General features: G+C 72.4%; 60 protein-coding genes (2 of these 60 running past the window's edge). 33 read left to right on the forward strand and 27 right to left on the reverse strand.

What is annotated here, in order from left to right:
* Nucleotides 1–42, forward strand: partial view of a hypothetical protein gene (locus BM290_RS39385; protein WP_093621066.1) — the final stretch only. The gene continues 1,269 nt to the left of window position 1, outside the view; only the last 42 of its 1,311 coding nucleotides appear in the window; its start codon lies off the left edge, out of view; it ends in the stop codon at nucleotides 40–42.
* Between the two features lie 16 nt (nucleotides 43–58).
* On the opposite strand, the gene BM290_RS39390 is transcribed toward BM290_RS39385, so the two are convergent.
* Nucleotides 59–664 carry a formyltransferase family protein gene (locus tag BM290_RS39390; protein ID WP_093621067.1) on the reverse strand — a complete coding sequence of 202 codons (606 nt, stop codon included), beginning with the start codon at nucleotides 662–664 and terminating at the stop codon, nucleotides 59–61.
* A gap of 177 nt (nucleotides 665–841) precedes the next feature.
* On the opposite strand from BM290_RS39390, the gene BM290_RS48795 reads away from it, so the two are divergent.
* Nucleotides 842–1,000: a hypothetical protein gene (locus BM290_RS48795; protein WP_177320085.1), complete on the forward strand. Its 159-nt coding sequence runs from the start codon at nucleotides 842–844 to the stop codon at nucleotides 998–1,000.
* Here BM290_RS48795 and BM290_RS39395 read toward each other — a convergent pair.
* Both BM290_RS39395 and BM290_RS39400 read right to left on the reverse strand, forming a co-directional pair.
* Complete coding sequence (locus BM290_RS39395; RefSeq protein WP_093621068.1) at nucleotides 975–1,931, reverse strand: DUF2071 domain-containing protein; 957 nt, start codon at nucleotides 1,929–1,931, stop codon at nucleotides 975–977. The two genes, BM290_RS48795 and BM290_RS39395, sit on opposite strands and share 26 nt — an antisense overlap.
* 49 nt (nucleotides 1,932–1,980) lie before the next feature.
* Complete coding sequence (locus tag BM290_RS39400; protein WP_093621069.1) at nucleotides 1,981–2,895, reverse strand: oxidoreductase; 915 nt, start codon at nucleotides 2,893–2,895, stop codon at nucleotides 1,981–1,983.
* Between the two features lie 130 nt (nucleotides 2,896–3,025).
* Between BM290_RS39400 and BM290_RS39405 the strand changes: the two genes are divergently transcribed.
* The 4 genes from BM290_RS39405 to BM290_RS39420 all read left to right on the forward strand — a co-directional run bounded on the left by BM290_RS39405 (nucleotide 3,026) and on the right by BM290_RS39420 (nucleotide 6,647).
* Complete coding sequence (locus tag BM290_RS39405) at nucleotides 3,026–3,892, forward strand: helix-turn-helix transcriptional regulator (protein ID WP_093621070.1); 867 nt, start codon at nucleotides 3,026–3,028, stop codon at nucleotides 3,890–3,892.
* Between the two features lie 205 nt (nucleotides 3,893–4,097).
* Entirely contained in the window at nucleotides 4,098–4,811 is a 714-nt protein-coding gene (locus BM290_RS39410; protein ID WP_093621071.1) for a hypothetical protein, read from the forward strand.
* Between the two features lie 215 nt (nucleotides 4,812–5,026).
* Nucleotides 5,027–5,839 (forward strand): alpha/beta hydrolase, encoded by an 813-nt coding sequence (locus BM290_RS39415; protein WP_093621072.1) that lies wholly within the window; start codon nucleotides 5,027–5,029, stop codon nucleotides 5,837–5,839.
* A 13-nt stretch (nucleotides 5,840–5,852) separates the two neighbouring features.
* On the forward strand, nucleotides 5,853–6,647 hold the full coding sequence (locus BM290_RS39420) for a hypothetical protein (RefSeq protein WP_093621073.1): 795 nt from the start codon (nucleotides 5,853–5,855) through the stop codon (nucleotides 6,645–6,647).
* 255 nt (nucleotides 6,648–6,902) lie between these two features.
* Here BM290_RS39420 and BM290_RS39425 read toward each other — a convergent pair whose 3' ends face one another.
* A complete protein-coding gene (locus tag BM290_RS39425) occupies nucleotides 6,903–8,465 on the reverse strand; it encodes a pectate lyase family protein (RefSeq protein ID WP_093621074.1) in 1,563 nt (520 codons plus the stop codon).
* A gap of 169 nt (nucleotides 8,466–8,634) precedes the next feature.
* Here BM290_RS39425 and BM290_RS39430 point away from each other — a divergent pair, with 169 nt between their 5' ends.
* From BM290_RS39430 to pntB, 5 genes are all read left to right on the forward strand, one after another.
* Nucleotides 8,635–9,018: a hypothetical protein gene (locus BM290_RS39430; protein ID WP_093621075.1), complete on the forward strand. Its 384-nt coding sequence runs from the start codon at nucleotides 8,635–8,637 to the stop codon at nucleotides 9,016–9,018.
* Between the two features lie 2 nt (nucleotides 9,019–9,020).
* Nucleotides 9,021–9,398 carry a hypothetical protein gene (locus tag BM290_RS39435; protein ID WP_143134095.1) on the forward strand — a complete coding sequence of 126 codons (378 nt, stop codon included), beginning with the start codon at nucleotides 9,021–9,023 and terminating at the stop codon, nucleotides 9,396–9,398.
* Nucleotides 9,395–10,288: a hypothetical protein gene (locus BM290_RS39440; protein ID WP_093621077.1), complete on the forward strand. Its 894-nt coding sequence runs from the start codon at nucleotides 9,395–9,397 to the stop codon at nucleotides 10,286–10,288. The genes BM290_RS39435 and BM290_RS39440 overlap by 4 nt, the downstream gene beginning before the upstream one ends.
* A gap of 106 nt (nucleotides 10,289–10,394) precedes the next feature.
* On the forward strand, nucleotides 10,395–11,912 hold the full coding sequence (locus tag BM290_RS39445) for a Re/Si-specific NAD(P)(+) transhydrogenase subunit alpha (protein WP_093621078.1): 1,518 nt from the start codon (nucleotides 10,395–10,397) through the stop codon (nucleotides 11,910–11,912).
* Nucleotides 11,913–11,914: 2 nt separating this feature from the next.
* The gene (gene pntB, locus BM290_RS39450) at nucleotides 11,915–13,348 is read left to right on the forward strand and encodes a Re/Si-specific NAD(P)(+) transhydrogenase subunit beta (protein WP_093621079.1); all 1,434 of its coding nucleotides are present in this window, start codon (nucleotides 11,915–11,917) and stop codon (nucleotides 13,346–13,348) included.
* 91 nt (nucleotides 13,349–13,439) lie between these two features.
* Here pntB and BM290_RS39455 read toward each other — a convergent pair whose 3' ends face one another.
* Nucleotides 13,440–13,931 carry a CAP domain-containing protein gene (locus tag BM290_RS39455; RefSeq protein WP_239143865.1) on the reverse strand — a complete coding sequence of 164 codons (492 nt, stop codon included), beginning with the start codon at nucleotides 13,929–13,931 and terminating at the stop codon, nucleotides 13,440–13,442.
* A gap of 203 nt (nucleotides 13,932–14,134) precedes the next feature.
* Here BM290_RS39455 and BM290_RS39460 point away from each other — a divergent pair, with 203 nt between their 5' ends.
* Together BM290_RS39460 and BM290_RS39465 are read left to right on the forward strand one after the other, a co-directional pair.
* A complete protein-coding gene (locus BM290_RS39460) occupies nucleotides 14,135–14,791 on the forward strand; it encodes a hypothetical protein (protein WP_143134096.1) in 657 nt (218 codons plus the stop codon).
* Nucleotides 14,792–14,847: 56 nt separating this feature from the next.
* On the forward strand, nucleotides 14,848–15,309 hold the full coding sequence (locus tag BM290_RS39465) for an SRPBCC family protein (protein WP_093621081.1): 462 nt from the start codon (nucleotides 14,848–14,850) through the stop codon (nucleotides 15,307–15,309).
* Here the strand turns inward: BM290_RS39465 and BM290_RS39470 are convergent.
* On the reverse strand, nucleotides 15,300–15,776 hold the full coding sequence (locus tag BM290_RS39470) for a hypothetical protein (RefSeq protein WP_093621082.1): 477 nt from the start codon (nucleotides 15,774–15,776) through the stop codon (nucleotides 15,300–15,302). The genes BM290_RS39465 and BM290_RS39470 overlap by 10 nt on opposite strands.
* Nucleotides 15,777–15,822: 46 nt before the next feature.
* Here BM290_RS39470 and BM290_RS39475 point away from each other — a divergent pair, with 46 nt between their 5' ends.
* Nucleotides 15,823–16,263 (forward strand): AAA family ATPase, encoded by a 441-nt coding sequence (locus BM290_RS39475; protein WP_093621083.1) that lies wholly within the window; start codon nucleotides 15,823–15,825, stop codon nucleotides 16,261–16,263.
* Between the two features lie 11 nt (nucleotides 16,264–16,274).
* Here the strand turns inward: BM290_RS39475 and BM290_RS39480 are convergent, their stop codons facing one another.
* A complete protein-coding gene (locus tag BM290_RS39480) occupies nucleotides 16,275–16,595 on the reverse strand; it encodes a YciI family protein (protein ID WP_093621143.1) in 321 nt (106 codons plus the stop codon).
* A gap of 104 nt (nucleotides 16,596–16,699) precedes the next feature.
* Between BM290_RS39480 and BM290_RS39485 the strand changes: the two genes are divergently transcribed.
* Together BM290_RS39485 and BM290_RS39490 are read left to right on the forward strand one after the other, a co-directional pair.
* A complete protein-coding gene (locus BM290_RS39485; protein ID WP_093621084.1) occupies nucleotides 16,700–16,966 on the forward strand; it encodes a hypothetical protein in 267 nt (88 codons plus the stop codon).
* Nucleotides 16,967–16,975: 9 nt separating this feature from the next.
* Nucleotides 16,976–17,329, forward strand: a complete 354-nt coding sequence (locus BM290_RS39490) for a hypothetical protein (protein ID WP_093621085.1) — start codon at nucleotides 16,976–16,978, stop codon at nucleotides 17,327–17,329.
* A 26-nt stretch (nucleotides 17,330–17,355) separates the two neighbouring features.
* Here the strand turns inward: BM290_RS39490 and BM290_RS39495 are convergent, their stop codons facing one another.
* Nucleotides 17,356–17,676 carry a YciI family protein gene (locus BM290_RS39495; protein WP_093621086.1) on the reverse strand — a complete coding sequence of 107 codons (321 nt, stop codon included), beginning with the start codon at nucleotides 17,674–17,676 and terminating at the stop codon, nucleotides 17,356–17,358.
* Between the two features lie 221 nt (nucleotides 17,677–17,897).
* Between BM290_RS39495 and BM290_RS39500 the strand changes: the two genes are divergently transcribed.
* Nucleotides 17,898–18,341: a PRC-barrel domain-containing protein gene (locus tag BM290_RS39500; protein WP_093621087.1), complete on the forward strand. Its 444-nt coding sequence runs from the start codon at nucleotides 17,898–17,900 to the stop codon at nucleotides 18,339–18,341.
* On the opposite strand, the gene BM290_RS39505 is transcribed toward BM290_RS39500, so the two are convergent.
* Complete coding sequence (locus BM290_RS39505; RefSeq protein WP_093621088.1) at nucleotides 18,306–18,659, reverse strand: winged helix-turn-helix transcriptional regulator; 354 nt, start codon at nucleotides 18,657–18,659, stop codon at nucleotides 18,306–18,308. The genes BM290_RS39500 and BM290_RS39505 overlap by 36 nt on opposite strands.
* A gap of 72 nt (nucleotides 18,660–18,731) precedes the next feature.
* Between BM290_RS39505 and BM290_RS39510 the strand changes: the two genes are divergently transcribed.
* Complete coding sequence (locus BM290_RS39510) at nucleotides 18,732–19,595, forward strand: alpha/beta hydrolase (protein ID WP_093621089.1); 864 nt, start codon at nucleotides 18,732–18,734, stop codon at nucleotides 19,593–19,595.
* Here the strand turns inward: BM290_RS39510 and BM290_RS39515 are convergent.
* On the reverse strand, nucleotides 19,575–20,063 hold the full coding sequence (locus BM290_RS39515) for a hypothetical protein (protein WP_143134097.1): 489 nt from the start codon (nucleotides 20,061–20,063) through the stop codon (nucleotides 19,575–19,577). The two genes, BM290_RS39510 and BM290_RS39515, sit on opposite strands and share 21 nt — an antisense overlap.
* A gap of 50 nt (nucleotides 20,064–20,113) precedes the next feature.
* Nucleotides 20,114–20,590, reverse strand: coding sequence for a nucleoside deaminase (locus tag BM290_RS39520; RefSeq protein WP_093621091.1), 477 nt, complete (start codon nucleotides 20,588–20,590; stop codon nucleotides 20,114–20,116).
* Between the two features lie 171 nt (nucleotides 20,591–20,761).
* Here BM290_RS39520 and BM290_RS39525 point away from each other — a divergent pair, with 171 nt between their 5' ends.
* The 4 genes from BM290_RS39525 to BM290_RS39540 all read left to right on the forward strand — a co-directional run bounded on the left by BM290_RS39525 (nucleotide 20,762) and on the right by BM290_RS39540 (nucleotide 28,489).
* Complete coding sequence (locus BM290_RS39525) at nucleotides 20,762–21,718, forward strand: S1 family peptidase (protein ID WP_203779578.1); 957 nt, start codon at nucleotides 20,762–20,764, stop codon at nucleotides 21,716–21,718.
* A gap of 150 nt (nucleotides 21,719–21,868) precedes the next feature.
* Complete coding sequence (locus BM290_RS39530) at nucleotides 21,869–26,314, forward strand: glycoside hydrolase family 2 TIM barrel-domain containing protein (RefSeq protein WP_239143859.1); 4,446 nt, start codon at nucleotides 21,869–21,871, stop codon at nucleotides 26,312–26,314.
* 79 nt (nucleotides 26,315–26,393) lie between these two features.
* Nucleotides 26,394–28,034, forward strand: a complete 1,641-nt coding sequence (locus BM290_RS39535; RefSeq protein ID WP_093621094.1) for a PP2C family protein-serine/threonine phosphatase — start codon at nucleotides 26,394–26,396, stop codon at nucleotides 28,032–28,034.
* The gene (locus tag BM290_RS39540) at nucleotides 28,031–28,489 is read left to right on the forward strand and encodes a response regulator (protein WP_093621095.1); all 459 of its coding nucleotides are present in this window, start codon (nucleotides 28,031–28,033) and stop codon (nucleotides 28,487–28,489) included. Before BM290_RS39535 ends, BM290_RS39540 begins: the two co-directional genes overlap by 4 nt.
* Here the strand turns inward: BM290_RS39540 and BM290_RS39545 are convergent.
* From BM290_RS39545 to BM290_RS39560, 5 genes are all read right to left on the reverse strand, one after another.
* Nucleotides 28,408–30,609, reverse strand: a complete 2,202-nt coding sequence (locus BM290_RS39545; RefSeq protein WP_203779574.1) for an ATP-binding protein — start codon at nucleotides 30,607–30,609, stop codon at nucleotides 28,408–28,410. The two genes, BM290_RS39540 and BM290_RS39545, sit on opposite strands and share 82 nt — an antisense overlap.
* A gap of 26 nt (nucleotides 30,610–30,635) precedes the next feature.
* Nucleotides 30,636–31,268: an AbfB domain-containing protein gene (locus BM290_RS39550; RefSeq protein ID WP_093621096.1), complete on the reverse strand. Its 633-nt coding sequence runs from the start codon at nucleotides 31,266–31,268 to the stop codon at nucleotides 30,636–30,638.
* A 61-nt stretch (nucleotides 31,269–31,329) separates the two neighbouring features.
* Nucleotides 31,330–31,686, reverse strand: a complete 357-nt coding sequence (locus BM290_RS48800) for a VOC family protein (protein WP_177320087.1) — start codon at nucleotides 31,684–31,686, stop codon at nucleotides 31,330–31,332.
* The gene (locus BM290_RS48805; protein ID WP_177320088.1) at nucleotides 31,683–32,357 is read right to left on the reverse strand and encodes a hypothetical protein; all 675 of its coding nucleotides are present in this window, start codon (nucleotides 32,355–32,357) and stop codon (nucleotides 31,683–31,685) included. The genes BM290_RS48800 and BM290_RS48805 overlap by 4 nt, the downstream gene beginning before the upstream one ends.
* Nucleotides 32,358–32,397: 40 nt before the next feature.
* On the reverse strand, nucleotides 32,398–33,429 hold the full coding sequence (locus BM290_RS39560) for a cation diffusion facilitator family transporter (protein WP_093621098.1): 1,032 nt from the start codon (nucleotides 33,427–33,429) through the stop codon (nucleotides 32,398–32,400).
* A gap of 185 nt (nucleotides 33,430–33,614) precedes the next feature.
* Between BM290_RS39560 and BM290_RS39565 the strand changes: the two genes are divergently transcribed.
* The gene (locus BM290_RS39565) at nucleotides 33,615–34,061 is read left to right on the forward strand and encodes a lamin tail domain-containing protein (protein ID WP_093621099.1); all 447 of its coding nucleotides are present in this window, start codon (nucleotides 33,615–33,617) and stop codon (nucleotides 34,059–34,061) included.
* Nucleotides 34,062–34,110: 49 nt separating this feature from the next.
* On the opposite strand, the gene BM290_RS39570 is transcribed toward BM290_RS39565, so the two are convergent.
* The 3 genes from BM290_RS39570 to BM290_RS39580 form a co-directional block, all read right to left on the reverse strand.
* Nucleotides 34,111–34,284 carry a CsbD family protein gene (locus BM290_RS39570; RefSeq protein WP_093621100.1) on the reverse strand — a complete coding sequence of 58 codons (174 nt, stop codon included), beginning with the start codon at nucleotides 34,282–34,284 and terminating at the stop codon, nucleotides 34,111–34,113.
* Between the two features lie 62 nt (nucleotides 34,285–34,346).
* A complete protein-coding gene (locus tag BM290_RS39575; protein ID WP_203779566.1) occupies nucleotides 34,347–35,042 on the reverse strand; it encodes a tyrosine-protein phosphatase in 696 nt (231 codons plus the stop codon).
* 20 nt (nucleotides 35,043–35,062) lie between these two features.
* Nucleotides 35,063–35,911 (reverse strand): NAD(P)-dependent oxidoreductase, encoded by an 849-nt coding sequence (locus BM290_RS39580; protein ID WP_093621101.1) that lies wholly within the window; start codon nucleotides 35,909–35,911, stop codon nucleotides 35,063–35,065.
* A gap of 34 nt (nucleotides 35,912–35,945) precedes the next feature.
* On the opposite strand from BM290_RS39580, the gene BM290_RS39585 reads away from it, so the two are divergent.
* Entirely contained in the window at nucleotides 35,946–36,788 is an 843-nt protein-coding gene (locus BM290_RS39585; RefSeq protein ID WP_093621146.1) for a carbon-nitrogen hydrolase family protein, read from the forward strand.
* A 19-nt stretch (nucleotides 36,789–36,807) separates the two neighbouring features.
* On the opposite strand, the gene BM290_RS48810 is transcribed toward BM290_RS39585, so the two are convergent.
* Nucleotides 36,808–37,836 (reverse strand): hypothetical protein, encoded by a 1,029-nt coding sequence (locus BM290_RS48810; protein WP_093621102.1) that lies wholly within the window; start codon nucleotides 37,834–37,836, stop codon nucleotides 36,808–36,810.
* 231 nt (nucleotides 37,837–38,067) lie between these two features.
* Between BM290_RS48810 and BM290_RS39595 the strand changes: the two genes are divergently transcribed.
* Together BM290_RS39595 and BM290_RS39600 are read left to right on the forward strand one after the other, a co-directional pair.
* Nucleotides 38,068–38,778: a CPBP family intramembrane glutamic endopeptidase gene (locus tag BM290_RS39595; RefSeq protein ID WP_093621103.1), complete on the forward strand. Its 711-nt coding sequence runs from the start codon at nucleotides 38,068–38,070 to the stop codon at nucleotides 38,776–38,778.
* A gap of 42 nt (nucleotides 38,779–38,820) precedes the next feature.
* Nucleotides 38,821–39,321 (forward strand): hypothetical protein, encoded by a 501-nt coding sequence (locus BM290_RS39600; protein WP_093621104.1) that lies wholly within the window; start codon nucleotides 38,821–38,823, stop codon nucleotides 39,319–39,321.
* A 9-nt stretch (nucleotides 39,322–39,330) separates the two neighbouring features.
* Here BM290_RS39600 and BM290_RS39605 read toward each other — a convergent pair whose 3' ends face one another.
* From BM290_RS39605 to BM290_RS39615, 3 genes are all read right to left on the reverse strand, one after another.
* On the reverse strand, nucleotides 39,331–40,959 hold the full coding sequence (locus BM290_RS39605) for a tetratricopeptide repeat-containing diguanylate cyclase (RefSeq protein WP_093621105.1): 1,629 nt from the start codon (nucleotides 40,957–40,959) through the stop codon (nucleotides 39,331–39,333).
* Nucleotides 40,960–41,241: 282 nt separating this feature from the next.
* Complete coding sequence (locus BM290_RS39610; protein WP_093621106.1) at nucleotides 41,242–41,565, reverse strand: STAS domain-containing protein; 324 nt, start codon at nucleotides 41,563–41,565, stop codon at nucleotides 41,242–41,244.
* A 218-nt stretch (nucleotides 41,566–41,783) separates the two neighbouring features.
* Nucleotides 41,784–42,740, reverse strand: a complete 957-nt coding sequence (locus BM290_RS39615; protein ID WP_093621107.1) for a pectate lyase family protein — start codon at nucleotides 42,738–42,740, stop codon at nucleotides 41,784–41,786.
* A gap of 360 nt (nucleotides 42,741–43,100) precedes the next feature.
* On the opposite strand from BM290_RS39615, the gene BM290_RS39620 reads away from it, so the two are divergent.
* The 3 genes from BM290_RS39620 to BM290_RS39630 all read left to right on the forward strand — a co-directional run bounded on the left by BM290_RS39620 (nucleotide 43,101) and on the right by BM290_RS39630 (nucleotide 45,710).
* Nucleotides 43,101–43,490 (forward strand): hypothetical protein, encoded by a 390-nt coding sequence (locus BM290_RS39620; protein WP_093621108.1) that lies wholly within the window; start codon nucleotides 43,101–43,103, stop codon nucleotides 43,488–43,490.
* Nucleotides 43,491–44,289: 799 nt separating this feature from the next.
* A complete protein-coding gene (locus tag BM290_RS39625) occupies nucleotides 44,290–44,919 on the forward strand; it encodes a DsbA family protein (RefSeq protein WP_093621109.1) in 630 nt (209 codons plus the stop codon).
* Nucleotides 44,920–45,080: 161 nt separating this feature from the next.
* Nucleotides 45,081–45,710 carry a vitamin K epoxide reductase family protein gene (locus BM290_RS39630; protein WP_093621147.1) on the forward strand — a complete coding sequence of 210 codons (630 nt, stop codon included), beginning with the start codon at nucleotides 45,081–45,083 and terminating at the stop codon, nucleotides 45,708–45,710.
* A gap of 3 nt (nucleotides 45,711–45,713) precedes the next feature.
* Here the strand turns inward: BM290_RS39630 and BM290_RS39635 are convergent, their stop codons facing one another.
* Nucleotides 45,714–46,208 carry a flavodoxin family protein gene (locus BM290_RS39635; protein ID WP_093621148.1) on the reverse strand — a complete coding sequence of 165 codons (495 nt, stop codon included), beginning with the start codon at nucleotides 46,206–46,208 and terminating at the stop codon, nucleotides 45,714–45,716.
* 19 nt (nucleotides 46,209–46,227) lie between these two features.
* Complete coding sequence (gene ppdK, locus BM290_RS39640) at nucleotides 46,228–48,894, reverse strand: pyruvate, phosphate dikinase (protein ID WP_093621110.1); 2,667 nt, start codon at nucleotides 48,892–48,894, stop codon at nucleotides 46,228–46,230.
* Nucleotides 48,895–49,055: 161 nt separating this feature from the next.
* Between ppdK and BM290_RS39645 the strand changes: the two genes are divergently transcribed.
* Nucleotides 49,056–49,343 carry a hypothetical protein gene (locus BM290_RS39645; protein WP_143134100.1) on the forward strand — a complete coding sequence of 96 codons (288 nt, stop codon included), beginning with the start codon at nucleotides 49,056–49,058 and terminating at the stop codon, nucleotides 49,341–49,343.
* Between the two features lie 35 nt (nucleotides 49,344–49,378).
* A complete protein-coding gene (locus tag BM290_RS39650; protein ID WP_093621112.1) occupies nucleotides 49,379–49,807 on the forward strand; it encodes a PPOX class F420-dependent oxidoreductase in 429 nt (142 codons plus the stop codon).
* A 1-nt stretch (nucleotide 49,808) separates the two neighbouring features.
* Here BM290_RS39650 and BM290_RS39655 read toward each other — a convergent pair whose 3' ends face one another.
* Nucleotides 49,809–50,807, reverse strand: coding sequence for a hypothetical protein (locus BM290_RS39655; protein WP_093621113.1), 999 nt, complete (start codon nucleotides 50,805–50,807; stop codon nucleotides 49,809–49,811).
* Between the two features lie 250 nt (nucleotides 50,808–51,057).
* Between BM290_RS39655 and BM290_RS39660 the strand changes: the two genes are divergently transcribed.
* Nucleotides 51,058–52,854: an ABC transporter ATP-binding protein gene (locus BM290_RS39660; RefSeq protein ID WP_239143863.1), complete on the forward strand. Its 1,797-nt coding sequence runs from the start codon at nucleotides 51,058–51,060 to the stop codon at nucleotides 52,852–52,854.
* Here the strand turns inward: BM290_RS39660 and BM290_RS39665 are convergent.
* Nucleotides 52,839–53,735: an SDR family oxidoreductase gene (locus BM290_RS39665; protein ID WP_093621115.1), complete on the reverse strand. Its 897-nt coding sequence runs from the start codon at nucleotides 53,733–53,735 to the stop codon at nucleotides 52,839–52,841. The genes BM290_RS39660 and BM290_RS39665 overlap by 16 nt on opposite strands.
* A gap of 88 nt (nucleotides 53,736–53,823) precedes the next feature.
* Between BM290_RS39665 and BM290_RS39670 the strand changes: the two genes are divergently transcribed.
* Nucleotides 53,824–54,210: the 5' portion of a TetR/AcrR family transcriptional regulator gene (locus BM290_RS39670; RefSeq protein ID WP_093621149.1), read on the forward strand. The gene runs 171 nt beyond the window's last position; 387 of the gene's 558 nt are visible here — the first part of the coding sequence; it begins with the start codon at nucleotides 53,824–53,826; its stop codon lies off the right edge, out of view.

A 54,210-nucleotide genomic window follows, 5' to 3' on the forward strand; every position in this document is an offset into this window, starting at 1 on the left:
GTCGCCCTGACGGTCAATCACCTGGTCCTGACCGTCTGGTGAGGGCCGGGCCCGCGGGTCAGCCGGCCACGACCACGTCCCGGCGTGCCGAGCCGGTCGGCCGGTCCCAGGTGAACGCCCGGTCGGCCTGGCGCATCAGCGGGCGCAACCGCGCCCCGGGCACGCCGGCCGGCATGGTCGCCGCCGGCGCCGGCACGAACGAGGGGTCGCCGGCCTTGGCCACGACCTCGTGGAGGCACTCCATGGCGGCGTCCGCGACCGGCCCGTTGTACAGGGCGGACTTGCGTGGCACGACGGCCGGCATGTCGAACGTGCGGGTCGCCCAGATCGGCCCGGCGTCCATCTCCTCGGCCGCCTGCAGCGCGGTGACACCCCACCGGGGCACGCCCTCGCTGATCGCCCAGTCCAGTGACGACGGCCCGCGGTCACCGACCGGCCCGGGATGAATGATCACCGTGCGCCAGCGGTGCCAGACCTGACGGGGCACCCGGTCCTTGAGGTACGGGCAGAGGATCAGGTCGGGAGCCGCCGCCCGTACCCCGTGGACGATCTCCGACTCGGTGCCGGCCAGAAGCACCCCGACGTCGTGTCCGGACTCCCGGAGCGCGCACCAGGCCCGCTGGCTGAGTCCGTTGAACGCCGACACGAGCAACAGGATGCGCATCTACCGTCTCCCTTGCGGCACGACCGATGGAGGCGGGCGCCTCCCCGCCACCAGGGTCGGACAGAGCCCGCGTGCCCGGCCGGGAAACGATCATCGCGTCACCCGGGCGGGCCGGTCCGTTTGGCGTCGTGCGGCGCCGGGTACGCCGCCACCAGCCGAACCGTCCGGAGGAAGAACATGCGTTCCCTGATCTACACCCTCGCCGTCGTCGCCGTCGTGCTGATCCTGCTCGGCCTCATCGTCAAAGCCGTGAAGTGGCTGCTGATCATCGGCGTGATCGCGCTCGTCGCCTCCATCGCCATGGGCGTGATCAAGGGCCGCCGCGCGCTGCGCTGACCTCCCGCTCCAGGTCGTCGTACTCCTCGGCGTCCACCCGCAGCGTCACCCCGCGGACGTGGAAGCTGAACGGCTCGGCGTCGCCGGCCAGTGCCCGAGCCGCCGCCGACCGCACCGGTCCGGCCAGGGGCAGGCAGTCGGCGGGGGAGAGGTCGAGCCGGATCTCCTGCCGCGTCACCCGTCGGTGCCAGGGTTGCACCGACAGGGCACGGTCCTGCGGTACGACGTACGCCAGCATGTCCTCGTAGGTGTCGAAAGCGGGCCGCCACGGGCCGTCGGCCGGAATCGGCACGTGTGTCAGCCGGGCCTCGGCGTCGGGGCCGCTTCCCCGCCCGGGATCGAGCCGCAGCAGCACCGCTTCGTCGTCCACGGCCCCCACGGCGGCGTGCCGCAGCAGATGCATGGGCAGCGCCTCGCAGAGCAGACGGCCGCCGAGCGCGTGCGCCGCCCGGTCGATCGCCGTCGTCACGAAGTGCACGCCGGAATGCCCGGAACGCCGGTCGTGGACGTAGACGCGCCAGTTGGTCTGCACCGGTGACGGCAGCAGCCGCCGCAGCCCGCCCGCCACGGCCGGGCCGAGATGCCCGTGCCGGTAGGTGAGGAACGTGAACACCGCCCAGTCGCCGCCGGGCCCGATCCGCTGCAGCTCCAGGCCTCGCGGCACGAGCGGCAGGAGACGATCGGCGGGTACGGCGTAGTTGACGTACACCACGTCGGTGATGTCGCTGACCATCGCCGGAACCGGGAACACCTCGCACGCCGCCCGGACCGCCCGGCTGTTGGCGAGCGCCTGCAGGGGCCGCGCCGCCGGGCCGCCGGGATGAGCCCAGTCGGCGTAACGGCCATGGGCCGTCCGCGGACGACGCCGCCGCAACACCATCTCGGCCCCCGCGGCGACCCCGGCCGCCGCCACCGCCACCCGGAAGATCACGGGAGGATTGTTCCGTACCGCGGCAACCGGCACGGCCGTCCCGGGACGGTCAGCCGCCGACCGCGCGGTGGTGACGGGCGACGGTGACGCCGGTCAGCTCCTCGGCCACCGCCCAGAGCCGCCGCCCGACGGCCGGATCGGCGGCCTCCCGGCTCAGTCGCGCCTCGGTGACCGGGCCCCGTGTCTCCCAGAGCCGGCCCGGGCCGAAGAACTGGCCGCCGCGTACGCCCGGCGCGGTCGCCGCCCGCAGCTGCGGCCTGGCGCCCTGCTCCACCGACTGGGTGGCGACCAGCCCGAGCCGCGCGATCACCCGTCCGAGCCGGCCGCGGTGCTCCCACGCCCGCGGCGTCAGGTTGGTCCGGGTCAGGCCGGGGTGGGCCAGCACGGACAGGACGGGGGAGCCGGCGGCGCGCAGGCGGCGGTCCAGCTCGACGCCGAAGACCGTGGTGGCCAGCTTGGACCGGCCGTAGGCGTCGGCCGCGCCGTAGCCACGTTCCACCATCAGGTCGTCGAAGTCCAGGTGCGCGCTCTTGTGGGTGATCGAGCTGAGGCTCACCACCCGCGCCGCCGGGGCCGCGGCCAGGTTGTCCAGCAGCAGCCCGGTCAGCGCGAAGTGGCCCAGCATGTTGGTGCCCAGGTGCAGCTCGAACCCGTCGGCGGTGGTGCGGCGCGGGCCCAGCAGCACCACTCCGGCATTGTTGACCAGCAGGTCGATCACGGGACGGTCGGCGGCCAGCTTCGCGGCGAACGCGCGTACCGAACGAAGGTCCGCCAGATCCAGCTCGCGGACCTCGACCCGCCCGCCGATCCGGCGAGCCGCCTCCTCGCCGGCGGCGGTGTTGCGCACCGCCAGCACGACGTGGGCGCCGTGCCGGGCCAGCTCGGTGGCGGTGACCAGGCCGAGGCCCGAGTTCGCGCCGGTCACCACGGCGATCCGGCCACGCTGGTCGGGAATGCTCTCCATCTTCTGCTCCTGACGTCCGATGCGGTAGGGGGACGACGCTAGGGGCGGCGGGAGCGGGATCGGTCGTACTCGGTTGCCTAGGTCTGCGCGACCTACCTTCGGCGTAGGGCACGGCCGCACACTGGACGGCATGACGCATCCGTACGCCCGTGAGCTCGGCGACTTCCTGCGGGCCCGGCGCGCCCGGCTGCATCCCCGCGACGTCGGCCTGGAGCCGGGCGGCCGGCGCAAGGTCGCCGGGCTGCGACGTGAGGAGCTGGCCCTGCTGGCCGGTTTGAGCACCGACTACTACCAGCGGATGGAGCAGGGCCGGGAGGTACGCCCGTCCGACGACGTCCTGGAGGCGCTGGCCGGCGCGCTGGCCCTGGACGACGACGAGCGCCGGCACCTGTTCACCCTCGCCCGGGCCGCCCGCCGTCCCGCTCCCGCCCGGGTGGACCGGACACCGGAGCGGGTTCCGGACAGCACCCGGCGCCTGCTGCGGGTGATGGACACCCCGGCCGTGGTGCTCGGCCGGCACCTCGACCTGCTCGCCTGGAACCCGATGGCCGAGGCGCTGCTCGGCGACCCGGACGGCTACCCGCCGGACCGGCTCAACATGCTGCTGCTGATGTTCGACGACACCCGTACCGCCGACCGCACCTGCCCGGACTGGGAGCGGCAGGCCCTCGACTACATCGGCATGATGCGCGCCGCGGTGGCCACCGATCCGACCCACCCGCGGGCCACCGCGATCGTCGGCGAGCTGAGCATCCGCAGCGCCGAGTTCCGCCGGCTGTGGGCCCGCCACGACGTGCGCGCGCAGGTCAGCGGCAGCAAGACGTTCCGGGTGCCGGAGGTCGGCGACATCGTCCTGGACTGGGACTCCTACCCGCTGCCCGGCGCCCCCGGCCCGGTGATGCTGGTCTGGACGGCCGAGCCGGGCAGCCCCGACGCCGACCGGCTGCGGCTCCTGGCGTCCCTGCACGCCTCCCGCACCCCCCGAGTGGCTGGTTGATTGGTGACCCAGGTCACATCCTTTCTGGTGGCCGGTGGTCATCTGTCCGGATTCGGCCGGCCGGCGGATGCCGATTGTCAACAAAACCCGTCGATGTACGGACAGTGAATACACAGTGGACACGTTAGCCTTCGGCGACCATTCCTGATGTCGAGGAAAACACGGGGGAAACGTGAAGAACCTCAGAAGGCTATTGATCGGAATAATGGCGTCGATCGTCACCGTGATGGCCGCCGCACAACCGGCCGTCGCGGGCGAATCCGCGGTCGGCCCGTGGATTCCGGCCTGTTTCGAGACCGGCGCGTCGACCTGGGCGCCGTTCCGCACGGAGGTCGACCTGGCCCTCGGCCGCGGCGAGATCACCAAGTTCCAGGCCGACCGCTACCGGTGCGACCCGCGGATCGCCCAGTCCGACCTGGTCAAGAGCATCGAGGCGGACATCGCCGCCAACCCGCCGGCGCTGGTCACCCTGCCGGAGCCCGCCGGCTGGTACGAGGTGGACGACGACGACCCGGACGCCGAGGGCGTGTCCTCGCTGGCCGCGGCCGCCAAGCCGAAGAAGCGCTGCATCTCCGGCTACCAGCTGACGCACAAGCTCGGCGGCGGCACGCTCACCGCCACCCAGACGCTGAACTGGTGCTACAACGGCAAGAAGGTCTCCGACTGGTCCGGCGAGTGCCGGGGCAAGGTGAGCACGTGGGGCAAGACCCTGCTGTGGTCGTTCGACGGCTGCCCGCAGAACGACTTCATCGGCTACAAGCTCGGTAAGTACAACCCCGGTGGAATTCACCACAAGACCGAGATCCGATTCACCAACAAGCAGTGGCAGGTTCCCGACGTCTCGACGCTGATCGAGCAGTGGGGCCACTACGACGGCAGCATCGACCAGATGGTGAACGGCAAACTGCTGCACAAGTGACAGCGGGCCGCGGCCCGTCACCGTATTCCACGGTGGCGGGTCACGGCGCATTCATCGCGTCCACTATTCTCGGTCGCCATGAGCGGTCGATTTCCCGAAGACGCGCATCACCACGCCGATGCCCCGGACCGCCACGAGTTGCTGCGCCGCCGGGCCCGCCGCATCCTCCGCCTGGGCCCACCCGTCAGCTGACCGCGTGCGGGCACACTGGCAGGATGAGGCTGGTGGCTCGTGGTGCTCTGGCCGTACTCCTCGTCGTGATGTTGATCCTGATCACGGCTTGGGCCGCCCAGCGGAAGCTGATCTACTTCCCGGACCGGACGCTGCCGCCGCTCGCCGCCGGCGCTCGTGCGGTCACACTGCGCGCCGCCGACGGGACCACGCTGACCGCCTGGCAGTTCGCGCCGCCCGCCGGCATCCCGGACCGGGACGTGTCCGTGCTGGTCATGCCCGGCAACGCGGGCAGCCGCGCGGGCCGGATCCCGCTGGCCACGGCCCTGACCTCGCTCGGGCTGACCGTGCTGCTGCTGGACTATCGGGGGTACGGCGGCAACCCCGGCAGCCCGTCCGAACAGGGCCTGGCCCTCGACGCCGACGCCGCGCACGCCCACCTGGCCGGGAACGGGCGGCCGATCGTGTATTACGGCGAGAGCCTGGGCGCCGCCGTGGCCACCGCCCTGGCCGTGCGCCACCCGCCCGCGGGTCTGCTGCTGCGCTCGCCGTTCACGGATCTGGCCGCGGCCGGGCGCGCCGCCTACCCGTTCCTGCCGGTCGGGACGCTGCTGCGCGACAGGTTCCCGGTGAAGTCGCTGATCTCGCAGGTCACCGCCCCGACGGTGGTCGTCTACGGCACCGCCGACCAGGTCGTGCCGCCGGAGCAGAGCCGGGCCGTCGCCGACGCCGCCGGCGGCCTGGCGCAGGTGACCGTGGTCGACGGCGCCGACCACGACGATCGTGTCCTGCTGGACGGATCCGCGCTGATCGCGGCCGTGGAGATGCTCCTGGCTAGGATCGAGCGACAGTTCTAGCAATGGAGCGTCGATGACATACCCGCCGCCGCCCGGCGAGCCGCTGCCGCCGCCCGTCGACCCGTATGAGTCGCCGCAGCCCACTCAGCCGCAGTACATGCAGCCGCAGTACACCCCGCCTTCCTTCGGGGGCCACGGCTACGGGCAGCAGCCCGCCTACCCGATGGCGCCGCCGGCCGCGACCGGGTCCCGGACGGTGGCGATCACCCTGGTGTCGATCGCGATCGGGCTGGTCCTGCTGGTCGGCGGCGGGACCGTCATCTACCTGCTGGGTCAGAAGACGTCCGGGACCGGCGCGGTTAAAGGCGCGAGCCCCAGCCCGAGCGCCTCGCCGACGGCCGGCCCGGCGGAGGCGGACATCAGCATCAGCGAGCCGAAGACGCTCAACGACTATCCCAAGATCGAGGCCGAGGACTTCGAGTCGCTCACCGGTGACCTGGAGAAACAGTTGAAGGGCTATCCCGGCGCGGACAACGCGTTCGGGGCCGTCTACGGGGACGTCGACGACAAGAAGCTGATCGCCGCGCTCGCGGCCGAGGTCGACATCGACGATCCACAGCAGATGCTGGACACGATGTTCCAGTCGTTCAGCGGAAAGAGCCAGCTCACCGGGGTCTCCGCGGCCGGTCTCGGCGACCTCGGCGGTGTCGCCCAGTGCGGCGACACCACATCGGGGGAGTACGAGATGGCCCTCTGCGGGTGGGCCGACGAGGGCAGCGTCGGCATGTTCCTGTTCTTCGACGAGACCGCGGTCGACGTGAAGGGCGACTTCCCCGACATGCGAGCCGAGATCGAGTCGAAGGACTGACCGGGCGATGCCCGCCTGTCCGGCGGGATCACCTGCCGGGGTAAGGGGGTTGCCGGGCCGGCGGGGATTGCTTGCCGGGGTAGGGGTTGCCGGGCCGACGAGGCTTGCTTGCCGGGGTAGGGGATTGCCGGGGCCGACGGGGATTTCTCGCCGGGGAAGGGGCTTGCCCGGACCTGCGGGGATCTCTCGCCGGGTAGGGCCCGCCCGGGCCGGTGGCGACCACCGGCCCGGGCGGGGTGGAGAGGTGGTGCCGGCTCAGGAGGCGTAGGTCTCGAACTCCGCGATCTTCGGGGTGCCCGACGAGCTGGTGATCTTGAAGGTGATCTTCGTGGTCGAGGTGGCCGCGAAGGTCTTCACACCGCCGCCGGTGCCGGAGGCCAGGACCGCGCCGGTGGCGCCGTCGAGGATCTGGAAGGCGCCGATCGACGACCCGGACGCCTCCCGAATGTTGATCTTCGAGACGGTGACGGCCGAGCCCCACTTGATCGAGATGTCGCCGGTCGCGCCGCTCGGCGACCAGATGGTGGTCAGGCTGCCGTCGCGGACGTTGCCGTAGCTGGTGCCGCTCGCCTTGCTGGAGCCGTCCGCGCCGGCGCCCGAGGCCAGGCTCAGGTTCGTGCCGGTCGGCTGGCTGGTGCCGGGGCTCGGCGACGTCGGGGTGCTGGGCGACGTCGACGGGCTGGACGGCGGGTTCGACGTCGGGCCGGTGGTGACCGAGCAGCTGCCGGTCGAGACGGCCAGGCCCTTGCCGGCGCCGGCGGTCGAGGCGACCACCGACGGCACGCAGGAGGCGGCGTCGAGCGTGTACGAGTACGGGACGCTCACCGTCGTGGTCGAGGCCATGCCCGGTCCGGCCGGCTTGTTCTCCGTGCCGGCGGCCGACCAGGTCACGTTGTCGAGGATGTTGCCGGACGTCTGCCAATAGCCGGCCGCGTCGGTGTAGAACGTGCCGAGCACGTCCTTGGAGTCCTCGAAGTAGTTGTTGTCCACCTTCGCCTTCGCGCCGGCACGGGAGTTGATGCCCGACTCGTTGAGGCTGAAGTAGTGGTTGTTGTAGATGTGCGCGACACCGCCACGCAGCAACGGCGTACGGGAGTCGATGTTCTGGTACTTGTTGTGGTGGAAGGTGATGAAGCTGTTGCCGGTGTCGGTCTCGCTGGAGCCGATCAGCCCACCACGGCCGGAGTTGCGCAGGATGCTGTAGGACAGCGTGACGTACTGGGTGTCGTCCTTCATGTCGAACAGCCCGTCGAAGCCCTCCGACTCGCCGCCCGACGCCTCCAGGGTGACGTGGTCGACCCAGACGTTGCGGACCGTGCTCTCCATGCCGATGGCGTCGCCGCCGTTGGAGGTCGGCGAGCCGGACTTCTTGACGTTCTTCACCGTCACGTTCTGGATGATGATGTTGCTGGAGTCCCGGATGTGGATGCCCAGCTGATCGAAGGTGGCGCCGGCGCCGACACCGATGATGGTGACGTTGCTGATCTCCTTGAGCTCGATCTTGTCGGCCGCGGTGTTGCAGCTGCCGCCGGACACCTTCGTCGTGTTGCCGTGGTTGATCGTGCCCTCGACCTGGATGATGATCGGCGTGTTGCTCGCCGCGCGGGTGCACAGCGCATTGTGGATCTGGGTGCCGGTGGTGGCCTTGACCGTGACGCCGCCCGCGCCGCCGGTGGTGCCGCCGTTCTGCGTGGCGTAACCGGTGACGCCACCGGTCGCGGCCGACGCCTCGTGCTGGGGGAGGCCCAGGGCGATCGCCCCGGCCAGTCCGGCGACGCCGGCCGCAGCGGACAGTCGCAGTGCGATGGATCGTCTCATGTGTCGATTCACCTGTTTTCTCAGCGCGCCGTCGGGATGCGCGCACGGGGGATGGCGCGGCGGCCGATTAAGGGGATGACCACCGCTACATGCAGGAAAGCGCTTTCCTCCTGCCTGATAACGCAGGATAGAGCGACTTCCGTGAATGAGGCAAGCGTTCGCGCCTAAGGTGCCGGGCATACTCCGCAGAATCCTCACCGCGCTCACGGTCGCGGCGCTGGGCGCCGCCCTCGGCGGCTCACGCGCCTGGCGCTCACCGGGCGACCTGCTCACCGACGAGCAGGCCCGCGCCCTGGTCGCCACCGCGACGGACGATGTTCCGGCGGCGTTCGTGGAGCGGTTCGACGCGGTCTTCGGCTACCGATACCCCGAGGACCGGCTGTGGGGCAGCGACGATGACGGGCCCGGGTTCGCGGTGGTCACGATCAACACCCCCACCGAGGGGTACGCCGTACTGGTCACCCGGTCGAGAGGAGGCTTCGAGGAGCTGGGCTGGCGGGCGGCGGACGATCCGGGGGTGACGGTGGCTTCGTGGCCCGGCGCGACAGTCTGAAAGTGACCACCTACGGGGCTCACCCGTGCGGCCCGGACGATGTGGAGTCCTGCGGCGCGCCACGGTCGGCCTGGCCGTACCCCGCCCTGGCCTTCGCTTTCGAACGCACCCGCCCACCGCTCGCCGTCCCGCTGACCGCGGCCGGCCGGCTTCTCGGCCTGGGCGCCGGATGGCTGCTCGCCGTCGTCGCCGCCGACCGGCGTCTGTGGTGGCGGGGCCTGGCCCTGACCGCGCCCGCCACCGCCATGGTCACCGCGTTCGCCCTGGTCCCGGGCGATGATCCGGTCTGGGAGGGCTACCTGTACCTGGGGCTGCGCCCGCTCGCCGTGGTCGGCGTGGTCCTGCTGGTCGTGGCCCTGGTCAAGGGCCGCCGCTCATGATCAGGCTTCTCCTCGCGCTGACGGTGGCCGCCGTCGCTGCGGCCGCGGGCTCCGCGGCGGGCTGGCTCTTCGCCGCGGATCTGCCGACCGACCGGCAGGCGCGGGCCCTCGTCGCCGCGGCTGTTCCTGATCAGCAGGCGGCGATCGTCAACCGGTTCGACGTGTCGTTCGGCTACGAGAACGGCCGCTACACGCCGGGCTTCGTGACCGTCACGATCAACTACCCGGACAGCGCCGCGGATTCCGACCTGGCCATCCGCGTCGAGCAGGGTTTCGAACGGATGGGCTGGGCCGTCTCGAACGCCGGCGACGGCAGCGGCTTCGAGGAGGCGGTCGGCGACGGCCTGTCCATGCGGCTGATCAACGCCGCGTACTGCGAGCCGCGGGAGCCGCAGTGGTGCGGCTCCGAGATCGGCGGTAGCGGTCCCTTCCCGGCGCTGGCCTTACGATTCCAGCCGGCCGCCCCGTGGCCCGTCGTGCCGCTGAGTGTCGCGGCCTGGTTCGCCGGCCTGGTCGCGGGTTGGCGGCTGGGCGGCCGGAGCCGGCTCCGGTGGCTGGGGCGATCCGGTCTGGTCCTGATGCTGCCGGCCATGGTTGCTGTGACGGCGGGGACTGTGCGGCCCGGCAACGAGCCCGCCTGGGCGTCGCTGATGGACCGGCGGTTCGGGGCGCTCGCGCTGGCCGGCGCCATTCTGCTGGTGGTGGCCCTGATCGCCGGTCGTGCGAACAGCGATGCCCCAGCCGCAGGGGGATCGGCTGGGGCATCGCGGTCCTCGGCCGGTCAGGCCGTGATCCGGGGGCTCACCGTTACCTTCGGCCCGTACCGCGGCGGCCCGATCGCCGATACGGTGCGCGATGGTGACCGTGTGGTTGCCGTGAGACGGTGGTGAGACGCCCCTGGATATCGGCGTACTGGTGGGTAACAATCACCCGGCGTATTGAACCGGCGGCTCCGGCTCGCCGTTTCCATGGTCAACATCTACCGAGGAGTCGACGGTGATCATCGGTGTACTGAGGGACCCGGATCCGGGTGAGCGTCGTGTGGCGGCCACTCCCGCCACCGTGGAGCAGTTGGCCAAACTGGGATATCAGGTGGTGGTGGAGCCCGGCGCCGGTGCCGGGGCGTCCTTCTCCGACCAGGCGTACGCCGAGGCCGGGGCGACGATCGGCGACCCGCTGGGCGCCGACGTCGTGTTCACCATCAACCCGCCGCTGGATCGGCTCGACAGGCTGGCCGAGGGCGCCACGCTGATCGGCATGCTGAACCCGCGCCTCGCGCCGGAGCTCGTCGAGGACCTCGCCCGCCGCCCGATCACCGCCCTGTCGATGGACGCGGTGCCGCGCATCTCCCGGGCCCAGTCACTCGACGTGCTGTCCTCGATGGCCAACATCGCCGGGTACCGGGCCGTGGTCGAGGCCGCCCACGCGTTCGGCCGGTTCTTCACCGGGCAGGTCACCGCCGCCGGCAAGGTCCCCCCGGCCAAGGTCCTGGTGGCCGGCGCGGGCGTCGCCGGGCTCGCGGCCATCGGCGCCGCCGGCAGTCTGGGCGCGATCGTACGGGCCACCGACCCCCGCCCCGAGGTGGCCGACCAGGTCCGCTCCCTCGGCGGCGAGTACCTCTCGGTCGAGGCCGCCGACGTCGAGGTCTCGTCCACCGGATACGCCAAGGAGATGTCCGACGACTACAACGACCGGGCCGCGCGGCTCTACGCCGACCAGGCTCGCGAGGTCGACATCGTGATCACCACCGCGCTGATCCCCGGCCGCCCGGCGCCCCGGCTGATCACCGCGGACATGGTCGCCACCATGAGGTCCGGCAGCGTGATCGTCGACATGGCCGCGGCCAACGGCGGCAACGTCGAGGGCACCGTCGCCGGCGAGGTGGTCGTCACCGCCAACGGCGTGACGATCATCGGCTACACCGACCTCGCCGGCCGGCTGCCCGCCCAGGCCAGCCAGCTCTACGGCACCAACCTGGTCAACCTGATGAAGCTGCTCACCCCCGGCAAGGACGGGCAGCTGGTTCTCGACTTCGACGACGTGGTGCAGCGGGCGGTCACCGTGGTCCGCGACGGGGAGCTGACCTGGCCGCCGCCGCCCGTCGCGGTGTCCGCGGTCCCCGCCGCCGTCGCCGCGAAACCGGTGGAGGCCGTCGGGAAACCGGTCCGCAAGCCGCGCGACCCGCTGCTGATCACGGGTGTCGCGGCGGCCGCGCTGTTCCTGCTCACCGCCGCCGCCCCGGCCGCGCTGCGCGGGCACCTGACCGTGTTCGCGCTGGCCATCGTGATCGGCTACTACGTGATCGGGCACGTGCACCACGCGCTGCACACCCCGCTCATGTCGGTCACCAACGCGATCTCCGGGATCATCGTCGTCGGCGCCCTGCTCCAGCTCGGCCACGGCGGCGCCGTCGTCACCGGTCTCAGCGTCGTGGCGATCCTGCTGGCCAGCATCAACGTCTTCGGTGGCTTCGCGGTGACCCGCCGGATGCTCGCCATGTTCTCGAGGAGCTGAGCATGTCCATCGCAACGGCGGCGAGCGCCGCGTACATCGTCGCGGCCCTGCTCTTCATCCTGGCTCTGGCGGGACTCTCCAAACACGAGACCGCGAGGTCCGGCAACACGTTCGGCGTCGCCGGCATGGCCCTGGCGCTGGTCGCGACCATCGGGCTGGCCGCCGGCGGTGGGATCGGCGCGGTCGACCTGGCCCTGCTCGCGGTGGCCGTCCTGATCGGCGCGGCGATCGGCCTGCAGCGGGCCGCGACGGTCGAGATGACCGGCATGCCCGAGCTGATCGCCCTGCTGCACAGCTTCGTCGGCCTGGCCGCGGTCCTGGTCGGCTGGAACGGCTACCTGCGCGTCGCGGACGCGGGCAGCGACGAGGCCCGCCAGCTGGAGTCGCTCGGCATGCTGGGCATCCACCACGCCGAGGTGTTCATCGGCGTCTTCATCGGCGCGGTCACGTTCACCGGCTCGATCGTGGCGTACCTCAAGCTCTCCGCGAAGATCCGGTCGAGCCCGCTGATGCTGCCCGGCAGGAACGTCCTCAACCTCGGCGCGCTGGCCGTCTTCGCCGCGCTCACCGCCTGGTTCGTGATCGAGCCGCGGCTGTGGCTGCTGGCCGTCGTCACCGTGCTGGCGCTCGCCCTCGGCTGGCACCTGGTCGCGTCGATCGGCGGCGGCGACATGCCGGTCGTGGTGTCGATGCTCAACAGCTACTCCGGCTGGGCCGCCGCGGCCGCCGGGTTCCTGCTGGAGAATGACCTGCTCATCGTCACCGGGGCGCTCGTCGGCTCGTCCGGCGCGTACCTGTCGTACATCATGTGCAAGGCGATGAACCGGTCGTTCCTCTCGGTGATCGCCGGTGGCTTCGGCATCGAGGCCGGTCCCGCCGAGGACAAGGAGTACGGCGAGCACCGCGAGATCAACGCCGAGGGCGTGGCGGAGCTGCTCACCGGGGCCGACACGGTGATCATCACGCCGGGGTACGGGATGGCGGTCGCCCAGGCGCAGCACGGCGTGGCCGAGCTGACCCGGGTTCTGCGCGAGCGCGGGGTGGACGTCCGCTTCGGCATCCACCCGGTGGCCGGCCGGCTGCCCGGGCACATGAACGTGCTGCTGGCCGAGGCGCGTGTGCCGTACGACATCGTCCTGGAAATGGACGAGATCAACGACGACTTCGCCGGCACCTCGGTGGTGCTGGTGATCGGCGCCAACGACACGGTGAACCCGGCCGCCACCGAGGACCCGTCCAGCCCGATCGCCGGCATGCCGGTCCTGAAGGTCTGGGAGGCCGATCAGGTGATCGTCTTCAAACGGTCGATGGCCTCGGGTTACGCCGGGGTCCAGAACCCGCTGTTCTTCCGCGACAACAGCGCCATGCTCTTCGGCGACGCCAAGGACCGGGTCGAGGACATCCTCAGCGCGGTCCGGCAGGTCGCCGCGGTCTGACGGCTCCCGAGAAGGCCCGGCGCCGACGGCGCCGGGATTTTCGACGACGCCCCGGCCGATGAGCGGCCGGGGCGTCGTGACGTGCGGTGGATCAGTAACCGAAGTCCTGCGTGTAGTACGGGGTGCCGTTCGCCGAGAGGACCACGCCGACCCCGACCGACTTCGACTTGCAGTTGAGGATGTTCTCGCGGTGGCCCGGGCTGCGCATCCAGCCCTCGACCACGGACGCGGCGGTCTGGTAGCCCCACGCGATGTTCTCGGCGGACGGCTGGCCGTACCCGGTGGCGCGGGCCCGGGCGACGAACGACGAGCCGCCGCTCCCGGTGTGCGAGAACGTGCCGGTCCGCGCCATCCACGCGCTGTGCCCGCGGGCGGCGGTGGTCAGCTGGGCGTTCACCTTGAGGGCGGCGCAGCCCTGCCGGGTGCGCTCGATGTTGGTGAGCCGGTTGACCTCGGTCTGCAGAGCCTGCTCCGAGGCCTTCGCCGGGGCGGCCTCGGCCGGGGTCGCGATCATCGTCATGGCGCCGGCGGCGGCGGGGGCGAGGAGGGCGGTCACGGCGAGGCGGCGAAGAAGCTGGCGCAAGAGCAAACCCTTTCGAGGTACGGGGCCCGCGTTTCGGGCTCACCGGTGACTTCGGCCCGGCTCCGGCCCCGGTGATCGCGAGCACGGTGCGTGACGGTCTCCGTCCGGTTGCCGGGAAATCGGGGACCGCATATCGATTGGGAACGTTCCCGGTGTACCGTGCGTCGGACATCGATCATCATTTAAGACAATTTGGAGTTACCGTGAGTGCTGACGGTGCGCCCCGATCGAAATGGCCCCTCGCCGTGGCCGGGGTGGTGCTGGCGCTCGTCGTCACCGTCCTGGCCGTGGTCTACCGGGCCGTGGTCGGGGAGGACGACGCGCCGCAGTTCGCACCGGTCCAGGTCGCCGAGGGTTTCCCACCCGTGCTCCCCCCGTCGTTCGAGGGGCCGTCGGCAAGCGCCGCCCCCTCGCCCCGGCCGCCGAAGCTCTCCCCGCCGTCGTCGCGCAAGCCGTCACAGTCGCCCGGGCCGGCGCCCGCCACGCCGATCTCCGGCTACTCGGCGTGCTCCAACGGCCGGGTGGTCCTCTTCACGGCCACGTTCGGCGAGGAGTTCGCGTACCGGCACGTGTTCATCGACACCGACGCCGACGCCAGGACGGGGTACACGGTGCGGGAGGCCCCGAACGGCTTCGGCGCCGACTACATGATCGAGAACGACGTGCTGTACCGCTCGACCGGCGCGGACTGGTCGTGGGCCGAGGTCGAGGGGATCACCCCGCTGACCGGGGTGACCGGACTGACCCACCGCTGGCAGCTGCAGCCCGGCTACGGCGTGGGCGACGTGATCTTCAACGGCTCCGGCGGCGGGACGACCGCGGAACAGTTCACCCCGGCGATCCCGGTCCGAGGCTGCTGAGCCCCGGCACGGGACAGCCTGAGGGCCGGCCGCGGAGGGGTGCTTCGATGGAGGGCATGACCACGCGAATCGTCAGCGCCCACCGGGACGTCGAGGCGGCAGTCGGCCGGATCTTCGACCTCATCGCCGACCCGTCGGCCCAGCCCCGCTGGGACGGCAACGACAACCTCAGCTCGGCCGAGCACGGCCAGCGGGTCCGGGCCGTCGGTGACGTCTTCACCACCACGATCACCACCGGCGCCCAGCGGGAGAACCATGTCGTCGAGTTCGAGGAGGGCCGGCGGATCGCCTGGAAGCCCTCCGAGGTCGGCAAGGACACCCCCGGCCACCTGTGGCGCTGGGAGCTGGAGCCGCTCGGCCCGGGCCGGACCCGGGTGACCCACACGTTCGACTGGAGCGGGCTGACCGACGAGAACCGCGTGGTGCGGGCGCAGGCCAACACCAGCGAGCGGCTGCTGGCCTCGATCGACCGGCTCGCCGCCCTGGCCGTCGCCCCCGGCGGGACACCTCAGACGTAGGTCAGCGGGCAGCCGTGGCGCACCGAGTGCTGGGCCGCCTGCCGGAACAGCGCCACATAGAACAGCAGCGGATCCTCGATCGCCGTCGTCAGCGCCATCGGGCCGGCCGGCAGCACCGCGGGCAGGCCGGCCTCGGCGGCGATCGGCGCCATCAGCACCCGCAGCCGCTGGGCGCTGAACACCTTCGTCACATCGTCGTACGGGTTCTCCACCGGCAGCTCGATCAGCCCGGCGAAGTCCACCGGCACGATCAGCGACGCGTCCAGGAACTGCCCCGCGCCGTGCCGCTCGCACACCGCGCTGAACGCGTCCATGCTGGGGACGAGCTTCTCCTCGAAGTCTCCGGCGGCGGCCGGCGGCCCCGGGTAGGGCGGCAGCCCGCGATCGGCGAGCGCCTCGGCGAGAAGCGGGGCGCACTCGTCCTGGGCCCAGCTGTCCGCGCCGACGGAGACCAGATAGATGCCCACGCGGGCACCCTACCGGCGCCGGCGGCGGGGCCGATACCGTGAGCGGATGGCGCGGATCCTGGTGACCGGCATGTCCGGCGCGGGTAAGAGCACCGTCCTCGACGAGCTGCGGCGGCGCGGGCACCTCACGGTCGACACCGACCTCGGCGGCTGGGTGCTCCCGGACGGCGCCTGGGACGAGCCGCGCATGGCCGCGCTGCTGGCCGAGCACGACGACCTGATCGTCTCCGGGACGGTCGCCAACCAGGGCCGCTTCTACGACCGTTTCCACCACGTGGTGCTGCTCAGCGCGCCGCTCCCGGTGCTCCTGGAGCGGGTCGCCAGCCGGGCGAACCCCTATGGCCGTACGCCGGAGCAGCGAGCCGAGATCACCGGCTATGTCCGGACCGTCGAGCCCCTGCTCCGGCGCGGCGCCACCGTCGAGCTCGACGGCCGTCGTCCCGTCCCGGACCTGGCCGACACCGTGGAGCGGCTGCTGCGGTCGTGAGGCGGCCCGGCTCAGTCGAGGAGCAGCGGGCGGACCTCGACCCAGCCGTCGGCGACCGGGATCATCCGGCCGATCCAGACGGCGTGGTCGAGGTCGGAGGCCTCCACGATGAAATAGCCGGCGAGACTGTGCGCGCCCTCGGCCAGCGAGCCCGCGGTCAGCGTGTTGTCCCGGACCGAGACCGCGGTGGACGCCGGGCGCATGGCGTTGCCCGCAAGAATCCGCCCGCCCGTCTCGGCGATCTGCCGCGGCAGCCGCAGGTGCGCCTCGATCACGGTGGGCGAGGCCGCCCGCACGCTCTCCGGCACCTCGCGCTCATAGATCAAGATCATGAACTGCGGGAGAGCCGACTGCTTCTCCGGCGAAACCACGCCTACCCCCGCTGGCCGCTCGACGACGCGCCGACCCTAGCAAAGGTCGGGGGTAGCGTGGGCGGATGGATGTCGAGGACGTGCTGGTGGTGATAGCGCATCCGTCCGGCGACGTGGAGGTGCCCCTGACCGACTGGATCGCCACCGGCCCCGGGCCCCGCCGCCTGGTCCGCCCGGTCCGGGCCAGGGCACGGTCCACCGGCCGGCGCCTTCCGCTGTCGGTGATCCCGCTCCGCTACCGCAACGACGGGGAGTCCCGGCGGGCCATCGCGGAGGGGCGGCTCGAGGAGCCCTGGCCGGACACGGCGGACGGCGCGGCGCCGGGTGCGTAGGATGCGCCGGTGCAGCGCATCGAGGTGGGTGGGGACGGTGTCACCCTGACGCACGTCACCGAGCCCCGGTATTCCGTCTTCGGCAACCTGGTGAGCCCCGGCCACACCTCCGTCAGCGAGCTGTCGTGGGACGAGGTCTGCCGGATCGGGCTGACGACGGTCCACTGGGATCCGGCGAAGCCGCCGCAGGCCTGCCTGGTCATCGACCTGACCTACGGCGAGTTCTTCGAGATCACCGACGACGCCGAGGGCTTCGGCGCGGCGGTGCGCGAGCTCTGCCGGCGATACGGGATGGCGGTCCCCGACCACCGCCACCTGCCCGCCGACGGCGTGGACATCCTGCCGTTCCCGATCGGGGACTGACCTCTCCGGCGGCCGGGGACCGTTCCTCAGCGGAAGGTGCTCTCGGTGGCCGCGCCGTCGCCCAGGCGGCGGACCTCCTGGGGGCAGCGGCAGGCGGCCGCGATGCGAGTGGCCCAGGTCAGCGCCTCCTCGCGGGTCGGCACGTCGACGACCATCAAGCCGCCGATGAACTCCTTGGTCTCCGGGAACGGGCCGTCGGTGACCAGGCCGTCGGGGGACACGATGGTGGGCTGCTGGGGGTCGAGGCCGCCGGCGAAGACGAACACCCCGGCGTCCGCCGCGTCCCGGCAAACCGCGTACGCGGCCTTGCCGACCTCCGGCAGCTCGTCGGCGGGGATGTGGTCCATCGCGCCGTCGTCGAAGGTGATCAGGTACTTGGCCGTCGTGGGTCTCGTCGGTTCCGGCGGCGTGGTCCGGCCCGCCTCTCACCCGTACCGCGAACGGGCGGGGCCGGATCCGACACCGCCGGGGCCACTGACCGCCTCTTTCGCGGAATCGGCACGCGGAGCCCGTACCCGGAATGAAAGGCTTTAAAAGGGGTAACCCGCCGGTTAGGGAGGTGACTGTGATGGGAGAGCCTGTCGGCACGCTGACGGCATTGAGCGACACCAATCAGCTGGTCGCCGACCCGGCCCTGGATGTCCGGGGCCGGTCGGTGATCGACAGCGGTGGCGAGAAGATCGGCACGGTGGCGGATCTGCTGATCGACAACGGTACGAATCACGTGCGGTTCCTGCGCGTGGAGCACGGCGGCGTTCTCGGATTCGGGGCGCAGTCGTCGTTCATCCCGGCCGAGTCGATCGTCCGGGTGACCGAGGACGAGGTGTACGTGTCGTCGTCGAAGGACCATGTCGCCGGTGGCCCGGGATACGACCCGGACCTCGTCGATCAGCGGGACTACTACGACAAGATCTACGGCCACTACGGGCACGAGCCGGTGGTCGCGCGCGGGTCGACCTATCCGGGTCTGACCGGGTTACCCGGAAGCCCCGGGCTGCCGCCGGTCCGCTGACCCGGCGGCCCACGCGCAGATCGCCGCCAGCGGCTCCTGCAAGGTCTTGCCGAGGGCGGTGAGGGAGTACTCGACGTGCTGCGGCGGGTCCGGTTTGAGGACCCGCCGCAGCACGAGGCCGTCGTCCTCCATGTCGCGCAGCGTCTCGGTGAGCACCTTCTGGGTGATCCCGGCGACCCGGCGGCGCAGCTCGGCGTGCCGTTGCGGCCCGGCCAGCAGCGCGTAGACGATCAGCACCCGCCACTTGGAGGCCAGCCGCTCCAGCGCCTGGCGGGTGGCGCAGCTCTCCTCCAGCACGTCCGGAATGACCAGCGCCATCGTCGCCCTCCCCAAGGGCACCTGGAAGTGCCTTCTGTCCCGCCGTGGCGGGTTACGCCTACCGTCGCAGCCATGCTGACACACATCACGTTCGACGCCGACGGCCTCACCCTCGCCGGGGATCTGCGGGTGGCCGGCGACGGGGCTCCCGCGGTCGTGCTGACCGGGCCGTTCACCGGTGTGAAGGAGCAGGTGACCGGGGTGTACGCGGCACGCCTGCACGAGCGGGGCATCACCACTCTGGCGTTCGACCACCGCGGTTTCGGGCAGAGCGGCGGACGGCGGGCGCACGAGGACAGCCAGGGCAAGCTCGCCGACCTGCGGGCCGCGGTGGGGGTGCTGGCCGCGCACCCGGCGGTCGACGCGGACCGGATCGGTGTCGTCGGGATCTGTCTCGGTGGTGGCTACGCGGTCCGGGCCGCGGCCGCCGATCCGCGGCTGCGGGCGGTCGCCGGGATCGCCGGCGCCTACAACAGCCCGGCCCGGTTCGCCGCCGGGGACCCGGAGGGGTACCGGCGGGCGCTGGCGTCGTTCATCGAGCGCTGGGACGAGGAGCTTCCGGCGGTGGCGCCGGGCGGGGCGCCCGCGGCGATGGGCGGCGACGAGCCGTACGAGTACTACGGCACCGACCGGTCGAGGGCCGAGCACTGGGAGAACCGGGTCACGCACGGCTCGCTGCACGCGCTGATGACCTTCGACGCCCTGGGTGCGGCGCCGCTGCTGTCGGCGACGCCGCTGCTCGTGGTGCACGGGCGCAAGGACGACTACTGCTCGCCGGAGCTGGCCGAGGCCCTGCACGAGCAGGCGACCGGCCCGAAGCGCCTGCACTGGCTCGACGCCGGCCGGCACATCGACCTGTACGACGCCGAGCCCTATGTAACGCAGGCCGCCGACGAGACCGCCGCGTTCCTGCGGTCAGTTCTCCACGACCGGTGACGCGGTGAGGTCGATGCGTTTGTCGCCCTCCCCGTCACGGTCCACGTTGTAGACGACGTAACCGGTGGTGCTCCAGCCGCCGGTGCGTGACGACTCCCGGTAGACGGCCTCGCAGGTGAACAGCGCGCTGTCGTCGGTGTTCACCCGCCGGGTCAGGTCGCACGCGCCGACGGCCTGCGACAGGCCGTACCGCCGCAGGTCGAAGTGGACGGCCAGCAGGTCGAACTTACGGTGCCCGTCACGGGTGTCGTCGCCGCCGTGCTCCCACGACACCCCCGCGTACGCCCCGCGGGTCGGCGAGCCGTGATAGATGCACAGCCGGACGCGGAAATCGGTGTTGAACCCGGGTGTGTCGAACTCGATGTCGCGCTGTGCGCTGCAGGCGGTGTCGGCCCACGCGGCCGGCCCGGTGACCGCGATCCCGGCCGCCGCAAGTGCTGTCACCAGCGCGAATGCCATTCCTTTCATGACGTTTCACCCCCAGCCATCATCACCCCGCGCCGGGGGCCGTGGGGCGGCTACTGGAAACGAACCCGGTGCAGGTCACGCAGCTCGGCCTCGAAGATCGGGGCCGGGCCGTCGACGCGGGCGCCGGGCACCACCGCGGCGATCGGCAGCGGCGCGACCGGGCCGGGCGGCACCTCCCACTCGGTGAGCCAGCCGACCAGCTGGCCGCTCGACGCCGCATACACGATCCGGCCGAGGCCGACCCAGCCGTGACTTGCAGCACACATCGGGCAGTGCTCACCGGACGTGTACACGGTCGCGGCGGCCCGCTCCTCGGGGGTCAGATGGGTGGCCGCCCACCGGGAGATCGCGAACTCCGGATGCCGGGTGGCGTCGCCGTTGCGGACCCGGTTGCGATCCTCGAAGAGGACCTCGCCATCGGCCGCGACCAGCACCGATCCGAACGGCTCGTCACCGTCGGCGACGGCCTCGCGGGCCAGGTCGACGCAGCGGCGCAGGTGGGTCAGATCGTCGTCGGTGATTCCCATGCGGACCAACCTATCCCGGCGGTGAACGCCGGGCCGGTACGCCACGTACCACTCTGCGTGATGCAACCTTCCGGACCGTCGGGGCCGTCTAGCCGGGAAGACGTTCGAGGAGGTTCATGCATGCGGGGGCTTGCGCGGCTCGTTTACGCTCCACAGCCGTTGAAGACGATGATGAGAACTCTCGCCGGGGCGGCCGCCGTGATCATGGGGCTGGCCGGGGCTCCGTCGCCCGCGTACGGCATCGCCAACGGCGAGGCGGTGCCGGACGGCCGCTACCCGTTCGCGGTCAAGATCTCCACGATCGGCATCCCCACGGCGGACGGCGGCAAGCGTGACAGCTCGTGCACGGGGGGTCTCGTCTCGCCACACTGGGTGATCACAGCGGCTCACTGTTTCCATGACCTCGACGGCAATCGCGTGTCACACACCGTGGCGGAGCAGACGTTCGCGACCGTCGGGCGGGCCGACCTGACCGGCAAGGACGGGTTCATCGCCGACGTCGCCCAGGTGGTCCAGCACGGCGAGGCCGACGTCGCGCTCATCCGGCTGGACAAGGCGATCACCGGCATCAGCCCGCTCACGCTCGCCGGCCGGAAGCCGGTCGAGGGGCAGAAGGTGAGGCTCGTGGGGTACGGCCTGACGAGCCCTGGTTCCACGCAGACCCCCGACCGGCTGCGGACCGGCCGATTCGAGGTCACCTCGGTGGACGACACCGAGATGGGCGTGTCCGGGGTGGCGCCGCGGGCCACCACGAGCCCGTGCGAGCGGGACTCCGGCGGGCCGTACTTCACCGAGGGCTCCGGCGGGGCGGTGCTGATCGGCGTGGTGAGCCGCGGCCCGGAGTGCCCGCACAGCGGCCCGGACATCGCCACCCGGGTCGACGCGGTCGCTCCCTGGGTCCGCTCGGTGATCAAGGACGACGTGGTGGCCGCGGCGCCGCCGTCGAAGGCCGGTCGCGCCCCGTCGTCGCCGGTACGGGCCACGCCACAGACCCCGACGTCGGCCGTCGCCGGATTCTCGCCGGTGGTCCTGGTGACGATTCCGGCGCTGGCCGTCGGCTTCGTGGTGTTTCTGATCGCCAGCCGCCGGCGCAACCGGCGCAGCCGGGGCAGCCACCGCCGCCGCTGACCGTCCAGCGCATCGACCCGGTTCCATGTTCGGTAACTCTGTTGTAACGTCGCCATCGCTTCGAACATGTTCAGTTCTGGTCGAACATGTTGCAGATCTGATCGCCGTGCGTCGGAGGGAGCCGGAATGTGGCGGGTCGTGGGTGCGATCGTGGCGGTTCTACTCGGGTTTCTCACGGTTCCGGCCGGAGCCGCGCAGGCGGCGACCGGCCCACAGAGCCCGGCCGACGTCTACCGGTACCTGGAGGATCCGCAGATGACCGGCGAGGGCCAGGAGGCCCCGCACACCGATCTGCGCCCCTACGGTGACGTGGCGACGGCCGTCCGCGACGTCACCGACCACAGCGCCCGCTCGCCGTACGTGACAAGCCTCAACGGCGGCTGGCGGATGCGGCTCTTCGACCGGCCCGACGACGTCCCGGCCGGGTTCGCCGCGGACGGGTTCGACAGCTCCGGCTGGCCGGCCGTGACGGTGCCGCACACCTGGCAGTCCGACTTCGCCGACCACCCGATGTTCCGCAACATCCCCGAGGAGATCTGGCCGGACAGCCCGCCCTCGGTGCCGAAGGACGTCAACCCGACCGGCGCCTACCTGCGCACCTTCGACGTGCCGCGGAACTGGTCCGGTGGCCGCGAGTTCCTCCGCTTCGAGGGCGTGACCAGTGGCTACTTCGTCTGGGTCAACGGCGTCTATGCGGGGTACGACCAGGGCGGCTACACCCCGGCCGAGTTCGACGTGACCGCGCTGCTCAAGCCGGGCCGCAACACCCTCGCCGTGCAGGTGCACCGCTGGGGCGCCGGCGCCTACCTGGAGGACTACGACCAGTGGCGGTACAGCGGCATCTTCCGCGACGTCACGCTCTACCGGACCGAGCAGGTGCGCCTTCGCGACGCGTACATCACGACCGATTTTGATCCTGACTTCCGGGACGCCACGCTGAGCGCCCGGGTGGACCTGGCCGGCGCCGCCCACGAGGGCTGGACGGTGCGCGGCACGCTGCGGGACGCCGCCGGGCGGACCGTCGCCACCGTGACCCGGCCGGCGGACCAGGACCGGGTCACCCTGAGCACTCGGGTCGCCGCCCCGGCGCAGTGGTCCGCCGAGGACCCGAACCTCTACACGCTCGCCCTCGAGCTGCTGCGGCCGGACGGGCGGGCGGCGCATGTCACCGCGCAGGCGGTCGGGTTCCGGGAGATCGAGATCCGCGACCGGCAGCTGCTCGTCAACGGTGAGCGCATCCTGGTCAAGGGCGTGAACCGGGCGGAGACCGACCCGGACACCGGCCGGCACGTGACCCGGGCGGCGCAGCGCGAGGACGTCCTCCTGATGAAGCGGCTGCACGTCAACGCGGTCCGCACCTCGCACTACCCGTCCGACCCGTACCTCTACGACCTCGCGAACCGCTACGGGCTGTGGATCAACGACGAGGTCGACATCGAGACCCACTCGCGGGAGAACTGCCCGAGCGTCTGCCTCGCCTCGAAACCGGAGTGGCAGGCCGCGTTCGCCGACCGCTTCCAGGCGATGATCGCCCGCGACAAGAACCACCCGAGCGTGCTGCTCTGGGACACCGGCAACGAGGCCGGCCTCGGCACCGCCCACCACGCGATGGCGCAGTGGGCCGACGCCAACGAGCCGACCCGCCCGCTCTACCATCAGTCGAACTCGCCGGACGGCGACGCCCCGTTCGCCGACGTCAGCGGCCCCCGCTACCCGACGCCCGCCTCGGTGGAGACCAAGGCGAGGACCGGGACGAAACCGATCATCATGGGGGAGTACGCCCACGCGATGGGCAACGGCCTGGGCAACTTCGACGAGTTCTGGGCGATCGCCCGCCGCGAGCCGTCGATGCAGGGCGGTTTCGTCTGGGACTGGGCCGAGCAGGACCTGCGTCAGCCGCTGATCCTGACCCCCGACTCGTCGGCGAACCGCATCCAGGCCTTCCTGGTCGGCAAGCCCACGTTCGTGGCGGGCCACCGGGGCCGGGCGGTCAGCCTGTCCAGCCTCGACGACTTCGTCGACGTCTTCCGCGACCGCCGGCTCGACCTCACCGAGAAGGTCACCCTGGACGCCTGGGTGAAACCGGGGCCGTGGGCGGGCAGCTTCCCGATCGTCACGAAGGGCCGGGCGTACGCGCTGCAGATGCGCGACCAGGACACCCTCGAATTCGGGGTGAACGACGTGTACGCCGCGGCCGACGTGCCGGCCGGCTGGTACGGGCAGTGGCACCGGGTCACCGGCGTCTACGACGGCGCCCGGCTGCGGCTGGAGATCGACGGCACGACGGTCGCGACGACCGCCCGGACCGGGCCGATCGACCCCGGCCTGTACGAGGTCAACATCGGCCGCAACGCCGAGACCCAGCAGGACGATCTGCGGGTACGCACCGGGCGCGGCCTCATCGACGACGTGCGCGTCTACGGCGCCGGCCCCGATCCGGTCCTCGCCCTGGACTTCGACACGTCCCAGCGGCGCGGCGACTTCCTCAGCCTCGGCCTGAGCCTCTCCGGCACCGACGGCATGGTCCGCTCCGACCGGACGCTCCAGCCGGAGACCGAGGAGGTGGCCTGGGCGCACTCACCGGTCCGGATCACCGCCGTCGACGTCGCCGCCGGGAAGGTCCGCGTGCTCAACGAGCAGCCGGCCGGAACCCAGCGCCTGCGCCTGACGTGGGAGCTGACCGAGATCGACCGGCGGCTGCGGGGCGGAACCCGGGACGTGACGCTGGCGCCGGGACAGAGCGCCGACCTCGACCTCGGGGCGGCGCCGGCCAACCCGTACGACCGGGAGCGGTGGCTGACCGTGTCCGCGGCGACGGTCCGGGACCTGCCGTGGGCCAGACGCGGCTGGGTGGTCGCCCGGGAGCAGTTCGCCGCCGGCGGCCGGGTTGTCCCCGGCATCCTGCCGGCCGCCGCGAGGACCGCCCCACAGTTGAGGAAGGACGGCGACACGATCACCGTGCGTGGCCGGGGCTGGCGCTACCGGTTCGACGACGGCGCGCTCACCTCGCTGGCCGCCGACGGGCGGGAACTGCTCGAGGCCGGCCCGGAACTCGACGTGTACCGGCCGCCGACCAGCAACGAGACGTACGGCTGGGGCACCGCCGACCGCAACCTCTGGCACGAGGTCGGCCTCGACCGGCTCGCCACCACCGTCGAGGACGTCACCGCGACGGCCGACGGCGACCAGGTGGTCGTCACGGTCCGCAGCACCGCGGCCGCGCCCGGGTTGTCGAGCGTCTTCGCCGTCGGCCAGACCCTGCGCTACCGCATCGACGGCAACGGCACGATCACCCTCGACCATCGGGTGCAGGCCCGTGGCAGCCGGGCGGGCGCGCTGCCCTACCTGCCCCGGGTCGGCGTCAAGATCAAGGCGCCGGCGTCGCTCGACGACTTCACCTGGTACGGGACCGGCCCGCACGAGACGTACAACGACCGGGTCAGCGCCGCCACGGTCGGTGTGTGGCGCAGCACCGTCGACGACGAGTACGTGCCCTACGCCCGTCCGCAGGCCAACGGCAACCACACCGGCACCCGCTGGGCCGCCCTCACCGACGGTCACCGCGCGGGCCTGCTCGTCGGCAGCCAGGCCGGTGCGGACCTCGATGTCAGCGTGACCCGTCACGACGATCTCGACCGGGCCGAGTACGCCCACCAGCTGCCGTTCGTCCGCAACAACGGCTGGGTGACGCTGCACGCGGCCACCGGCGAGACCGGCATGGGGGAGACCCCGAACTCGGTCCTCGCCCCCTACCGGCTGTCACCGACCGCGGCCTACGACTACTCGCTGGTGCTGCGGCCCCTCGACGACGGCCGCCTGCCCTCACCGACGGCGGCCGCTCCCTGCCCGCCCGACGTCACCCTCACCGCGGACACCACCACCGCGACGGTACGGGTCGACGCCCGGTGTGCCGCGCCGCTGCGGGACGTGACCGCCACCCTGGACGTGCCGGACGGCTGGCAGGTCACCCCGTCGTCGGTGTCGCTCGGCGAGGTCGCCGCGGGCGCCCCGGAGACGGCGTCGTTCCAGGTCACCGTCCCGGCGGGCACCGACTGGGGCCGGCACCCGGTCACCGCGTCGGTCACCTCGTCCAACGGGTTCCGCAGCACGGTGGCGGCCGAGGCGGTCGTCCGTACCCCGCTGCCCGCCGGATCCTCCTGGGTCAGCGACCTGCCGTTCGTGGAGTCGTCGAACGGCTGGGGCCCGGTCGAACGCGACCGCAGCAACGCCGAGCAGCCCGCCGGCGACGGCCGCCCGCTCACCCTCGGCGGTGTCGTCCACGACAAGGGCCTGGGCGCCCACGCGGCCTCCCGGGTGGTGGTCGACCTGGCCGGGCGCGGCTGCACCACGTTCCGCGCCGACGTCGGGGTGGACGACGAGATGGGCGACTCCGGCTCGGTCGCCTTCGAGGTGTGGGTCGACGGCACGCTGAAGGCGTCGTCCGGGAGGCTCACCGGATCGGCGTCGGCCCAGCCCGTCGAGGCCGACGTGACCGGTGGCAGCAGCCTGGAGCTGCGGGTCACCGACGCCGGTGACGGCAACGGCGCCGACCACGGCGACTGGGCCGCCGCCCGGCTCCTGTGCACCGGGGCCTGACCGCCGCCGTTTAGGCTGATCACGCTCCGGCGATATATAGCCGGGGCGTGGTCGGCGGCGGCGAGGAGGGGGACCCGCGGTGGGGGATCCGGATCTGGGGTGGGCGGCGACGCTGCACCGGATGTGGACCTCCGTCGGGCGGATCAGTGCCCGCGACGAGCTGGCCCAGCTGATCCTGCCGCCGCTGCAGGCGCTGCCCGGGGTGGTCGCGGTCTGGGGGCTGCGGCACGCCCCCGACGACGGCAGCATCCTGGAGTATCGGTGGACCGGGGTGCCGCTCGAGGGCGCGAACCGGGACCTGGCACGGGCGGCGGCCTCCGGGCGTACCCCCGAGGAGTTGTCCGCCCTCGGCTTCGCCGGCATGCTCCGGGACCGTTTCGACCTGCCCGGGGAGGCCGCCGGCACGATCCTGGTAGCCGTCGACGAGACCGCCGACGTGCCGGTCGTGCAGGCCTGCCTCGGGCAGGTGATCGAGGTGACCCGGGAGGCGATCCGCCGGCTCGGCCAGCGCCGCGCCGAGCACGCCCAGCAGACCCGCGACGCGCTGCTGGCCGAGGCGTCGCTGCAGATGGATGCGGTCCTCGACACCACCCAGACGATGCAGCGGGTGCCGCGGATGGCGGTGCCGGCGATCGCCGAGGGCTGCCTGGTCTTCGTCATCGAGGACGGCCGGCCGGTGCTGCGCAGCTCGGTGCACGTCGACATGCGGCGGCTGGCCACGCTGCTCGGCGACCCGGCCGTGGTCGCCCACCTCGATCATCTGGTCGGCCGGGCCGTCCTGGGCGGGCCGCTTCCGGACGTGGACACCGCGCTGCTGTCCACCCGGGCCGTCGACCTGCAGCCGCTGCACGCCCGCGGCGAGGTCGTCGGCGCGCTGGTCTTCCTCTTCGACCGGGAGGCGAGCGCCATCCCGCCGTCGTCGTTCCTGCGCGACCTCGCGTCGCGGGCGGCGCTGGCCATCGACAACGGCACCCGCTACGAGCGGCGCAGCCAGGACGTCGTGACCATGCAGCAGCACCTGCTGCCCACCCGGCTGCCGGCCGTCGAGGGGCTGGAGTTCGCCGCCGCCTACCTGGTCGGCGACCGGATCCTGGAGGTGGGCGGCGACTTCTACGACGTGGTGACCGGCCCGGACGGCACGGTCGCCGCGCTGATCGGCGACGTCTGCGGCCGTGGCGTGGACGCCGCGGCGCTGACCGGGATGGCACGGCACACGCTGGCCGCGCTGCTCCAGGAGGGCCACACCCCGCAACGGGCCATGGCCAGGCTCAACGCCCGCCTGCGCCTGGACGGCTCGTGGCGGTTCGTCACCGCGGGCGTGGCCCGGCTGCGGTCCGTCGCCGGCGGTGTCGCGGTCGAGTGGGTGTCGGCCGGGCATCCCGCCCCGGTGGTGCTGCGGCACGCGAGCGGACCGGAACGCGGTCACGGCGGCGGCGCCATCCTCGGCGTCCTCGGTGAACCGCGGATCAGCGAGTCGGAGCTGTTCCTGGCCCCGGGCGACACCCTGATCATCTTCACCGACGGGTTGACCGAGAGCCGCGGCCCGGACGGCGTCATGTTCGAGGACGACGCCCTCGGCGAGACCCTCGACCGGCTCCGCGGCCGCCCCCTGGACGAGCTGGTCCACGAACTGAGCACCGCCTCAGCCGCCTTCGGCGGGTCACGCACCGACGACATCGCGGTGTTGGCCATCCGCGCCGGGAAGGAACAGCTCCGATGAGCAATCTGATCTTCGTGGTCGAGGACAGCGACGAGGACGTGGAGGCGATCGAACGGGCCATCGGCCGGTCGCACCCGGCGCTGCGACGCGAGTTCTTCCGGTCCGGCGCCGACGTGCTGGCCGGGCTGACCGAGCCGGGCCGGGAACGGCCGTGGCTGATGCTGCTCGACCTCAACATGCCGGGCGAGAGCGGCCTCGACGTGGTCCGCGCGGTCCGGGCCCGGCCCGAGCTCGACGAGGTGCGGCTGGTCGTCTTCACGTCGTCGGAGGACCAGGCCGAGGCCGACGCCTGCCACGCCGCCGGCGCCGACAGCTACGTGTACAAGCCGCTGAACTTCGCCCTCTTCCAGAGCGTGCTCAGCCAGACCCTCGACTACTGGAGGTCGCGGTCCCGGTCGGGGAACGTGGCCCGGATGGTGGTGCCGCCGCCGGGGGACTCCTCCGCCCAGACCTGACCGCCGTGCCGCTCCACGATGCGGCGCACGATCGCCAGGCCGGCGCCCGACCCGTCATACCCCGCGGTCGCCGGATGCAGCCGCCGGAACAGCTGGAACGCCTGCTCGCGCAGGTGTGGTGGCATGCCGATGCCGTTGTCCCGGACCACCAGCTCCGGCCCGCCGGTCACCGACACCAGGGGCGGCTCGTCCGGGCGGGCGTATTTCGCGGCGTTCACCAGCAGGTTCACCAGCACCTGGTCGAGCAGCACCGGGTCGGCGGTGACGGTCGACCCCGGATCGGGCATCGCCACCGACACCCCGGCCTCCCGCAGCCGCGGCCCGGCCACCTCCATCGCCCGGGCCACCGCCTCCCGCAGATCGAGCGGCTGCCGGTCCAGCTCGGTACGCCCCAGCCGCGAGTAGTACAGCAGCGCGTTGAGCAGCTCGTCCATCCGTGCCGCCAGCCGCTGGATCGACGCCAGCCGCCGGGCCGTCACCTCGTCCAGCCGGTCCCCGGCGTCCTCGGTGATGAAGGTGGCCGTGTTCGCGATCCCGCGCAGCGGCTCCTTCAGATCGTGGGCGGCCGCGTGCGCGAACGAGTCCAGGTCCACGTTGCTGCGGGTCAGCTCCACGTTCAGCTCGGACACCCGGCGGGCGTGTGCCACCGCGATCCCGACCACGGCCCGGCCCAGTTCGACCGCCATCGCCAGATCGTTCGCCGTCCACGGCAGGCTCCGCCCGCGCACCGACGCCAGGTAGACGGCTGTCGACCCGCGGGGCGTCAGGCGGCGGCCGTGCGGGCCCAGCCGCACCGGCTCGTCCGGGTCGGTCGCCCAGCGCCGCGACACCGTACGCTCCCCGCGCAGCCACACGATCAGGTCCCCGTCCGCGCCGGACGTCAGGGCCAGCGCGCCGGCCAGGGCCGGGGACAGGCCGGCCAGTTCGGGCAGATCCTCACCCAGCCGGTCGCTGTGCCACAACGTCCCGGGCCGTGGCGCCGGCAACGCCGCCAGCAGCGCGTCCACCACACCGGGCCCCGGGTCGGTGCCGTGCACCGAGATGCGGCCCTCGGCACGGATCAGCACCGCGTCGCAGACGATCACGCCGGCCATGCCGTCCGGGTCCAGTGGCCACGCCTGGACCGGACCGGCCGACGCGTTCTCCAGCAGGCGGGCGATCAGCGTCCGCGAACGGTCCCGGGCCGCGGCCTCGTCCCGCTCGCGCAGCGCCGCCAGGTGCAGCGACAGCGCCACCCCGAAGAACTCGCACGCCGCCCGGACCTGCGGGCCCAGCGTGGTGACGGCACTGCCGTGGCAGGCGATCAGCCCCCACAGCCGGCCGCCGGACAGCAGCGACACCGACATCGACGACCGTACGCCGATGTTGCGCAGGTACTCCAGGTGGAACGGCGACACCGTGCGCAGCACCGACATCGACAGGTCCAGCGGATCGGACAGCCGGGCCGTCGCGTCGTCGACGTCGGCGATCACCCGGATCCAGTTGCGCTCGTAGAGACGGCGGGCCTGCGGCGGGATGTCGGTCGCCGGGAACCACAGGCCCAGCCACGGCTCCCAGTCGCCGGTCACGTCCTCGGCGATCACCTCGCCCGGGCCGTCCAGAGACTCGAACCGGTAGGCGACCACCCGGTCGTACCCGGTGATCGCCCGCACCTCACGCACCGCGGCCCGGCACGCCTCGACCACCGTGCCCGCCATCTGCAGGCGCATCAGCGCCTGCCGGATCGGGGTGTAGATCGCCGGGAAGTCGCGGGCCGCGCCGGCCGGCTCGAACTCCAGCACCAGCATCCCGTCGGACCGGTGCACCGTCACGTCGAACCGCTCCGCGCCCGCCTCGGGGGTGGTGGTCACCGGCATCATCGCGGTCTGCCCGGTGTCCGCGTCGGCCAGGCCCTCCAGCGCGGCCAGCTGCGCCGCGTCCACCAGGCGGGTCGCCGGCGCGCCGGACAGGCCGGCCACCCCCAGCATCTGTTCGGCGTTCTCGCTGGTCACCGTGATCGTCCCGGCTCGGATCGCGATCAGAGCGCCGTACGACTGAACGCCGCCCAGCAGATGGATCGGCTCCTGCACGCACGCTGTCAGGTCGAAGGTGCCGCCCAGCTCACGCTCGGCGGCGGCCACCCGCTCCGGCAGCCAGCCCGGGGTGCTCAGGACGGCACCTGCACCATGAAGGACGTGCCCGACTCCTTGTCGATGTAGAGGGAGTCGTCGTCACGCCGGTGCAGCAGGAACTCCGGATAGTTCTTGGAGCGCAGCCGCACGGCGCCGGGATCGGTGCCGGCCTCCCGGCAGAACGTGGCGTCGTTCCGGAACAGCTCCGAGTCGTCGGAGGCGTCGAACCGCAGCCGGTAGTCGAAGTGGCGCAGGTAGCGGCCGTCCTCGAGGCGGAACGAGAAGCAGGTGTCGTCGGCCAGGCCGGCGCTCACGGTCAGTGTGGCCGGGTCGGCCGGTGACATCTTCGCGTACTCCCCGTTCGCGGTGAGGTAGGTGTCCTCGTCACCGAGCGGCGACAGCAGCCACGCCCCGGCGGCCAGCTCCGGGGTCGCGGCCGGCGACGGGCTCTCCGCGGCCGGTGTCGTGGCCGTGGCCGTGGCCGATGTCGCCGCGGCGGCCGGTTTCTCGTCGCCGCCGCCGGTGCTGGTCCACGCCGCGTAGCCGAGCACGAGGACGGCCACCGCTCCCGCGCCGACGCCGATCGTCAGCGCCCGGGACAGGCGGTCCGGCCGGCTGCTGCCGTAGACGGTGCCGGCCGGACCGGGGCCGGGGACGTGGTCGTTCATCGATGGTTCCTTTCGCTCGCCGGAGCCGTGGCTCCCGCCCGCGAAGGCTACCGGCCGGAGATCACGGCTCCCAGTAGACCTCCACGCGCCACCCGTCCGGGTCGAGGCACTTGAACGAGACCAGGTCCGGCTCCTCGTCGAACTCGATCACCTCGACGCCGTCGGCGAGCAGGCGTCCGTGCAGGTCACGGACGGCCTCGGCGCTCGGCGCGGCGAACCCGAAGTGCAGGAACTCCGGCGCCGGGCCGGTCTGCGTGACCGGGTGCAGGGCCAGGTCGAAACGGTCGGCGTCGCGCACGATCACGGTGCCGTCGGGGTACGTCGTGGCGGTCGCCGGGTCGAAGCCGAACCACCGCGTGTAGAAGGCCAGGCTGCGCTCGTGATCACGCACGGGCAGGCCGAGATGCCGGAGCCTCACGCCGGCCTCCCGGCGGTGACCTCGGCGGCCGCCAGCAGGGCCCGCCAGGCGGCGAACGGGAACTTGCTGCCCGGCCGGCGGACGCTGTGGAGGTCGCGGTCGACGACGGCGGCGTCGGGCTGGTCGACGGCCCAGTCCCCGTTCTCGTCCCGCTGCCAGGTGATGCCGTTGCCGCGCCCGTCGGCCTTGCGCAGCCAGCCGTCCGCCGTGGGCCACCACTGCGCTCCGGGCGGCGGCGGACCGAACGCCGCGGCCATCACCGGGGTGATCGCCGCGATGTCGTCGTGGGCGTCCAGGACCACGAACCGGCCGGCCAGGGCCAGGACCGGGCCGGGATGGGCGAGCGACGGGTCCAGGACGGCGGCGGCGCGGCCGATCAGCTCCAGCTCGGCCCAGCGCAGCGTGTCCGGATGCCAGTGGGCCTGGTCGTCCCACCCGATCTCCAGGATCTCCCGCTCACCCGGGACGCGCAGGCCCAGGTCGACCATGTCGAAACAGCCGTCGATGTCGAGGACCAGCGCGTATCCGCCGCCGACCGGGAACTCCACGACGATCGAGCCGGGCTCGTCGTCGTCGTCGAAGTCATCGACGTCGTCGTCGGTCCGGAAGAGATAGGCGGCCCAGAAGGCGGGATCGTCCAGACGCGACTGCAGATCAGAGGGGAGCGGCATGCGAGGCAGAGTAGCCCTCGGCGGCCGTCGCGCGTGGGCCCTATCCGGACGTCGTCACCCCCGGCGACCGGTGACGACGCTCGTGGGACAGGCGCTGGTGGTGGGAGTCGCCGGGATGGCTGTCCGGGTCGACGTGCACGACGGCCGAGGACAGGCGCGGCACGTGGTGGGTGAGCTGGTGCTCGGCGTCGGCGGCGATCTCGTGCGCGGCCAGCAGCGTGAGCCCGGCGTCGACCACGATGCCGGCCTCGGCGTGCAGGCTGTGGCCGATCCAGCGCAGCCGCAGACCGGACACGTCACGCACCCCGTCGATCTCGCGCAGGTGCTGCTCGGCGTGGTCGACCAGGCCGGGATCGACCCGGTCCATCAGCCGGTGGTAGACCTGCCGGCCCGCGTCGCGCAGCACGAACAGGATCGCCACCGTGATCGCGATGCCCACCACCGGGTCGGCCCAGCCCCAGCCCAGCCAGGCGCCGCCCGCGGCGGCCACCACGGCCAGCGAGGTGAACCCGTCGGTCCGCGCGTGCAGCCCGTCGGCGACCAGGGCCGCCGAGCCGATCCGCCGGCCCACCGTGATCCGGTAGCGGGCGACGATCTCGTTGCCGGCGAACCCGGCCACCCCGGCCGCCAGCACCCACGGCAGATGGTCGACGGCCCGCGGATGCAGCAGCCGCTCGGTGGCGAACCACGCCGAGACGACGGCGGAGGCGGCGATCACCGCGACGATCACGACACCGGCCAGGTCCTCGGCGCGGCCGAACCCATAGGTGTACGCCCGGGTCGCGGCCCGCCGGCCCAGCCAGAACGCGATGCCCAGCGGCACGGCGGTGAGCGCGTCGGCCACGTTGTGCACGGTGTCGCCGAGCAGCGCCACCGAACCGGACATCGCCACGATGACGGCCTGCACGGCGGCGGTCAGGCCGAGCCCGGCCAGGGAGATCCACAGCGCCCGCAGACCCTCGCGGGAAGCCTCCAGCGCGCTGTCGACCTTGTCGGCGGTGTCGTGCGAGTGCGGTCGCAGCAGGTGCCGCAGACCGTGCCGGTGCGGGTGGTGATGCTCGTGCTCGGCCACCCGGACAGCCTACGCCCACCCCTAGCGGTGCGACAACCCGGTAACTGCCAATGAGCTGCAGGAACGGAGGCCTGGCAGGGGAGTGACGGGAACACGAAAGGGTGACGGGTGACCATTTCCGATTGGATTTACAGGTCGAAACGGAATAATGCGGCTTTCCCGTACAGAGTCCGACAGGAGATCGCATGCTTCGCACACTGCCCGGGGTCGTCACCGTCGCCCTCGGGTCCGTACTGTCCGTGGCCGCGCCCGCCCACGCCGCCCCGGCTCTGCGGTTCCAGAGCGTCCAGTACGACTCGCCGGGCCGGGACGACCGCTCCAACGGGAGTCTCAACGCCGAATGGATCGCCCTGGTCAACACCGGTCCGGCCGCCGTGGACCTGAACGGCTGGCGGATCGCCGACGCGTTCCGGAGCTACACCTTCCGGGACGTCACGATCGCCGGCCGGGGCGGCGTCGTCTACCTGCACACCGGCCGGGGCACCGACACGGCCACCCACCGGTACTGGAACTCCGGCAGTTACGTGTGGAACAACACCGGCGACGCGGCGACCCTGCGCACCCGGGCCGGCGGCGTGCACGACACCTGCGTGTGGGGGCAGTCGTCCGGCCGTACCAGCGTGCTCTGCTGACAGCGCGAGGCCCGGACCGCCGCGGCGGTCCGGGCCTGCGGTGACCAGGTCAGGACTTGAAGACGTCCTTGATCTTCTCACCGGCCTGCTTGAGGTTCGACGCCTTCTGATCGGCCTTGCCCTCGGCCTCCAGGCGCTCGTCGTCGGTCGCCTTGCCGACGCCCTCCTTGACCTTGCCGCCGATCTCCTCGGCCTTGTTGTCGACCTTGTCATCGAAAGCCATCGGACACCTCCACATCACGGATGTACGTCTCTGTCCATACCCGTGCGACGGCGGCTCAACCGTCAGTCACCCAGCAGACGTGCCCGGATCGCCGCACGGTCCGCCGGAGTCAGCGCGAGACCCGACCCGGTGTCGAATCCGTCGAGCAGCGCGTGGATCACCTCCGCGATGGTGGTGCCGTGCTCGGCCAGGCGCTCGGCCACCGGCTCCCGGTCGTCCTCGAAATACGCCCGCAGCCGGGCCTCGCTCAGCGCGTAGTCGGCGGCGATCGCCTCCGGCCGCACCCCGGCCAGGGCCAGCAGCAACAGCGCGATCAACCCGGTACGGTCCCGCCCGATCCCGCAGTGCACCACCACACCGCCCGGCGCGGCCCGGGCCACCGCGGTCAGCGCGGCCACACAGCGGTCGGCCTTGTGCTCCAGGAACGAGCGGTAGTAGAGCGGAGTGCCGTCCGCGTCGTCGTCGATCAGGTCATACCAGTACGCGGTGTCGTCGTTGTCGTCCAGCGCCACCGGCACCACGGTGATCCCGTCCGGCCGGGACACCGACTCGGCGCGCTCGTCGTCCTCCCGCAGGTCCACCACCGTACGCACCCCGTAGGCGTGCAGCGCCGCCCACCCGTCCGCGGTCAGCCGGTCCAGGCTGTCCGCCCGCACCACCGACCCGCGCCGGGTGAGCCGGCCGTCGACGGTGGGCAGTCCACCCAGGTCACGAACGTTGTGGCAGCCCGCCCAGTCCAGATGACGATCGATGTCCACAGCTGCACGATAGCCCGGTCTCAGCCGTCCAGGCCGTCGGCCACCCCGCGGGCCGTGATCTCCCGGGACACCGTCTCCGGGTCGCCGCCGGCCAGCGGGCGCCCGGCCACGTCGGTCCACACCTCGGCGAACGCCTCGAACAACGACGGCGTCAGCCCGGCCGCCGCCTGCGACCGGGCGATCTCGCGCATCTCCGCGACATACCGGTGGGCCTTGGCCGCGGCGAGCGCCATCTCGTACGGCGTGCCGAAGTCCTCGCCGAGGTCGGCCATCACCGGCTCCAGCACGTCGTGCGCCGCCGCCGCGCGGACCGCCTGCGTCATCAGGCCCATCAGACCCTTGTAGACCGAGGCCGTCGACATCTTCACCGCGCTCGCCGCGCCCACCCGGTCACCCACCACCACCGGTCGGGCGTGTGTCCACCGCAGCGCCGCCACCTCGGCGGCCCGCGGACCGGACAGGTAGAGGCGCGCGCCGGGCCGGACCGTGGGCGGCGGCCCGGAGATCGACCCGTCCACGAAGCCGAAGCCCGCCGCGGTGACCAGGTCTGCGGCGGCGGTGGCGGTCTCGGGGGCGACCGCGTTCATGTCCACCACCAGGCGGCCGGCGGTCCGTGGCCCGGCCAGCGCGGCGATGTCGCGGGCCGCGTCGAGCGCCGCGCCCGGTGGCGTGACGACCAGGATCACCTCCGCCTCGGCCAGCACGCCGGCCAGGTGCGGGAGCGGGCGCAATCCGGCTTCCGCCACGAGCCGCGCCGTCCGCTGCGAGCGACCCGCCAGCGACGTGACCACGTCATGGCCGCCCTCCCGCAGCGCCCAGCCCAGCCCGGAGCCCATGTGGCCGGCGCCGACCAACCCGATGACCGTCATGGTGGTCAACCTAGGGCACATGGTGGGGTGGGGCATGACCGACACGATCCGCATCGCGGTGGCCCAGACCGCGATCACCACCGACCCGGCCACGAACGGCGCGGCGATCCACGACGCGATGCGGTCCGCGGCCGATCAGGGGGCCCGGCTGGTGCACTTCGCCGAGGGCGCCCTGTCCGGGTACGCGGGCGCCGACAAGCCGTACTACACCGGCTGGGACATCGACTGGGCGCCGGTGACCGAGGCGCTGCACCGGACGGCGGCGCTCGCCGCGGAGCTCGGCGTGTGGGTGGCCGTCGGCGGCAACCACCGGCTGACCGGCGGGCACCGGCCGCACAACTCGCTGTGGGTGATCGACGACCGCGGTGAGCCGGTCGATCGTTACGACAAACGGCTGCTGTCGTACGCGGAGGTCACCGGCCTCTACACCCCCGGCGACCACGTGTGCGCGTTCGAGGTGGACGGGTTCCGCTTCGGCTGCCTGATCTGCATCGAGGTCAACTTCCCCGAGCTGTGGATCGAGCAGCGGGCCGCCGGGGTCGACTGTGTGCTGTTCTCCACCTACTCGGAGGACCCGGTCTTCGAGACGATCGTCCGCGCGCACGCCGCGATGCACGGGTACTGGGTGAGCATCGCCCTGCCCGCCCAGTGCGCGCACGTCACCCCGTCGGCCGTGATCGGGCCGCACGGGCACCCGCTGCGCCACGCCCGCGCCGGCGGGAGCGACGTCATCTGCGTGGACCTCGACCGTACCGATCCGGCCCTGGACGTGGCCCTGCACAAGGCCCCGGCGTGGCGCGCCACCGCCCGCGCCGGAGAGGTGTACGCGGCCCGCCGCGTCACCGACCCGCGCAGCGCCGGCCGCACCGTCCTCTGATCGGCAGGGAGCGCGCCGGTCAGTCGCGGGAGATGTCCAGCGAGCCCATGCCGGCCTCGGCGTCGATGTCGAGCCCCGGCTCGTCGTCCAGGTCGCCGCGGCCGACCGAGACGCCGGCGCTCACCCCGCCCTTCTCGTTGCCGTAGAGGGTGACGCCGCCCGCGCCGCTGCTCAGGGCCACCCGTACCGGCACCTTCCCGGCCGTGCGGATCCGCCACTTCTGCACCCCACCGGCCATCAGGATCGGCAGCGTACGGTCGAGGCGGCCCAGCTCGATGTCGATGGTCCGGGCGCCGCCGATCAGGTCGATGTCGCTGACCGTGCCGCCGGACATGTCGAACGACGCGGTCCGCACCCCGGCGCCCATCCGCAGCCGCCACACGACGTCCTTGCTGAGGCGGACGTCGACCTTGCCGCTGCCGTTCTTCCGGCCGTCGGGTTTCGCGCTCACCGAGAGCACGCCGTTCTCGAAGTCGGCGTTCACGTCGAGCCCGGAGTCCTTCGGGGTGGTGACCTGGAAGGCGTCGCCGCCGAGATCGGCGGCCCGGACGTCGAGCTCGGTGACGCCGCTGGTCAGCACGAACCGCGCCGTGGTGATCGGGGGCGGGACGGTCGTGGCCGGCGGTGGCGAGGGCGGCTCGGGCGTGGGCGACTCGGGCGTGGGCGACTCGGTCGGCTCCACACTGGCCGGGGCGGCGGCCGACGCCGGGACGGTCGCCGGGGCCGCGAGCCGCTCGGCCGGCGTCTCGTCCTCGGGCCGGGTCAGCAGCAGCGTGCCGGTGATCACCAGCCCGGCGAGCAGCCCGGCCGCGACGACCGGCCGTTTCCGCCGTCGGGGCGGCCGTGACCCGGGCGCCTCGCCCGCCTGCGTACGCCGGTCCCGGTCCGGCCAGTAGTCCGAGATGTCCGGCAGCCGCACCGGCAGCGGGCGCGGTGTCGGCCCCGGTTCGGCGACCGGCGCCGGCTCCTCGCCGGCCACCGGCTCGGCATGCCCCGACACGTATCCGGCGATGCGCAGTCTCGGGCGCTGCCCGTCGTTCCGCTCCACCAGCGTCTCCCCATCGACGTGATTCCCCGTGCAAGGTACGGACACGTAGCGTCGACGGTTCAAACGGCGATCGGTCAATGACCCTGCGTGGACAACGAGGGTCGCCGCGGTCGGTCGACCTGCCCGGACTCCGCCGTGCCACCTCGCACGTCCGCTGCGTGACGAGGTGAACCTCACACGCCGTGACGATTGCCCGGATCATGCCCGATCGCCGGGTAGCGTCTTGTCCTCGTGACCCGTCCCCGCCTCCTCCTCGTCCTCGGCGCCGTCGTGGCCGTCCTGGCCACGGTCAACGTCGCGAACAAGTACGGCCCGCCCGGCACCGGCCTGGTCGCGGGCCCGCTGGTCGCGCTGGGGCTGGTGCTGTTCGCCCGGCGGGCCGGTCTCACCTGGCACGAGCTGGGCCTGTCCCGGCGTACGCTGCTGCCCGGTCTGAAATATGCCGTCGGCGCGGTCGCCGCCGTGGCCGTCGTCTACACCGTCGGCGCCGCGATCCCGCTCACCCGGCCCGCCTTCCAGGACGTCCGTTACCACCTGCACCTGAGCGCCGCCCTGCTCACGGCGTTCGTGATCGTCCCGCTCGGCACGGTGCTGCTGGAGGAGGTCGCCTTCCGCGGCGTGCTGATGGGCCTGGTCAACCGTCACCGCGGCGCGGTCTGGGCCAGCATCACGTCGTCGGTTCTCTTCGGCCTCTGGCACATCCTGCCGTCGCTGCGTCTCAACCACGCCAACGAGGCCGTCGGCGCGGCCTTCGGCACCGGCCTGACCGGTCAGGTGCTGGCCGTCGCGGGCGCCGTCGGCTTCACCGCCCTGGCCGGCCTGCTCTTGTGCGAGCTGCGCCGCCGCAGCGGCAGCCTGCTGGCCGCCGCCGCCCTGCACTGGGCCACCAACGGCCTGGGCCTGCTGATCACCGCCGGCCTCGCCGCCGTCCGTCTCAGCTAGGGGCGGAGGCGAGGGCCCGACCACCGCTGCGATCATCGACGGGTGACCCCTGACCTCGGCCGGATCACCGACAGCACGGCATGGACGTCCCTGGACGCCACCGCCTTCACCCCGCCCTACCTGACGACGTACGCGTACGACGGACCGTTCTCGGACGGCCCGCCCGCGTTCGACGTCAGTCACGACGAGACCGCACTGATCTACGCCACGAACTGGGGCTTCACCTGCACGATGCCGGGCGTCGACGTGCGCCGGGACGCCGACATCGCCGTCCCGACGGGCCACACCCAGCTTTACACCCTGGAGAAACGTGCCGTGGTCGCGGCCGGCGGCACGGTGCTGCGGATCTGGCCCGCGGCCTACCCGACAGACCGGGACCGGGCCTGGCGGCTCATCGTGCCGCAGACCGCCGAGCAGCGGTTCCGTAATCAGGAGGCCGTCCCCGGCATCGCAGCCGCGATCGCTGACGCCGTGGCCCTCGCGGCCCGGCTGGACAGCCCGGTTCTGCTGGCCCGGCAGGTCGACGAACGTTACTGGCACTGACCCCCGGCGCTACGGGACCGGGCTCGGGCCGCGCACCCGGTCCCGGCCGGCGCGCTTGGCCGCGTACAGCCGCTCGTCGGCGCGCGCCAGGACCACGCCCGGGTCGGTGGACTCGTCGCCCAGCGCCAGGCCGATGCTCACCGTGACCGTCAGGCCCGGCGCCACCGCCGCCCAGTCGTGGGCGGCCACCTCCGCGCGCAGACGCTCGGCCGTCGTCACGGCGTTGTCCAGGTCCGAACCGGACAGCAGCACCGCGAACTCCTCCCCGCCGAACCGCACCACCACGTCGTCGCCCCGGCAGGCGGACCGCAACAGGCCGGCCAGCAGCCGCAGCACCCCGTCACCGACCAGATGCGAGTGCTCGTCGTTCACCCGCTTGAAGTGGTCGACGTCGACGAGCAGGATGGCGTGACCGGCCAGCCCGCCGGCCATCAGCTGGTCCAGGTGCCGGCGGTTGCCGAGCCCGGTCAGCGGGTCCTCCAGGCTCTTGCGCAGCAACTCCTGGTTGGCGTGCTGCAGCGCCGCCACCCGGGCCCGCTCCTCCTCGGCGGCGGCCTTGGCCTGCGCGGTCTCCATACGCACCACGGCGATGCTCGCGCTGCGCTGCGCCGCCTCGGACGCCACCTCCTTCGACAGCGCATGGAACAGCTTGTACGTGTCGAGGGCGCCCCGCAGGTCACCGTTGCGCTCGTAGGCGTCGGCCAGGTGCTCCGCCGACACCATCGCGCTGGCCTTGCTCTCCGCCGACGCCATCGCCGCCCGCAGATGGCCGATCGCCTCGTCGTACCGGCCGCTGGCCAGGCAGACGCTGCCGTGCGTGTCCCGGATGTGCGTGATGATCGACTGGGAGTCGCGCTCCGGGTCGATCTGCCAGCCGGTGAGCAGTTCCAGCGCCTCCTCCGCCCGCCCGGAGAACGACAGGCTCTCCGCCAGGTTGCCCAGCGCGATCACCTCGTGCCGGCGGTGGCCCAGCCGGCGTGCGATCACGATCGCCTCCCGGGACTGGCCCTGCGCGACGGCGCTGATCGCCTCCGCGGCCTCCTCGTCGCCAGCCGCCCGCGCCGCCGTGGCCAGGCACATGTTGGCACAGGCCATCGTGTCGATCATGGCGCCGTTGGTGACCTCGTCGCCCAGGATCCGGGCCATCTCCGCGGCCCGCTCACAGAACTCCAGACAGTGGTCGAACTGCTCCAGGTAGTAGTAGACGGTCCCCGCCGTGCCGGTGGCCAGCATCCGGGCGGCCAGATCACCGCTCGCCTCGGCCACCTCCAGCGCCGTCATGATCTCCTCCATCGCGCTGACCGCGTCCGAGGTGAACAGCAGGCTCCGGGCCACGGTGGCGTGCACGATCGCCTCACTGGCCCGGTCACCGATGCGCCAGCAGACGTCGAGCGCCTCCCGGGCCAGCGCCAGGACCTCCACGTGCTCGTCGAGCACCAGATGGCAGCGCACCAGCAGCGCCAGGGCCCGGGCCTGCAGCACCGGATCGTCCCCGGCGGCCACGACCGTGGCGATCTCCCGGGCCGCGGCCGGATCCGAACGCTCGAAGTGGACGACCGCCCGCTGCAACAGCTCGTCCGCACTCGCGACGCCCGGGACCGGCTCCTGTGCGAGCCGCGCGCCGACGTTCACGAGCACGCCCGTCCGGGCCGGCAGAAGTTCCGCGGGTGCGGCATAGGACTCCCCGAAGATGTGACGTTTCCCTACCGTCGGCCCGGCCGGGCACAAGTTGAGCGGTCTCGCCGCCGAATCTCGCCGCCGCGGCGGCTGCGCTCCCTCCTCGGCCGGTCACCACGGGCGGATCCGTCCGAACATGACAGATCGTGATCGTTCCGCGCAATAGCCGGGCGGTCAGCGGTCGATGCCAAGACCGTCCTCCGCCGCTGCGGCCGTCCCGGCGGGACCGGAACGGCCAACGGTTCACAGAATGTGGCGGATGCGGTGGATCGGTACGCCGGCCGCCGTCAGCAGGAGGGCTGTGCCCGCCGAGGTGTGGTCGACGAAGACGGTCACCTGATGGTCGTCGCCGAGGTGGCAGGCCGCGGCCAGGGCGCCCAGGTTGATCGGGTCCAGTTCGCGGACGTCGGCCAGGTCGAGGACCAGGTGGGACGGGCGGATGTGCCGGATGGCGTGGACCAGGGCCCGCCGCAACTCGGTCGCGTCTTCGTCGGCGCGCAGTCGGCGGGGGTGGATGACGAGGGTTCCGTCGGAGGTGGTGGTGACGTCGAGCGTGCTGGCGGCCATGCGGAACCTCCAGTTACCCGAATGTTTCCGGGCCGTCAACGGTAGGTCCTGCCGTCGTCGGCGTCGACCCACCGAGCGCCCGAATCACCAGAGACATGGGGAATTCACAGCTTCCGGTCAACGCCATCGGGTGACACCCGGCGAGCCGGCGGGCGGCCGCGCAAAGAGGCGGTGCCCGCTCGCCGGGAGCGGGCACCGCCGGGGTGGGGCAGAGGGGCTCAGATCTTGCCGGTTCCGGCGCCGGCCACCACCGTGGCCTTGACCGTGTTGTTGGCCTGCGGGGTGTAGGAGTAGGGGATCGCGGCGACGCTGGCGCCGTTGCGGACCTGCTCCGTACCCGAGTTGACCTTGTAGTTGTTGAGGACCTTGATGTTGCCCGGGTCCGAGTCGCCGGTCTGGGTGACCGTCGGGTTGGCGACGTTCTCAAAGTAGTTGCGCTCGACGAAGACACCGGCGTTCATGGTCGAGGCGACGCCGTACGACCCGATGTTGCTGTAGTAGTTGTTGAGCACGTGGACCGGGTTGGCGAAGCGGACCCGCGGGTGCCGCTGGTTGGTGCCGTCGAACCAGTTGTGCTTGTACGTGACGCGCAGCTTGCCGAGGTCCTGGCTCGCGTTGTCGTCGCTGTGGCCGAGCAGCATCGACTTGTCGTGGTCGTGCAGGCGGTTCCAGGAGACGGTGATGTAGTCCGAGCCGCGCTTGATGTCGATCAGGCCGTCGTAGCCGTTGGCCAGGTCGTTGTGGTCGATCCAGATGTTCGTCGAGCCCTCCTGGACGTTGATCGAGTCGTCGCTCGCGTTCCGGAAGACCAGGTTGCGGATGATCACGTTGCGCACGCCGGACAGGTTGAACCCGCCGCCGGTGATGCCGGAGCTCGCGCCGACACCGATGACGGTCTTGTTCGAGGCGACGCTGTACATGCCGGAGATCGTGATCAGCCCGGACACCCGGACGGTCTGCGACGTGCCGGAACTCAGCGCCGACTTCAGCGCGGCCGCGGTCGTCACGGTGACGACCGTCGACGAGGAGCCGCCGCTGGTTCCGCCGTTGAGGCTGGCGTACCCGACCGGGCTGGACTCGGCGGCCCAGACCGGTGCCGGGGTGGCGGCGACGAGCCCGCCCGCGGCCAGGACGCCCGCGGACAGGGTGGAGAGGACGGTTCTCCGAGTGGGCATGGGGGTTCCTCCGTTGGGGGACGGATGCCGCCCGGGGTGGCGGCAATGGGGGCGGACGGCGCGAACCCTCGCCTGGGGAATGGCGACCGGCGCGCGGCCGAATCGGTGGGTTCGGCCGTACGCTGCGGGTAAGCGCTTTCCTCGGCTGACGGTAAGCGCTGTAATCGAACTCTGTCAATGAATTGGGAACGCTTCCATGCCATCGGCAGCCGGCGCCCGGGGCGCCCACACCACAGATCGTGCGACGGTACGGACGACCCTGCTCTCCGGTCGCGCAAGAGGCGATCGCCGCCCCGCCGGCGTGACTTGGGGTAGCCTGTGACGCCACATACGGTCAACGCCAGGCGAAGGGAGGAAGGCATGCCGGTGCTCCCACGTCGCCCCGGCCCCCGATCCGCCGCGATCGTCGCCACCCTGATGGCGTTGTTCCTGCTCGCGGTCAGCCAGCTGACGCCCGGCAACGCCCGTGATCGCTTCGGCCCCACCGTCGACAGCCCGGTCGTGGTCGCCGTGCAGAAGGCGTGCGGCCACGAGAACACCGGCGACCACCAGCTCCCGGGCGGCCGCCACCGGAGCGACACCTGGGCCTCGCCGGCCGCCCCGCAGCCACGCCCGCCGGCCGACACCACCGGCATCCTGCTGCCCGACCTGCGCACCGTGCCCGGCCCACCCGGCACGGCCGTGCCCCCGGCCGACGCCATCCCGCCACTCGCCGCGGCACAGCCTCAGCCAGGCGTTCTCCGCATATAGTCCCTCCTCCGGGCCGCCGCACTGTCGCACAACCGACCCGCCGCGCCGTCACCCGGGTGCCCACGCCGCCGCGTCGCCCACGTAACGCGCGCCGCCGTGTCACCCGGCATGACCCGCCCTGTCGAGCCGCCGCGGACCTCGTCGCCGCGTCATTCCGCATGACCTGCGCTGCCGCGTCACCTGTGTGACGTGCGGTGCGGGGTGCTGAGTGGCCCGCGCCGCGGTGTCGCTCGTGCGATTCGCGCGCTCGGGTTCGGCGCCTGACTCGGCCTCCGCGGTCGCCCGGGTGACCGTGTCGTGGGTGCGCATGTGACTAGCGGTCGTGTTGCCCGCGTGGCCAGCGTCGCGGTGTCGGTCGTGTGAGTGCGTGGTCGTGTCGCCCTGGTGACTCGCGCTGCGGTGGCCGTCCGTGTGACTGCGGAGACCGCGTGACCGCGCTGCCATGCGGCACATGTGACCCGCGCCGTCGTGTCACGCGGCGCGACCGCGCAGCCGTGGCGTCATCGATCACCGAATAACCACGTCACCGCGCCTCCGGCCGGCCGATTGCCCCGCTTCCGGTCGTCCGGCTTCCGGTCGTCCGGCTTCCGGTCGTCCGGCCGGGAGGTGACCTGTCCACTGCCAGCCCTTGACCACCCCGCTCCGCCGCCCGGTTCGAAGCCGGCGGCCGAGCACCTCCCCGCACCCCGCCCGGGCGTGTGGGCGTTCCTTCTTCGTACCGGCGAAAGGACCCGTCATGTCTGCGAGCAAGTCCCGGAAAACCCGCGCCGCGACCCGGCAACTGACCCGATCACCCGGCATGAGCACGAACCTCAAGGCGACGCTGACGGTGCTCGGCGCCGCGCTCGCCGTACTGCTGCTGATCGTGATCGTCGATCTGACCGAGCCGGGATCGCCGGCCGGCGCCGCCGCAGCCGTCCGTGACGACAGTCACCGGCTGAACACGGCGGCCGACGGCAAGGTGACCGTCGTCGAGTTCCTCGACTTCGAGTGCGAGTCGTGCGGCGCCGTCTATCCCGAGGTGGAGCGGCTGCGCGCCGAATACGGCGACCGCATCACCTACGCCGTGCGGTACTTCCCGATCGACAGCCACCCCAACGCCTACCATGCCGCGCACGCCGCCGAGGCCGCCGCCCGGCAGGGCCGGTTCACCGAGATGTACGTCAAACTCTTCGAGAACCAGCGCCAGTGGGGCCATGCGCAGGAGTCGCGGGCGCCGGTCTTCGCCGGGTACGCGAGCGAGCTCGGCCTCGACATGGCGAAATACACCACGGACGTGACCAGCGCCGAGGTCGCCGAGCGGGTGAAGTCCGACGCGGCCGACGGCACCGCGCTCGGTGTCCGGGGTACGCCGACATTCTTCGTGAACGGCGAGCAGACCGATTTCGGCCAGGTCAAGGCAGCGATCGACAAGGCGCTGGCCCGATGACCCGGCCGAAGCTGCCCCACGGAGACGGCGTCGGCCGGATCGCCCGGCAGAAGCGCGCCGACGGAGACGGGGCCGGGCCGGCGCGCGCCGACGGCGAAGGCGCTGGGGACGGCGCGGACTCGATGGCTCGGCAGAAGCGCGCCGACGGCGAAGGCGCCGGGATGACCCGGTCGGTGCGGCCGGATCGAGGTGGCGGCACGGCGGGGCGGCCGGTGCTCTCGGATCGGCTGATCGGCTGGCTTCTTGCCGTCGGTGGGCTCGTCGGCGGGCTGGCGTCGTTCGTGCTGACGGTGGAGAAGATCGCGCTGCTCAAGGACCCGTCGTACACGCCGAGCTGCTCGATCAATCCGATCCTGTCCTGTGGTTCGATCATGACGACCGCGCAGGCGGAGGTGTTCGGCTTCCCGAACCCGTTGATCGGCGTGGCCGCGTTTCCGGTGGTCGCGGCGACCGGGGCGGCGCTGCTGGCCGGGGCCCGGCTGCCGCGCTGGTGGTGGCTGGCGCTGCAGGCCGGGGCCCTGTTCGGGGTGGTCTTCGTGCACTGGCTGATCGTGCAGAGCCTCTACCGGATCGGGGCGCTCTGCCCGTACTGCATGGTGGTGTGGGTGGTAATGATCTTGATCTTCTCCTATCTCACGCTGGCCAACGCCGAACGGGGACATCTGCCCGCGCCTCGCCGGGTGACCGGGCCGCTGCTCGCCGTGCACAGTACGGTTCCGCTGGTCTGGCTGCTGGTGGTGGCCGCGATGATCGGGGTCAGGTTCGCCGACTACTGGCGCACGCTGAATTGATCGTCATCGGACATCCGCGGCGATGCTCTGCGCCCACCGGAGGGCCCGGCCGAGTTCGCCGGTGGCGAGCGGGCCGGTCATGCCGATGACCCGGAAGCTCTCCACCGGCGCGACCGGCCGGCAACCGAGACGGCGCAGCCGCCGCATCGCCTTGCGGGCCGCCGAACCGGTCATCGGCTTGTCCGCCCGGGTGTCGAAGGCCGTCACGGCCAGCCCGTCCAGCCGCGGCGACCGGTCCAGGTACTCGCGGACGCCGACCGCCGCGGCGCCGGCGCGGATCTCGCCCTGACGAGCCGCGTCGGCCCGGGTGGCGGGCCGGCTCAGGCTGAACGCGTGGGTGGGCGCGCCGACCACCAGCAGGTCGGCGCTGTCCGCCGACGGCATCTCCCGCACCTCGGCGAGGGTGACGTCGTAGCGGGTGGCGAGGCCGTCCGCGACCGCGCGGGCGATCTCGGCGGTGTTGCCGAACATGGACTCGTAGACGACGAGCGCCTTCATCATGGTCTCCTTCGGGAGGTCAGCGGCTGTCGGAGCCGGATCCGGACCCGGTCGCGGCGCGGCCGGCTTCGAGCAGGGCGATCGGCACGCGGTACGGCGAGCACGACACGTAGTCCAGCCCGGCGTCGTGGAAGAACCGGATCGAGGCCGGGTCACCACCGTGCTCGCCGCACACACCGGTGATCAGATCCGGCCGGGTGGTGCGGCCCCGCTCGACGGCCACCCGCACCAGCTCGCCGACGCCGGTGGTGTCGAGGGTCTCGAACGGGGAGGCGGCGAGGATTCCCAGATCCAGGTAGCGGCCGAAGAACGCGCCCTCCACGTCGTCGCGGGAGAACCCCCACGTCATCTGGGTGAGGTCGTTCGTGCCGAAGGAGAAGAAGTCGGCCTCGTGCGCGATCTCGCCGGCGGTCAGCGCGGCCCTAGGCACCTCGATCATCGTGCCGATCGGGATCGGCGGCGCGCCTTCCTCGCCGGCCAGGACGGCGAGCGCCTCGGACCGTACGATCGCCAGCTCCGCGACCGTGTCGACCAGCGGGACCATGATCTCCGGCCGCGGGTCGCCGCCCGCGGCGATCCGGGCTGCAGCGGCCTGGGCGACCGCGCGGACCTGCATCGCGAACAGACCGGGAACGATCAGGCCCAGCCGTACGCCGCGCAGCCCCAGCATCGGGTTCTGCTCGTGCAGCCGGCGCACGGCGGTCAGCAGCCGCCCGTCACGTCCCGGGTCGTCACCGAGCGCCTCGGAGCGGGCCACCCGCGCGGTCAGCTCCTCCAGCGACGGCAGGAACTCGTGCAGCGGCGGGTCGATCAGCCGTACCGTGACCGGCAGGCCGTCCATCGCCGCGAACAGTTCGGTGAAGTCGTCGCGCTGCAGCGGCAGCAGAGCGTCCAGCGCGGCCGACCGTTCGTCGTCGGTGTCCGCCAGGATCAGGTGTTCCACCAGCTCACGGCGCGGGCCGAGGAACATGTGCTCGGTCCGGCACAGCCCGATCCCGGCCGCGCCGAAGCGGCGGGCGCGGCGCGCGTCGCCGGCGGTGTCGGCGTTGGCGTGCACTCCGAGCCGCGCCGTGTGGGCGGCGTGTGTCATCAGGCGTTGCACGGCGGCCAGCAGCGGGTCGCCGAGCGGGGACAGCTCACCCTCGAACAGCCGCACCACGGGGGAGGGCCGGACCGGCACCGCCCCGTCGTAGACGTGCCCGGTGGTGCCGTCGATCGAGATGACGTGACCGGCGCGCAGCACCGCCGAGCCGACGGTCAGCGTGCCGGCCACCGGGTCGACGGTCATCTCCTCGGCGCCGCAGACGCAGGTGGCGCCCATGCCGCGGGCGACCACGGCGGCGTGTGACGTCTTGCCGCCGCGCGCGGTCAGGATGCCCTGGGCGGCGATCATGCCGGGCAGGTCGTCCGGGTTGGTCTCGTGCCGGACCAGGATCACCGGCCCGGTCGCCGCGACGGCCGCCGCCGAGTCGAAGACGATCGCGCCGCACGCCGCGCCCGGCGACGCGGGCACCCCGGAGGTGAGAGGCGCCGGCGCGGCCGACAGGTCGAAGCTCGGGAACATCAGGTGCGCCAGTTGCTCGCCGGTGACCCGCCCGATCGCCTCGTCGAGGGTGATCGCGCCCTCCTCGACCAGCTGTGCGGCGATCACGAAGGCGGCTGCCGGAGTGCGTTTGCCGACCCGTGTCTGCAGCATCCACAGCTCACCGTCCTCGATGGTGAACTCGATGTCGCACAGGTCGCGGAACCGCTGCTCCAGCCGCTCCATGATGGACAGCAGCCGGACGTGCGCGGCCGGGTCGATCCGGGCCAGGTCGTCCAGGCTCATCGTGTTGCGGATGCCGGCGACCACGTCCTCGCCCTGCGCGTTCGGCAGGTAGTCGCCGTAGGCGCCGCGACGGCCGGTCGCCGGGTCCCGGGTGAACGCGACCCCGCTGCCGGAGCGCGGTCCGCGGTTGCCGAACACCATCGCCATCACGGTCACGGCGGTGCCCAGATCCTGCGGGATGTGCTCCTGGCGGCGGTAGAGCACGGCGCGGTCGGCGTTCCACGAGCGGAACACCGCGGTGATCGCCGCGTACAGCTGCTCGTGCGGCGACTGCGGGAACTCCCGCCCGGCATGGTCGGCGAACACCTTCTGATAGGCGGCGACCAGGTCACGGAGGGCGGCGGCGTCCAGGTCCGCGTCGGTCGCCGCGCCCGCTGCGGTACGGGCCGAGTCGAGTTCGGCCTCGAACAGCTCGGCGGGCACGCCGTACACCGTCCGGCCGAACATCTGGATGAGCCGCCGGTAGGAGTCCCAGGCGAACCGCTCGTCGCCGCTGCGCCCGGCCAGCCCCAGCACCGTGCTGTCGTTGAGCCCGATGTCCAGGATCGTCTCCATCATCCCCGGCATGGAGAACTTCCCGCCGGAGCGCACCGACAGCAGCAGCGGGTCGCGCGGGTCGCCGAGTTGCCGCCCCAGCCGCGCCTCCACCAGCCGCAGGTGGTCCTCGACCTCGCGGAACAGCTCGGCCGGCAGCGCGCCGGTGTGCAGGAAGGCGCGGCAGGCCTCGGTGGTGACGGTGAAACCGGGCGGCACCGGAAGGCTCATCCGGGTCATCTCGGCGAGGTTGGCGCCCTTGCCGCCGAGCAGATCCTTCATGTCCTTGTTGCCGTCGATGAAGTCGAACACGTAGCGGGACATCGTCGTACCTCGCCCTCGTCCGAGGGGCAGGATGTTCCCGCCCTCACCTTCCGTGATATCGCCACGACTGAATGTGGGGCAGGGGCGTCGGACCCGCATCGCCGGGACGCGGGACCTTCGTCCCTGCCGCGGGCAGCTCGCGCGGCCGAGGATGGGTGTCGATGGAGGTGGTCGCGATGCTGTTCCTCATCGTCGTCGCAGTGATCATGGGCACCGTCGCCGTGGTGTTCCTGCTGCCCGATCCCGATCCGCAGGCCGCTCCGGACGCCGGCTCAGCGCCCGCCGAGCCGGCCGGGCCGGCGCCGCTGAGCCTGGAGGGAACGCTGGTGGCGGGCCTGCTCGGCGGGGAGTTCAGCCGTGAGCAGTACCGCGGGGCGGTGGCGCGGCTCGCGGCCCGTGAGGAGGAGCGCAACCCGATGGCGCTGCCCGGCCCGGATGCCACCACCTGACCGGATGCCGGCCCGGAGACCGGCAGAATGCCGGTATGGCGAAGGCGATGACGACGGCCGAGATCCGCGACTTTCTCTCGGCGGGCACCCGGACCGGCAAGCTGGCGACGGTACGCGCGGACGGGTCCCCGCACGTGGTCCCGATCTGGTTCGTGCTCGACGGCGACGACCTGGTCTTCAACACCGGGGCCGACACGGTCAAGGGCCGTGCCCTGGCCCGTGACGGCCGGGCCGCCCTGTGTGTCGACGAGGAGGTGGCGCCCTACGCCTACGTGACAGTGCGTGGCCCGGTGACGCTCTCCACCGACCTGGCCGACATGCGGGTGTGGGCGACCCGGATCGCGGAGCGTTACATGGGCGCGGACCTGGCCGGCAGCTACGGCGCCCGCAACGCCGTCGAGGGCGAGCTGCTGGTGCGGCTGCGGCTGGAGAAGGTGAGCGGCTTCAGCGGCGTGGCCGACTGAGTCAGAGCAGGTTGGCCGCCGACCGCAGGGTGGGCGTCTCCGGAGCGGCCGGCGCCCCGAGCCGGCGTCGGCCCATCCGCTCCCAGAACCGGTACGGGCAGCGGCCGCGCACACTGCGGAACGCGGTGTACGGCACCGGCGTGACCTGCAACGACAACCAGGCGTCGTCGCTGAGCACCCGGTGCCACTCGGCCAGCGGCAGCCGCAGGCGATCGCCGGGCGCGCCGTCGGTGAAGATCGGCAGCACGTACGCGCAGCGCCGGTCGAGCTCCCACACCACCACCGGCCGGTCCACCCGGTCGACGATCGCGTTCCACACCTGCCCCGGCTGCGGCGGCCAGGTGGTGACACCGGGCGGCCGCGGCCACGACGGCGGACCGTGGCGCAGCCAGCGTCCGAGCCGCCACAGGCCGGCTGCCAGCGCCGACAGCCCGGCCGCCGCGACCGCCCCGAGCAGCAGCGTGGTCGCGGGGCCGTCCAGGTCGTACCGCCGCTGCCACCACAGGCCCACGCCCGCGACGGCCAGCAGGATCGCCCCGTCCCGGATCAGCAGCACCGGCCAGTAGCCGGTGTCCACCACCCGCCAGCAGGCCAGATAGCCGGTCGTCACGATCAGCGACACGATCCAGATCCGGGACGCCTGCGCCGTGGCCGGCAGGGATCGGCTGACCAGCGTCAACTCCACGCCGGCGACCAGGAACACCAGCAGCCCCGCCCGGCTCGCCATCCATCCGTGCCAGCGCCGCCACCAGGGCGGGCTCACCCGGCGAACCAGCAGGTACGCGGCGACCGGCCCGGCCGCTGCGGGCGCCCACTGCCACGGCTGCGCGCCGGCCAGCAGCGGCACGATCGGCAGCGGCAGCACCGGCGCGCCGGCGAGCACCGTGAACAGCGCGCCGAACCCGGCCCACGGATACCGCCGCCCGGCCCGGTTGGCGGGACCCGGCGTGACCAGGGCCGCCGCCAGAACAAGCCCCAGCACCACGCTCAACGGCAGCATGTGACTCCTTATGATCAGCCGACCGTCGATGTTGCGAGCGTCGATGCCCGGTCTGTCGCACAGCGGGTCCGCCGGGTTGACCAACCGCCGGATCGGGGGACCCCGCCGGGTGGCCGGCGCCCGTCGCCGCCCGCCGTCCGGTACCGGTAGAGGGGTGACCCGGATCCCCGCCCCGCGTGCCGATGCCGTCCTGCCCGAACTGCGCCCCAGCTGGTGGGAGACCGGCGTCCGGGCCCGTGCCGAGTCCGGCATGCTCGGCCTGTTCACCGAGCTGCCGGGCCTGATCGCGAAGGCCGTGCGGGTGGCGTGGCGGGCCGACCGGATGCGCACGGTGCTGGTCACGGTGGCCACCGCCGGGTCCGGGGCGATGGCGGCCTTCGGCCTGATCGCGACCCAGCGGGTGCTGATCGAGCTGTTCGCCGGCGGGCCGACCCCCGATCGGGTGCGGGCCGCGATGCCGGCGCTGGTCTGGCTGGCGGCCGCGGCGGCGGTCCGCGGGGCGCTGGGCATGCTCACCGGGTACGCGCTGAACGGTCTCACCCCGCGCGTGCACCTGCTGGTCGAGCGGGAGTTGTTCGAGCACACCACGGCGGTCGACCTGAAGGCGTTCGACGACGACACGTTCGCCGAGGGCATGGAGCGGGCGACGCGCGGCACCGAGGCGGCGATCGAGCTGGTGCAGAACACGATGAACCTGTTCGCCGGCCTGGTCAGCCTGATCGCCGTCACGGTCGCGGTGATCACCGTCCACCCGCTGCTGCTGCTCGCGCTGCTGGTGGCCACGGTGCCGACCGGATACGCGGCGCTGCGCGCGGGCCATGTCCGGTTCCAGAGCTATCTGGCCAGCTCGACGCGGCGGCGCCGGCAGTGGGTGCTGCAGCGGCTGATGGCCGAGCGTGACTCGGCGGCGGAACTGCGGACGTACGGCCTCCGCGGTTTTCTGCTCGGCCTCTACGACCGGGTGATGGGTGCGCAGATCGCCGCGGAACTGCGGGTCGCGCAGCGGGTCACCACGACCACCAGCGTCGGCGCGGCGATCGGCGGCCTCGCCCTGACCGGGGTGTACGTGCTGCTCGGCGCCCTGCTGCTGAACGGCCGGATCCCGCTCGCCGCCGCCGCGACCTGTGTGATCGCGGTGCAGGCCGCCCAGCGGTCACTGGCCCAGGTCACGTTCCAGATCGACCGGGTGTACGCGAGCGGCCAGTTCTTCAACGAGTACGTCCGGTTCCTCACCGCGGCGGCCGGTCATCTCCCGGAGGCCCGGACCGCCCCGGCGCCGGAACCGCTACGGACCCTGGCCGTCGAGCACGTGTGCCTGTCCTATCCGGACCGGGACCGGCCCGCGCTCGACGACGTCACCCTCGGCATCCGGGCCGGGGAGACGATCGCGCTGGTCGGCGAGAACGGCTCGGGCAAGTCCACCCTGGCCGCGATCATCGCCGGCCTGCGCGCCCCGACCTCCGGCACGATCCACTGGAACGGCCGCCCCTATCCCGAGTGGGACAGCGCCGGGCTGCTCGCGCACATCGCGGTCGCGCTGCAGGACCACAACCGGTGGCCGTTCAGCGCGGCCACCAACATCGCCATGGGTGACGTCGACGCGCCCGCCGACCCGCGGCGCATCGAGGCCGCCGCCGTCCGCGCGGCCGCCCACCAGATGATCGAGGACCTGCCGCACGGGTACGACACGCTGCTGGACCGGACGTTCAAGGACGGCCAGGACCTGTCCGGTGGCCAGTGGCAGCGGATCACCGCGGCCCGTGCCTTCCTCCGTGACGCGCCCTTGCTGATCATGGACGAGCCGTCCTCGGCGCTGGACCCGCGCGCCGAGGAGGCCCTGTTCCGGGCGTTGCGCGGCCGTCAGGGCACACACACCACGATCCTGATCACGCACCGGCTGGCCAACATCACGCACGCCGACCAGATCTTCGTGCTGGACCGGGGCGCGCTCGTGGAGTCCGGCACGCACCACGAGCTGATGGCGGCGGACGGCCTCTACGCCCAGCTGTTCACCATGCAGGCGGCCGGCTATCAGGCGTGCGCGTAGGCGCCGGCGGCCAGGTCCTCGGCCAGGGTCGGGCCGGTCGGCTGCCAGCCGAAGGCGGCCCGGGTGACGGCGCTCGACGCGGACATGTCGAGGGCGAAGAACCGGCCGATGAAGCCGAAGTGATCCACCGCGTCCTCCGCGGCGACCGGCTTCGCCGGCAGGTTCAGGTGACGGCCGATCGCCTCGGCGATGGCCCGGGTGGTCACCGCCTCCTCGGCGACGACGTGCAGGCGGGTGCCGGCCGGGGCCTGCTCGAGGGCGAGCCGGACCAGCCGGGCCGCGTCGTCGACGTGCACCGCCGACCACGCCGACGTGCCGTCGCCGACGTAGCCGGAGACACCCGTGCGCCGGGCGGCGGCCACCAGGTAGGCGATGAACCCGTGATCGCCGGTGCCGTGCACGGTGGGGGAGAAGCGCGCGGCGATGGTTCGGACGCCACGCTCCACGTACTCCAGAGCAAGGTTCTCGGCGCCACCGCGCGGGGCGTCGGGGCCGCTGAACGGTGAGGGATCGCTCTCCGTCGACGGCCGTCCGAGCGCCAGCGAGGCGAGGCCGGAGGCGAGGACGAACGGCCGGTCCGAGCCGGTGAGCGCCTCGGCGAGGGTCTCGACGGCGGCCCGCTCGGCCCGGTTGGACTCCGCCGGATTCGCCCAGTCGTGCTTGTTGGCCAGGTGCACGACCGCGTCGGCGTCCTCGGTCCCGCGGCGCAGGGCGTCCAGGTCGTCGAGGTCGCCGCGCAGCGGCCGCGCGCCCTTGGCCCGCAGCGAGGTCTCCCCGGCGTCGCTGCGGGCCAGGCCGGTGACCTGGTGGCCGGCGGCGAGCAGCTCGTCGACGGTGTGGGAGCCGATCCAGCCGGTGGCTCCGGTGACGAACACGCGCATGGCGTGCCTCCCTCGGAATGGGTGATGTCAGTTACTGACATGACGCTACACCCTGATGTCAGCTTCTGACATCACTATGATGGGGATCATGGGGAGATGGCAGAGCGGCGCTTCCGGGCGCCTCAAAGATGCGGCATTGGGCCTTTTTCTCACCCAGGGATATGACGGGACGACCGTCGCCGAGATCGCGGCCGCCGCCGGCCTGACCGAGCGGACGTTCTTCCGTCACTTCGCCGACAAGCGTGAGGTGCTCTTCGTCGACCAGGACGAGTTCGAGCGGGTGTTCCTCAGTGGCCTGCCCGAGCGGGCCGAGGACCCGATGACGATGATCGTGGGTGTCCTCGACGGCGCGGCGGCCCTCTTCCCGGAGGACCGCCGGCCCTGGTCGCGCGCCCGCCGGTCGGTGATCGCGGCCAACGAGGCCCTGCAGGAGCGCGAGCTGCTCAAGATGTCGTCCCTGGCGATGGCGCTGACC

The sequence above is a fragment of the Actinoplanes philippinensis genome, assembly GCF_900113015.1.
Classification (GTDB): Bacteria; Actinomycetota; Actinomycetes; order Mycobacteriales; family Micromonosporaceae; genus Actinoplanes; species Actinoplanes philippinensis.

Bases quoted from the DNA above. Each gene is read 5' to 3' on its own strand.
- BM290_RS39390 (WP_093621067.1), bottom strand. From the start codon at position 664: ATGCGCATCCTGTTGCTCGTGTCGGCGTTCAACGGACTCAGCCAGCGG.
- BM290_RS48795 (WP_177320085.1), top strand. From the start codon at position 842: ATGCGTTCCCTGATCTACACCCTCGCCGTCGTCGCCGTCGTGCTGATC.
- BM290_RS39400 (WP_093621069.1), bottom strand. From the start codon at position 2,895: ATGGAGAGCATTCCCGACCAGCGTGGCCGGATCGCCGTGGTGACCGGC.
- BM290_RS39405 (WP_093621070.1), top strand. From the start codon at position 3,026: ATGACGCATCCGTACGCCCGTGAGCTCGGCGACTTCCTGCGGGCCCGG.
- BM290_RS39410 (WP_093621071.1), top strand. From the start codon at position 4,098: ATGGCGTCGATCGTCACCGTGATGGCCGCCGCACAACCGGCCGTCGCG.
- BM290_RS39415 (WP_093621072.1), top strand. From the start codon at position 5,027: ATGAGGCTGGTGGCTCGTGGTGCTCTGGCCGTACTCCTCGTCGTGATG.
- BM290_RS39420 (WP_093621073.1), top strand. From the start codon at position 5,853: ATGACATACCCGCCGCCGCCCGGCGAGCCGCTGCCGCCGCCCGTCGAC.
- BM290_RS39425 (WP_093621074.1), bottom strand. From the start codon at position 8,465: ATGAGACGATCCATCGCACTGCGACTGTCCGCTGCGGCCGGCGTCGCC.
- BM290_RS39440 (WP_093621077.1), top strand. From the start codon at position 9,395: ATGATCAGGCTTCTCCTCGCGCTGACGGTGGCCGCCGTCGCTGCGGCC.
- pntB (WP_093621079.1), top strand. From the start codon at position 11,915: ATGTCCATCGCAACGGCGGCGAGCGCCGCGTACATCGTCGCGGCCCTG.
- BM290_RS39465 (WP_093621081.1), top strand. From the start codon at position 14,848: ATGACCACGCGAATCGTCAGCGCCCACCGGGACGTCGAGGCGGCAGTC.
- BM290_RS39475 (WP_093621083.1), top strand. From the start codon at position 15,823: ATGGCGCGGATCCTGGTGACCGGCATGTCCGGCGCGGGTAAGAGCACC.
- BM290_RS39480 (WP_093621143.1), bottom strand. From the start codon at position 16,595: ATGATCTTGATCTATGAGCGCGAGGTGCCGGAGAGCGTGCGGGCGGCC.
- BM290_RS39485 (WP_093621084.1), top strand. From the start codon at position 16,700: ATGGATGTCGAGGACGTGCTGGTGGTGATAGCGCATCCGTCCGGCGAC.
- BM290_RS39495 (WP_093621086.1), bottom strand. From the start codon at position 17,676: ATGGACCACATCCCCGCCGACGAGCTGCCGGAGGTCGGCAAGGCCGCG.
- BM290_RS39500 (WP_093621087.1), top strand. From the start codon at position 17,898: ATGGGAGAGCCTGTCGGCACGCTGACGGCATTGAGCGACACCAATCAG.
- BM290_RS39505 (WP_093621088.1), bottom strand. From the start codon at position 18,659: ATGGCGCTGGTCATTCCGGACGTGCTGGAGGAGAGCTGCGCCACCCGC.
- BM290_RS39510 (WP_093621089.1), top strand. From the start codon at position 18,732: ATGCTGACACACATCACGTTCGACGCCGACGGCCTCACCCTCGCCGGG.
- BM290_RS39515 (WP_143134097.1), bottom strand. From the start codon at position 20,063: ATGAAAGGAATGGCATTCGCGCTGGTGACAGCACTTGCGGCGGCCGGG.
- BM290_RS39520 (WP_093621091.1), bottom strand. From the start codon at position 20,590: ATGGGAATCACCGACGACGATCTGACCCACCTGCGCCGCTGCGTCGAC.
- BM290_RS39525 (WP_203779578.1), top strand. From the start codon at position 20,762: ATGAGAACTCTCGCCGGGGCGGCCGCCGTGATCATGGGGCTGGCCGGG.
- BM290_RS39540 (WP_093621095.1), top strand. From the start codon at position 28,031: ATGAGCAATCTGATCTTCGTGGTCGAGGACAGCGACGAGGACGTGGAG.
- BM290_RS39550 (WP_093621096.1), bottom strand. From the start codon at position 31,268: ATGAACGACCACGTCCCCGGCCCCGGTCCGGCCGGCACCGTCTACGGC.
- BM290_RS48805 (WP_177320088.1), bottom strand. From the start codon at position 32,357: ATGCCGCTCCCCTCTGATCTGCAGTCGCGTCTGGACGATCCCGCCTTC.
- BM290_RS39565 (WP_093621099.1), top strand. From the start codon at position 33,615: ATGCTTCGCACACTGCCCGGGGTCGTCACCGTCGCCCTCGGGTCCGTA.
- BM290_RS39570 (WP_093621100.1), bottom strand. From the start codon at position 34,284: ATGGCTTTCGATGACAAGGTCGACAACAAGGCCGAGGAGATCGGCGGC.
- BM290_RS39580 (WP_093621101.1), bottom strand. From the start codon at position 35,911: ATGACGGTCATCGGGTTGGTCGGCGCCGGCCACATGGGCTCCGGGCTG.
- BM290_RS39585 (WP_093621146.1), top strand. From the start codon at position 35,946: ATGACCGACACGATCCGCATCGCGGTGGCCCAGACCGCGATCACCACC.
- BM290_RS39610 (WP_093621106.1), bottom strand. From the start codon at position 41,565: ATGGCCGCCAGCACGCTCGACGTCACCACCACCTCCGACGGAACCCTC.
- BM290_RS39615 (WP_093621107.1), bottom strand. From the start codon at position 42,740: ATGCCCACTCGGAGAACCGTCCTCTCCACCCTGTCCGCGGGCGTCCTG.
- BM290_RS39620 (WP_093621108.1), top strand. From the start codon at position 43,101: ATGCCGGTGCTCCCACGTCGCCCCGGCCCCCGATCCGCCGCGATCGTC.
- BM290_RS39625 (WP_093621109.1), top strand. From the start codon at position 44,290: ATGAGCACGAACCTCAAGGCGACGCTGACGGTGCTCGGCGCCGCGCTC.
- BM290_RS39630 (WP_093621147.1), top strand. From the start codon at position 45,081: ATGACCCGGTCGGTGCGGCCGGATCGAGGTGGCGGCACGGCGGGGCGG.
- BM290_RS39635 (WP_093621148.1), bottom strand. From the start codon at position 46,208: ATGAAGGCGCTCGTCGTCTACGAGTCCATGTTCGGCAACACCGCCGAG.
- ppdK (WP_093621110.1), bottom strand. From the start codon at position 48,894: ATGTCCCGCTACGTGTTCGACTTCATCGACGGCAACAAGGACATGAAG.
- BM290_RS39645 (WP_143134100.1), top strand. From the start codon at position 49,056: ATGGAGGTGGTCGCGATGCTGTTCCTCATCGTCGTCGCAGTGATCATG.
- BM290_RS39650 (WP_093621112.1), top strand. From the start codon at position 49,379: ATGGCGAAGGCGATGACGACGGCCGAGATCCGCGACTTTCTCTCGGCG.
- BM290_RS39655 (WP_093621113.1), bottom strand. From the start codon at position 50,807: ATGCTGCCGTTGAGCGTGGTGCTGGGGCTTGTTCTGGCGGCGGCCCTG.
- BM290_RS39660 (WP_239143863.1), top strand. From the start codon at position 51,058: ATGCTCGGCCTGTTCACCGAGCTGCCGGGCCTGATCGCGAAGGCCGTG.
- BM290_RS39665 (WP_093621115.1), bottom strand. From the start codon at position 53,735: ATGCGCGTGTTCGTCACCGGAGCCACCGGCTGGATCGGCTCCCACACC.